The organism is Actinomadura sp. 7K507, assembly GCF_004348425.1.
Taxonomy (GTDB): domain Bacteria; phylum Actinomycetota; class Actinomycetes; order Streptosporangiales; family Streptosporangiaceae; genus Spirillospora.
Map to the genome: position 1 here is coordinate 1 of NZ_SMKK01000031.1, position 49,216 is coordinate 49,216.

Annotated in this window: 52 protein-coding genes; 32 read left to right on the forward strand and 20 right to left on the reverse strand. The window is 70.4% G+C overall.

Translation table 11 applies throughout. The features are described 5' to 3' along the window. From E1285_RS09800 to purL, 5 genes are all read left to right on the forward strand, one after another. Positions 1 to 1,235 (forward strand): IS200/IS605 family element transposase accessory protein TnpB (locus tag E1285_RS09800; protein WP_132150344.1); only part of this gene is annotated, 1,235 nt, incomplete at its 5' end. Positions 1,236 to 1,319: 84 nt separating this feature from the next. Then, positions 1,320 to 1,562: a phosphoribosylformylglycinamidine synthase subunit PurS gene (gene purS / locus E1285_RS09805; protein WP_131877690.1), complete on the forward strand. Its 243-nt coding sequence runs from the start codon at positions 1,320 to 1,322 to the stop codon at positions 1,560 to 1,562. A gap of 237 nt (positions 1,563 to 1,799) precedes the next feature. Beyond that, positions 1,800 to 2,240, forward strand: coding sequence for an ATP-binding protein (locus tag E1285_RS09810; RefSeq protein ID WP_243722686.1), 441 nt, complete (start codon positions 1,800 to 1,802; stop codon positions 2,238 to 2,240). A 98-nt stretch (positions 2,241 to 2,338) separates the two neighbouring features. Next, positions 2,339 to 3,019: a phosphoribosylformylglycinamidine synthase subunit PurQ gene (purQ, locus tag E1285_RS09815; protein ID WP_132150348.1), complete on the forward strand. Its 681-nt coding sequence runs from the start codon at positions 2,339 to 2,341 to the stop codon at positions 3,017 to 3,019. Continuing rightward, entirely contained in the window at positions 3,016 to 6,513 is a 3,498-nt protein-coding gene (gene purL, locus E1285_RS48395; protein ID WP_347814070.1) for a phosphoribosylformylglycinamidine synthase subunit PurL, read from the forward strand. The genes purQ and purL overlap by 4 nt, the downstream gene beginning before the upstream one ends. Positions 6,514 to 6,596: 83 nt before the next feature. Here purL and E1285_RS09825 read toward each other — a convergent pair whose 3' ends face one another. Beyond that, positions 6,597 to 7,565, reverse strand: coding sequence for a hypothetical protein (locus tag E1285_RS09825; protein ID WP_132150350.1), 969 nt, complete (start codon positions 7,563 to 7,565; stop codon positions 6,597 to 6,599). 254 nt (positions 7,566 to 7,819) lie between these two features. Further along, a complete protein-coding gene (locus E1285_RS09830; protein ID WP_132150352.1) occupies positions 7,820 to 9,712 on the reverse strand; it encodes a serine/threonine-protein kinase in 1,893 nt (630 codons plus the stop codon). Positions 9,713 to 9,852: 140 nt separating this feature from the next. On the opposite strand from E1285_RS09830, the gene E1285_RS09835 reads away from it, so the two are divergent. After that, positions 9,853 to 10,341 (forward strand): sterol carrier family protein, encoded by a 489-nt coding sequence (locus tag E1285_RS09835; protein WP_132150426.1) that lies wholly within the window; start codon positions 9,853 to 9,855, stop codon positions 10,339 to 10,341. Positions 10,342 to 10,526: 185 nt separating this feature from the next. Then, the gene (locus tag E1285_RS09840) at positions 10,527 to 11,165 is read left to right on the forward strand and encodes a LamG domain-containing protein (protein WP_132150354.1); all 639 of its coding nucleotides are present in this window, start codon (positions 10,527 to 10,529) and stop codon (positions 11,163 to 11,165) included. A 41-nt stretch (positions 11,166 to 11,206) separates the two neighbouring features. Here the strand turns inward: E1285_RS09840 and E1285_RS09845 are convergent, their stop codons facing one another. Next, a complete protein-coding gene (locus E1285_RS09845) occupies positions 11,207 to 11,584 on the reverse strand; it encodes a hypothetical protein (RefSeq protein WP_132150356.1) in 378 nt (125 codons plus the stop codon). A gap of 128 nt (positions 11,585 to 11,712) precedes the next feature. On the opposite strand from E1285_RS09845, the gene purF reads away from it, so the two are divergent. After that, positions 11,713 to 13,161 (forward strand): amidophosphoribosyltransferase, encoded by a 1,449-nt coding sequence (purF, locus tag E1285_RS09850; protein WP_207946509.1) that lies wholly within the window; start codon positions 11,713 to 11,715, stop codon positions 13,159 to 13,161. Continuing rightward, positions 13,161 to 14,225 carry a phosphoribosylformylglycinamidine cyclo-ligase gene (purM, locus tag E1285_RS09855; protein ID WP_132150358.1) on the forward strand — a complete coding sequence of 355 codons (1,065 nt, stop codon included), beginning with the start codon at positions 13,161 to 13,163 and terminating at the stop codon, positions 14,223 to 14,225. Before purF ends, purM begins: the two co-directional genes overlap by 1 nt. A 366-nt stretch (positions 14,226 to 14,591) precedes the next feature. Here purM and E1285_RS09860 read toward each other — a convergent pair whose 3' ends face one another. Continuing rightward, positions 14,592 to 14,798 (reverse strand): DUF3073 domain-containing protein, encoded by a 207-nt coding sequence (locus E1285_RS09860; protein ID WP_132150360.1) that lies wholly within the window; start codon positions 14,796 to 14,798, stop codon positions 14,592 to 14,594. A 301-nt stretch (positions 14,799 to 15,099) separates the two neighbouring features. Further along, positions 15,100 to 16,182: a Glu/Leu/Phe/Val dehydrogenase dimerization domain-containing protein gene (locus tag E1285_RS09865; RefSeq protein ID WP_132150362.1), complete on the reverse strand. Its 1,083-nt coding sequence runs from the start codon at positions 16,180 to 16,182 to the stop codon at positions 15,100 to 15,102. Positions 16,183 to 16,307: 125 nt separating this feature from the next. On the opposite strand from E1285_RS09865, the gene E1285_RS09870 reads away from it, so the two are divergent. Then, on the forward strand, positions 16,308 to 17,186 hold the full coding sequence (locus E1285_RS09870) for a hypothetical protein (RefSeq protein ID WP_347814071.1): 879 nt from the start codon (positions 16,308 to 16,310) through the stop codon (positions 17,184 to 17,186). 274 nt (positions 17,187 to 17,460) lie between these two features. After that, a complete protein-coding gene (bldC, locus tag E1285_RS09875) occupies positions 17,461 to 17,664 on the forward strand; it encodes a developmental transcriptional regulator BldC (RefSeq protein ID WP_012850682.1) in 204 nt (67 codons plus the stop codon). 295 nt (positions 17,665 to 17,959) lie between these two features. On the opposite strand, the gene E1285_RS09880 is transcribed toward bldC, so the two are convergent. Continuing rightward, positions 17,960 to 18,652, reverse strand: coding sequence for a TetR/AcrR family transcriptional regulator (locus E1285_RS09880; RefSeq protein WP_243722687.1), 693 nt, complete (start codon positions 18,650 to 18,652; stop codon positions 17,960 to 17,962). 272 nt (positions 18,653 to 18,924) lie between these two features. On the opposite strand from E1285_RS09880, the gene E1285_RS09885 reads away from it, so the two are divergent. The 4 genes from E1285_RS09885 to E1285_RS09900 all read left to right on the forward strand — a co-directional run bounded on the left by E1285_RS09885 (position 18,925) and on the right by E1285_RS09900 (position 23,069). Then, complete coding sequence (locus tag E1285_RS09885) at positions 18,925 to 20,031, forward strand: LacI family DNA-binding transcriptional regulator (protein ID WP_243722688.1); 1,107 nt, start codon at positions 18,925 to 18,927, stop codon at positions 20,029 to 20,031. A gap of 294 nt (positions 20,032 to 20,325) precedes the next feature. After that, the gene (locus E1285_RS09890) at positions 20,326 to 20,562 is read left to right on the forward strand and encodes a hypothetical protein (RefSeq protein ID WP_131877713.1); all 237 of its coding nucleotides are present in this window, start codon (positions 20,326 to 20,328) and stop codon (positions 20,560 to 20,562) included. Between the two features lie 118 nt (positions 20,563 to 20,680). Continuing rightward, entirely contained in the window at positions 20,681 to 21,517 is an 837-nt protein-coding gene (locus E1285_RS09895) for an N-acetylmuramoyl-L-alanine amidase (RefSeq protein WP_243722690.1), read from the forward strand. A gap of 100 nt (positions 21,518 to 21,617) precedes the next feature. Further along, entirely contained in the window at positions 21,618 to 23,069 is a 1,452-nt protein-coding gene (locus E1285_RS09900; RefSeq protein ID WP_132150366.1) for a class I SAM-dependent methyltransferase, read from the forward strand. Here E1285_RS09900 and E1285_RS09905 read toward each other — a convergent pair. Continuing rightward, positions 23,062 to 24,345 carry a sodium:proton exchanger gene (locus E1285_RS09905; RefSeq protein WP_132150368.1) on the reverse strand — a complete coding sequence of 428 codons (1,284 nt, stop codon included), beginning with the start codon at positions 24,343 to 24,345 and terminating at the stop codon, positions 23,062 to 23,064. The genes E1285_RS09900 and E1285_RS09905 overlap by 8 nt on opposite strands. Before the next feature lie 90 nt (positions 24,346 to 24,435). Then, complete coding sequence (locus E1285_RS09910; RefSeq protein WP_132150370.1) at positions 24,436 to 25,506, reverse strand: quinone-dependent dihydroorotate dehydrogenase; 1,071 nt, start codon at positions 25,504 to 25,506, stop codon at positions 24,436 to 24,438. A 248-nt stretch (positions 25,507 to 25,754) separates the two neighbouring features. Between E1285_RS09910 and E1285_RS09915 the strand changes: the two genes are divergently transcribed. Beyond that, positions 25,755 to 25,958 carry a DUF6243 family protein gene (locus tag E1285_RS09915; protein ID WP_207946510.1) on the forward strand — a complete coding sequence of 68 codons (204 nt, stop codon included), beginning with the start codon at positions 25,755 to 25,757 and terminating at the stop codon, positions 25,956 to 25,958. Between the two features lie 42 nt (positions 25,959 to 26,000). Here the strand turns inward: E1285_RS09915 and E1285_RS09920 are convergent, their stop codons facing one another. After that, a complete protein-coding gene (locus tag E1285_RS09920; RefSeq protein WP_132150372.1) occupies positions 26,001 to 27,179 on the reverse strand; it encodes a hypothetical protein in 1,179 nt (392 codons plus the stop codon). Between the two features lie 293 nt (positions 27,180 to 27,472). Between E1285_RS09920 and E1285_RS09925 the strand changes: the two genes are divergently transcribed. Beyond that, the gene (locus E1285_RS09925) at positions 27,473 to 28,174 is read left to right on the forward strand and encodes a class I SAM-dependent methyltransferase (protein ID WP_132150374.1); all 702 of its coding nucleotides are present in this window, start codon (positions 27,473 to 27,475) and stop codon (positions 28,172 to 28,174) included. On the opposite strand, the gene E1285_RS09930 is transcribed toward E1285_RS09925, so the two are convergent. Next, positions 28,164 to 28,949, reverse strand: coding sequence for an AraC family transcriptional regulator (locus tag E1285_RS09930; RefSeq protein WP_132150376.1), 786 nt, complete (start codon positions 28,947 to 28,949; stop codon positions 28,164 to 28,166). The genes E1285_RS09925 and E1285_RS09930 overlap by 11 nt on opposite strands. Before the next feature lie 65 nt (positions 28,950 to 29,014). On the opposite strand from E1285_RS09930, the gene E1285_RS09935 reads away from it, so the two are divergent. Then, positions 29,015 to 29,590, forward strand: coding sequence for a TIGR03086 family metal-binding protein (locus tag E1285_RS09935; protein WP_132150378.1), 576 nt, complete (start codon positions 29,015 to 29,017; stop codon positions 29,588 to 29,590). Between the two features lie 6 nt (positions 29,591 to 29,596). Here E1285_RS09935 and E1285_RS09940 read toward each other — a convergent pair whose 3' ends face one another. The 5 genes from E1285_RS09940 to E1285_RS09960 all read right to left on the reverse strand — a co-directional run bounded on the left by E1285_RS09940 (position 29,597) and on the right by E1285_RS09960 (position 32,936). Beyond that, positions 29,597 to 29,794, reverse strand: a complete 198-nt coding sequence (locus E1285_RS09940) for a hypothetical protein (RefSeq protein ID WP_132150380.1) — start codon at positions 29,792 to 29,794, stop codon at positions 29,597 to 29,599. A gap of 139 nt (positions 29,795 to 29,933) precedes the next feature. Beyond that, on the reverse strand, positions 29,934 to 30,797 hold the full coding sequence (locus E1285_RS09945; protein WP_132150382.1) for a M23 family metallopeptidase: 864 nt from the start codon (positions 30,795 to 30,797) through the stop codon (positions 29,934 to 29,936). Between the two features lie 17 nt (positions 30,798 to 30,814). Further along, positions 30,815 to 31,327, reverse strand: coding sequence for a helix-turn-helix domain-containing protein (locus tag E1285_RS09950; protein ID WP_132150384.1), 513 nt, complete (start codon positions 31,325 to 31,327; stop codon positions 30,815 to 30,817). A gap of 83 nt (positions 31,328 to 31,410) precedes the next feature. Next, positions 31,411 to 32,229 carry an SGNH/GDSL hydrolase family protein gene (locus E1285_RS09955; RefSeq protein ID WP_243722691.1) on the reverse strand — a complete coding sequence of 273 codons (819 nt, stop codon included), beginning with the start codon at positions 32,227 to 32,229 and terminating at the stop codon, positions 31,411 to 31,413. A gap of 173 nt (positions 32,230 to 32,402) precedes the next feature. Further along, positions 32,403 to 32,936: an N-acetyltransferase gene (locus E1285_RS09960; RefSeq protein ID WP_132150386.1), complete on the reverse strand. Its 534-nt coding sequence runs from the start codon at positions 32,934 to 32,936 to the stop codon at positions 32,403 to 32,405. Positions 32,937 to 33,200: 264 nt separating this feature from the next. Here E1285_RS09960 and E1285_RS09965 point away from each other — a divergent pair, with 264 nt between their 5' ends. From E1285_RS09965 to E1285_RS09980, 4 genes are all read left to right on the forward strand, one after another. After that, complete coding sequence (locus tag E1285_RS09965; protein ID WP_132150388.1) at positions 33,201 to 34,004, forward strand: alpha/beta hydrolase; 804 nt, start codon at positions 33,201 to 33,203, stop codon at positions 34,002 to 34,004. 170 nt (positions 34,005 to 34,174) lie between these two features. Next, the gene (locus tag E1285_RS09970; RefSeq protein WP_243722692.1) at positions 34,175 to 34,654 is read left to right on the forward strand and encodes an Rrf2 family transcriptional regulator; all 480 of its coding nucleotides are present in this window, start codon (positions 34,175 to 34,177) and stop codon (positions 34,652 to 34,654) included. 74 nt (positions 34,655 to 34,728) lie between these two features. Continuing rightward, positions 34,729 to 35,172: a carboxymuconolactone decarboxylase family protein gene (locus tag E1285_RS09975; RefSeq protein WP_132150392.1), complete on the forward strand. Its 444-nt coding sequence runs from the start codon at positions 34,729 to 34,731 to the stop codon at positions 35,170 to 35,172. A gap of 11 nt (positions 35,173 to 35,183) precedes the next feature. Beyond that, positions 35,184 to 35,573 carry a RidA family protein gene (locus E1285_RS09980; RefSeq protein WP_132150394.1) on the forward strand — a complete coding sequence of 130 codons (390 nt, stop codon included), beginning with the start codon at positions 35,184 to 35,186 and terminating at the stop codon, positions 35,571 to 35,573. 10 nt (positions 35,574 to 35,583) lie between these two features. Here E1285_RS09980 and E1285_RS09985 read toward each other — a convergent pair whose 3' ends face one another. Continuing rightward, positions 35,584 to 36,081, reverse strand: a complete 498-nt coding sequence (locus E1285_RS09985) for a nuclear transport factor 2 family protein (RefSeq protein ID WP_132150396.1) — start codon at positions 36,079 to 36,081, stop codon at positions 35,584 to 35,586. A 329-nt stretch (positions 36,082 to 36,410) separates the two neighbouring features. Between E1285_RS09985 and rox the strand changes: the two genes are divergently transcribed. After that, the gene (gene rox / locus E1285_RS09990) at positions 36,411 to 37,838 is read left to right on the forward strand and encodes a rifampin monooxygenase (RefSeq protein ID WP_132150398.1); all 1,428 of its coding nucleotides are present in this window, start codon (positions 36,411 to 36,413) and stop codon (positions 37,836 to 37,838) included. A 42-nt stretch (positions 37,839 to 37,880) separates the two neighbouring features. On the opposite strand, the gene E1285_RS09995 is transcribed toward rox, so the two are convergent. After that, the gene (locus E1285_RS09995) at positions 37,881 to 38,561 is read right to left on the reverse strand and encodes a DUF4241 domain-containing protein (RefSeq protein WP_132150400.1); all 681 of its coding nucleotides are present in this window, start codon (positions 38,559 to 38,561) and stop codon (positions 37,881 to 37,883) included. 136 nt (positions 38,562 to 38,697) lie between these two features. On the opposite strand from E1285_RS09995, the gene E1285_RS10000 reads away from it, so the two are divergent. Then, on the forward strand, positions 38,698 to 39,669 hold the full coding sequence (locus tag E1285_RS10000) for an alpha/beta hydrolase (protein ID WP_207946511.1): 972 nt from the start codon (positions 38,698 to 38,700) through the stop codon (positions 39,667 to 39,669). A 71-nt stretch (positions 39,670 to 39,740) separates the two neighbouring features. Here E1285_RS10000 and E1285_RS10005 read toward each other — a convergent pair whose 3' ends face one another. After that, positions 39,741 to 40,199 (reverse strand): peptidase inhibitor family I36 protein, encoded by a 459-nt coding sequence (locus E1285_RS10005; protein ID WP_132150402.1) that lies wholly within the window; start codon positions 40,197 to 40,199, stop codon positions 39,741 to 39,743. 545 nt (positions 40,200 to 40,744) lie between these two features. Between E1285_RS10005 and E1285_RS10010 the strand changes: the two genes are divergently transcribed. Further along, positions 40,745 to 41,833 (forward strand): epoxide hydrolase family protein, encoded by a 1,089-nt coding sequence (locus E1285_RS10010; protein WP_132150404.1) that lies wholly within the window; start codon positions 40,745 to 40,747, stop codon positions 41,831 to 41,833. 114 nt (positions 41,834 to 41,947) lie between these two features. On the opposite strand, the gene E1285_RS10015 is transcribed toward E1285_RS10010, so the two are convergent. Beyond that, complete coding sequence (locus E1285_RS10015; protein ID WP_132150406.1) at positions 41,948 to 42,565, reverse strand: TetR-like C-terminal domain-containing protein; 618 nt, start codon at positions 42,563 to 42,565, stop codon at positions 41,948 to 41,950. Positions 42,566 to 42,626: 61 nt separating this feature from the next. After that, positions 42,627 to 43,367 carry a helix-turn-helix domain-containing protein gene (locus E1285_RS10020; protein WP_132150408.1) on the reverse strand — a complete coding sequence of 247 codons (741 nt, stop codon included), beginning with the start codon at positions 43,365 to 43,367 and terminating at the stop codon, positions 42,627 to 42,629. Between the two features lie 224 nt (positions 43,368 to 43,591). On the opposite strand from E1285_RS10020, the gene E1285_RS10025 reads away from it, so the two are divergent. The 7 genes from E1285_RS10025 to E1285_RS10055 all read left to right on the forward strand — a co-directional run. Beyond that, complete coding sequence (locus E1285_RS10025) at positions 43,592 to 44,260, forward strand: DUF4097 family beta strand repeat-containing protein (RefSeq protein WP_132150410.1); 669 nt, start codon at positions 43,592 to 43,594, stop codon at positions 44,258 to 44,260. An 11-nt stretch (positions 44,261 to 44,271) separates the two neighbouring features. Then, positions 44,272 to 45,210, forward strand: a complete 939-nt coding sequence (locus tag E1285_RS10030) for an ATP-binding cassette domain-containing protein (RefSeq protein ID WP_132150412.1) — start codon at positions 44,272 to 44,274, stop codon at positions 45,208 to 45,210. After that, the gene (locus E1285_RS10035) at positions 45,207 to 45,983 is read left to right on the forward strand and encodes an ABC transporter permease (RefSeq protein WP_132150414.1); all 777 of its coding nucleotides are present in this window, start codon (positions 45,207 to 45,209) and stop codon (positions 45,981 to 45,983) included. Before E1285_RS10030 ends, E1285_RS10035 begins: the two co-directional genes overlap by 4 nt. Positions 45,984 to 46,031: 48 nt before the next feature. Continuing rightward, complete coding sequence (locus tag E1285_RS10040) at positions 46,032 to 47,060, forward strand: hypothetical protein (protein WP_132150416.1); 1,029 nt, start codon at positions 46,032 to 46,034, stop codon at positions 47,058 to 47,060. 102 nt (positions 47,061 to 47,162) lie between these two features. Further along, on the forward strand, positions 47,163 to 47,747 hold the full coding sequence (locus tag E1285_RS10045) for an RNA polymerase sigma factor (RefSeq protein WP_132150418.1): 585 nt from the start codon (positions 47,163 to 47,165) through the stop codon (positions 47,745 to 47,747). After that, on the forward strand, positions 47,744 to 48,415 hold the full coding sequence (locus tag E1285_RS10050; RefSeq protein ID WP_132150420.1) for a hypothetical protein: 672 nt from the start codon (positions 47,744 to 47,746) through the stop codon (positions 48,413 to 48,415). The genes E1285_RS10045 and E1285_RS10050 overlap by 4 nt, the downstream gene beginning before the upstream one ends. 242 nt (positions 48,416 to 48,657) lie before the next feature. Then, positions 48,658 to 49,216, forward strand: a 559-nt coding sequence (locus E1285_RS10055; protein ID WP_132150422.1) for a TetR/AcrR family transcriptional regulator, incomplete at its 3' end; no start/stop codon positions are given.

Consider the following 49,216-nt stretch of genomic DNA (forward strand, 5'->3'; position numbering starts at 1 on the left):
GGTATCGGTCGAGGCGGGAGTGGTTCGCCAAGTCCCGCCGCCTGCACGTCCTCAAGGACCGCCTCGCACGCGTGCAGGCCGACTGGGACGCCGGGCGGGTGCGGGTGGTGCGCGGCGGCAGGCGCCTGCTGAACACCCGCCACCACCTGGACGCCGCCGGGCTGACCGAGGAGCAGTGGCGGGCGCGGTGGGAGGCCGGGCGGTGGTTCTGGCAGGCCGACGGCGAAAGCGGGAAGCGGTACGGCAACGAGACCATCCGCGTCACCCCCGACGGCGAAGTATCGATCAGGCTGCCTGCCCCTTTGGCGCATCTGGCCAACGCCCCGCACGGCCGCTACGTCCTGACCGCCCGGGTGCGGTTCGCGCACCGGGCCGCCGAGTGGGCCGACCGGATCACCGTGGACCGGGCGGTGGCCTACCGCATCCACCACGACCCGGACCGGGACCGCTGGTACCTCACCGCATCCTGGAAACGCCCCACCACCCCCACGGTTCCGCTCGAGGCGGCCCGCGCCCACGGCATCATCGGAGTCGACACCAACACCGACCACTTCGCCGCCTACCGCCTGGACACCCACGGCAACCCGGTCGGCGACCCCATGCGGTTCGGCTACGACCTGTCCGGGACCGTCGGGCACCGGGACGCGCAGGTCCGGCACGCCATCACCGCCCTGCTGCACTGGGCCCGGCGATGCGGCGTCGCCGCCATCGCCATCGAAGACCTGGACTTCGCCCAAGACAAGACCCGGGAGAAACACGGCCGACGCAAACGATTCCGGCAGCTCATCTCCGGCTTCCCCACCGGGAAACTCAAGGCGCGGCTGGTCTCGATGGCCGCCGAGCAGGGGCTCGCGATCGTCGCGGTCGATCCGGCCTACACCTCGAGATGGGGCGACCAGCACTGGCGCAAACCCCTCACCACCAGCGATAGGAAGATGACCTGCCATGACGCCGCCTCGGTGGCGATCGGCAGACGCGCCCTCGGACACCCGATCCGGCGACGGACGACACCGCCCCGCACCCACCAGAGCGATGGGCGCGGGCATCGGACCGCCCAGGCCGAACCGGGTGCCCAGGGGCGTGAGGGAACCCGCTCGCCCGTCCCGGAACGCGCACACGATGCACGCCCCCGGACGGCGACACAACGAACGCGGGCAACCAGCGCATCCAACACCGTTCGGGACGCGCGCAGTACCGGGACGTGGGTGCAACACTCACTCCTGGATCCTGGTTAGGAACGGTGCGGATGGGTCTTGAACAGCCATGGTGCCGTACGCTTCGGGATAGTAAGGAAAGCGCAGACCAGTGAGGGGGCGGTCGTGGCGCGTGTCGTCGTAGACGTCATGCTCAAGCCGGAGATCCTGGACCCGCAAGGGCAGGCGATCGCCCGGAAGCTTCCGCAGATGGGGTTCGACGGCGTCGTCGCCGTCCGGCAGGGGAAGCGGTTCGAGGTCGAACTGGAGGGGGAGGCCGACGAGGCGGCCCTGGAGCAGGTCGGCAAGATCGCCGAAACGCTCCTCGCCAACCCGGTCATCGAGAACTTCGAGGTTCGCGTTCTCTAGCCGGAAATGGCATTGAATGCCCGTTCGTCTCCGGGGGAAGTTGGCGCGTTCCATGGGCCCACGGGCCTTTCCGCGGGCTCGGGTCATTGACTAGATTTCGCGGAACGACCCGGCAGTATAGCGATTACGGAAGATACCGCCGGGGAAGTCTTAGCTGCGTCGAGTCGTCGAGCACGCTCCGGGGACCGGGGGAACGGCCAGGAAGCCCGGGGCATGACACGAGGTGTCCGGGTGGAAATGAGGTTCTCGCTCGCGCTCCCGCGCGAAGCGCTCAGCATCCCGGTGATACGGCGGGTGGTCGGTGACGCGCTGCGGGGGCTGGGCGTCACCGAGGACTGCGTCGACGACGTACTGGTCGCCACGTCCGAGGCGTGCACGAACGTCGTCCAGCACGTCCGCGCGTCCGGTGAGTACCAGGTCACAGGGCACGTGGACGAGGGCGTTTGTGTGCTCAAAGTCATGGACCGGGGCGGCGGGCCCCGGCCGGCCCCCGAGGATCGGGGGGTTTTGGGCGAATCCGGACGCGGGATTAGGATCATGCGTGCGCTGGTCGACGACCTCGCCATCGACAGCTCGCCCGACAGGGGCACCGTCGTCAGCCTGCGGAAGCGCCTGAGCTGGCGGGACGAGGCGCTGGTGCGGCGCCTCGACCACAATCTCGTCCACAACGCCGGGTAGATTGGTACGCGCGCGGGGGGAATGCGACGCGCAGCGGGGTGATCGGCGGAGGAGAACCGCCAGTCCCGGCCGCCCCTCATTTCGGAGGAACAGTAGAGATGGATGCTGCCCGGGTCGGGGTCGTCACCTTCCCCGGTTCTCTCGACGACAAGGACGCCGCACGTGCCGTGCGGCTGGCCGGCGCCGAGCCGGTCGCCCTATGGCACGGCGACCACGATCTGCAGGGGGTCGACGCGGTCGTACTGCCCGGCGGATTCTCGTACGGGGACTACCTGCGGGCCGGGGCTATCGCCCGGTTCGCACCGCTCATGACCGAATTGGCGGCCGCCGCCGAGGCGGGCCTGCCGGTCCTCGGCATCTGCAACGGCTTCCAGGTGCTGTGCGAGTCGCACCTGCTGCCGGGCGCGCTGCTGCCGAACGCCGGCCTGCACTTCGTCTGCCGCGACCAGCGGCTTCGAGTGGAGAACACCGACACCGCCTGGACGACCGAGTACCGTGAGGGCCAGGAGCTGGTCATCCCGATCAAGAACCGGGACGGCCGGTACACCGCCGACAGGGAGACGCTGATCGAACTGGCCGACACCGGCCGGATCGTCGCCCGATACCTCGACCTGAACCCCAACGGCTCCCTCGATGACATCGCCGGGATCTGCAACGAAGCCGGCAACGTGGTCGGGCTCATGCCGCATCCCGAGCACGCCGTGGAGTCACTGACCGGCCCGTCCACCGATGGGCTCGGCTTCTTTTCCTCCATTGTCAAGAGACTGGTCAACGCATGAGCGAGCAACCGCCACACGCCTCCGGGCGCGCCACCCGGGAATCCACTGACGAGCCGTCGATGGAGTGGCTCGGCGAGCTCAGGTCCGACGCGGACGACCCCGAGCTCCAGCCGATCGACCCGTCGGTCACGCAGGCTTTCGAGGCCATGCTGGAGGAGGCCAAGCCCGCGGACCGGGCCGCCACCGCCACCCAGCCCGGATCGGCCGCTCAGCCGCGGCCGATGATCCAGGTGGACCCGTCCGCCCAGGCCGTGCTCAGGTCGGCTCAGCCGCTGCCCGGCGCACCCCTCGAAGGGCCGGAACAGCAGTTCGCCCAAGCCCTGGCCGAGGAGAGCGCCGCCGCTGACCCTGCCTCCACCCTGGCGGACCCGACGCTCACCAACCCGGACCTGAACGGATTCACCGCTCCGCCGACGGACCCCACCACCCGGGACAGCGGCCCGCAACCCCTGGCCGGCCCCGGCCCCGAGCCCTTCGCCGGGCCGGGAACGGGCCCGCAGCCCGCCGTCGAGCCAGGAGCAAGCCCTCCGCCCGCTCTGGGCACCGGCCCCCTGCCCGCACTAGGCACCGGACCTCAGCCTGCTCTGGGCACCGGACCTCAGCCCTCTGCCGGTCCCGGGACCGGCCCGCAGCCTGCGGTCGGTACGGGGACGGGCCCGCAGCAGGCGGTCGGGCCGAACACGGGCCCGCAGCCGCCCGTCCAAGCCGACCGGCCCGACGCGCAGCCCACGCCCGGCCCCGGGCAGCAGCCCGCCGCCGGGCCGAACACGGGCCCGCAGCCGCCCGTCCAGGGTGACCGGCCTGGGACCGGCCCTCTGCCCGCACTGGGCACCGGCCCTGTACCCGCGCTAGGCACCGGCCCTCAGCCCGCTCTCGGCACCGGGCCGCTGCCCACGGTCAACCCCGGGAGCGGCCCGCAGCTCACCGTCGGCCTGAACACGGGCCCGCAGCCGCCCGTCCAGCCCGAGGGACGCGGCACGGGCCCGCAGCCCGCCGTCGGCCCCGGCACCGGCCCGCAGCCCGCCGTCGGCCCCGGCACCGGCCCGCAGCGCGCCGTCGGGCGCGGCACCGGCCCGCAGCCCGCCGTCGGCCCCGGCACCGGCCCGCAGCGCGCCGTCGGGCACGGCACCGGCCCGCAGCCCGCAGTCGGCCCCGGGACGGGCCCGCAGCCCGCGCTGGGCCGCGGGACGGGCCCGCAGCCGGCCATCGAAGGCCAGGCCTACTCCGGCACGGACACCGTGGCCATCGCCGCCGCGTCCCCGGAGCGTCGGCAGCCGTTCGCCGAGCTGGGGATGAACGAGGAGGAGTACCGGCGCGTCCGCGACATTCTCGGGCGCCGCCCCACCTCGGCCGAGCTGGCGATCTACTCGGTGATGTGGAGCGAGCACTGCTCGTACAAGAGCTCCAAGGTCCACCTCCGCCAGTTCGGTGACAAGGCCCCGAAGACGGACAAGTTGCTCGTCGGCATGGGCGAGAACGCCGGCGTCGTGGACGTCGGCCAGGGGCTGGCGGTCACCTTCAAGGTGGAGTCGCACAACCACCCGTCCTACGTGGAGCCATACCAGGGCGCCGCGACCGGCGTCGGCGGGATCGTGCGCGACATCATGTCGATGGGCGCCCGGCCCATCGCGGTGATGGACTCGCTCCGGTTCGGCCCGGCGGACGCCCCCGACACCCAGCGCGTCCTGCCCGGCGTGGTGGCGGGCATCGGCGGCTACGCCAACTCGCTCGGCCTGCCCAACATCGGCGGCGAGACGGTCTTCGACGCCTGCTACGAGCAGAACCCCCTCGTCAACGCGCTCTGCGTCGGCCTCATGAGGCACGAGGACATCCAGCGCGCCACGGCCCCCGGCCCCGGCAACCAGGTGATCCTGTTCGGTGCGCTGACCGGCCCGGACGGCATCGGCGGCGCCTCCGTCCTCGCCTCGGCGAACTTCGATGACGAGTCTCACCAGAAGCGGCCGTCCGTCCAGGTGGGCGACCCGTTCATGGAGAAGCTGCTCATCGAGTGCTGCCTGGAGCTGTTCAACGAGGACCTCGTGGTCGGCATCCAGGACCTCGGCGCCGCCGGCGTGTCCTGCGCGACGACGGAGCTGGCCGCGGCCGGCACCGGCGGCATGCACGTCAACCTCGACGCCGTCCCGCTCCGCGACGAGACTCTCCTGCCCGAGGAGATCCTCATGAGCGAGTCGCAGGAGCGCATGATGGCGGTGGTCACGCCCGACAAAGTCGAACGCTTCATGGAGATCTGCGGCCGCTGGGAGATCCCGGCGACCGTGATCGGGACGGTCACCGACACGCGCCGGCTGGTCATGACGTGGCGGGGCGAGACGATCGTCGACCTCCCGCCGACCACGGCCGCCGACGAGGGCCCGGTGTACCGGCGCCCCCTGGAGCCCCCGCTGGACCTCGGCGCCCTCCAGTCCGACACGCCGGGCCGCCTCACCCGCCCGTCCAACGGCGACGAGCTGCGCCGCACGGTGCTGTGGCTGGCCGGGTCGCCGAACCTGGCCGGCAAGACGTGGGTGACGTCGCAGTACGACCGGTACGTGCTCGGCAACACCGTGATGGCCATGCCGGAGAACGCGGGCGTGGTGCGCATCGACGACGAGTCCGGGCTGGGCATCGCGCTGTCCCTCGACGGGAACGGCCGCTACACCCGCCTGGACCCGTACGCGGGCGCGCAACTGGCCCTGTCCGAGGCGTACCGCAACGTCGCCGCCACGGGTGCGCGGCCGCTGGCCGTCACCAACTGCCTCAACTTCGGCTCCCCGGAGGACCCCGGGGTCATGTGGCAGTTCGCCCGCGCGGTCGAGGGCCTGGCGGACGGCTGCCAGTACCTCGGCATCCCGGTCACGGGCGGCAACGTGAGCTTCTACAACCAGACGGGCTCCACGCCCATCAACCCGACCCCGGTCGTGGGCGTCCTCGGCGTCCACGACGACGTACGGCGCCGCGTGAACATCGGGCTCACCACCGACGGCGCCACGATCGCGCTGCTCGGCGAGACCCGCGAGGAGTTCGGCGGCTCGGAATGGGCGCACGTCGTCTACGGGCACCTGGGCGGCCTGCCGCCGCTGGTGGACCTCAAGGCCGAGACGTCGCTGGCCTCCGTGCTCGTCAACGCCGTCCGCGACGGGCTGGTGACCGTCGTCCACGACCTGTCGGACGGCGGCCTGTCCCAGACGCTCGTGGAGTCGTGCCTGCGCGGCGGACTGGGGGCCCGCATCACGCTGCCGGGCGACCCGTTCGTGGCCCTGTTCAGCGAGTCGGTGGCCCGCGCCATGGTCGCCGTCCGCCCGGGTGCCGAGGCGCGCCTGGCGGCCCTGTGCGAGTCGGCGGGCGTCCCCGTCAGCCAGATCGGCGTGGCCGGCGGCGACTCCCTGAGCGTCACGGGCCACGGCCCCGACGGCGAGCAGCAGGAACTGTTCAGCATCCCGCTGTACGAACTCCGGGAGTCCCACGAACGCATGCTCCCGAGCTACGCCGACTGACCCTCCACACCCACCCACGTCCACACCAGACAAGAAAAGGGCGCCCCCTCACCGGGGCGCCCTTTCTGCATGAGCCGGAAGGCTCAGAAGACCGAGATGTGGACGTGGTCGTAGTGGTTGGCGGTGTTGCCGCCTCGGTTCTCCATCGCGCGCCAGCCGGGGCTGCGCATGTCGTAGATGCGCTGGCGCCAGATGACGTACTTGACGCCGAGGGAGCTGGCGTTGGAGATGGCGTACTGGGCCGCCTGGTCGCCCTGGGTCTGCGCGCTGCCCGAGGCCATGACGCCGCCGGTCGTCACCATGAAGTCGCAGGCCTGGCCGGTGCCGTGGTCCTGGGCGTCGACGCCGCCGCGGACGCAGCCGATGGTGGGGAAGGGGCCGAACTCCAGGTCGATGGCGTTCTTGGTCTTGAGCATGCGGGACGTGACGCCGCCCAGGCCGCTGACCGGCGACTCGGGCTTGTACTTCTTGACCAGGGCCTCGATCTTGGTCCTGCGGCTCTTCAGGTCCTTGATCTCCTTCTTGACCTGCGTCATCTTCGCCTCGGCCTGCTTGCGGGCCTGAGCCTGCTCGTTGATGAGCTTCTGGATCTGCTCGACCTTCGCGTGCTGGTTCTGGGCCATGTGGCTGACCAGGCTGGCGTTGCTGAGGAGCTCGCTCGGGTTGGAGGCGGACAGGAAGGTGACCGTGGGGTCCTCGCCGTTCCTCATGTACTGGGTCGCGGCGAGCTGGGCGGCGATGCTGCGGGCCTCGATGAGGTCCTTTTCCAGGGTCTTCGACTTCTGGTGCGCCTTCTTGGCCGCGTACTGGATGTCCTTGAGCTTGGCCAGGTCGCCGCCGAGTTCCTTCTCGAGCTGCTCGATCTGCCGGTTCAGCTTGGCGAACTTGGCGCTGTCGCCCGGGTCGAGCGGGACGTACGCGGCGGCCGCCGGAGACGCGGCGGCGCCGGACGGAGTGGCGGTACCGAACAGGGGCAGTGCGGTGGCGAGCGCCACGAGAGCCACGGCGGCGCGTCGCCTACCGTGCCTGCGTGTGGAGGCGGGGGTCTCCACGTGCTTCTCCTCTCGTCACGGCCGAAGGTCAATGAACATTAAACAACCGTCTGCAGTTTCGCCAAGGCTAGACCCCTGCGGCGAGTGAGACGGCGCCAAGCGCGAGATGTCAGGCTCCTTGCTGGGAGCCGAGCCATCTTACGTGACTGGACTCACAAGGGCTCACTTCCGAGGGAACCTTAGCGGAACTATCAAGTTTTCAGTGGGCGAATCGGGCATTCCGCCGGTTCATACGTGTCGCATGCGGTTCCGGTTCAGTCGCGGATCAGGCGGCCCCCGTAGCCGAGGTTCGTGCCGGGCTTGTTCCACGTGTACTGGAGCGTGCCGTCCGGTTGCCGGGTGATCTGGACGACCCCGGCCGTGCACGGCTTCCCGACGGCCAGGGCCATCTTCAGAGCGCTCTCCGTGCCCCTGGTGAGCGTGAGCGTGCCGTTGCAGCCTTCCCGTGGATAGACCGCGCGCGCTGTGGTGCCGCCCACGTCGAACGTCACCTCCACGGGGAACGAGGCGTTGCGGCTTGTGTTGACCAGCGTCCCCTTCCACGTCCCGCCGAAGGACGACGGGATCGTCGTCACCGGACGGTTGTTCGACGCGTTGGCGCTGTCGGGGGGCGGGCCGTCATCGGCCTTGAGCTGGGGCCACAGGACCAGCGCGATGATGGCGATGCCCACGCCGACCCCGATGAACAGCGAGAGCGCGACCCCCAGCACGTGGTTGCTCGGGCGCCGCATCTTGGCGAGGGACGCCAGCGGGGAGTTGCGTCCGCCGCTGTCACGGCCCTCGCCCATGCCGGGGATCATCGGGGACGGTGCGGTGCTGTTCGCCTGCTGTTCCAGGTCGATCGCGTCGAACGTGGCGGTGGGGTCGGGGCCGCTGAACGCGTCGAACTGCGTGGTCTGTTCCGCCCGGTCGGGCTGCCGCGGCTCGAACGCGTTGAAGGTCGTGGTCTCCTCGAAGGCGGACGAGTCCAGGTCGGCGGGGGGCGTCACAGGCTCGGGCTCGGGTGGGCGTGACCGGCGCGCGCGCGAGAGCTTCCCTAGCAAGGACGACGAGGCGCTGTCCGAGGGGGGAGCCGCAGGGGAGCCTGGAGGAGGCCCCGCCGACGCGCCGGGCACCGGCGTCCCGTCTGTGAAGGTGGCTGCGACGCCAGGGCTGGCGGTCCAGGGCCCTGGTGGGCCTCCTATGGGGACCTGCGGCGGCACGGGGGGCGGCATGTGCGGTGAAGGCGAAGGTGACTCTGGCCCGGGGCGCAGCCCCGGTTGCTGTACGGCCGGCCCTGAGGCGAGGGCCCGGCCCTCGTCCACCATCGAGGGCGGCATCCGGCTTGCCAGCGGGCTGGACGAGTCCAGGAGCCGCTGCAGGAGGTCCGGGGCCGTGGGACGGTCGGCAGGGTCCTTGACGAAGGCGTCGGACAGCACTTCGCGCAGCGAATCGGGGGCCCCGGTCAGGTCCACCTCGTCGTAGACGATCCGCTGCATCACCTCGGACGGCGAACCGGTCCCGAACGGCGCCCGGCCCGTCGCGGCGAACAGGATGGTCGACGCCCACGCGAACACGTCCGCGGCGGGCCCGATGCCCCTGCCGCTGAGCTGCTCCGGGGCCTTGTAGGACGGGTCCTCGGTGATGTGCCCGGAAAAGGTCACGTTCACCGCCTCCAGAGCGCTCGCGATACCGAAGTCGCCCAGCCTCGGCCCGTCCCGCCCCAGGAGGACGTTCCCCGGCTTCAGATCGTGATGGAGCGCACCCGCCCGGTGGACGGCGGCCATCGCGATCGCCATGCCGGCCGCGAGGCGCTCGACGACCGCGCCGCCGCGCGGGCCCTCCTCGGCCACGAGCTGTTGGAGGGACGGCCCGTCCACCCACTCGCTCACCACGAAGGGACGGTCGCCCTCCACATCGGCGTCCAGAATCGCCGCCGTGCAGAAGCCGGACACCTTCCGGGCGGAGTCGAACGCGCCGGCGAACCGCGACCTGGCGACGGGCTCACCGCTCAGCCGCACATGCAGGACCTTCACGGCGACCTGGCGGCCCGCAGGATCCCTGCCGAGGAAGACGGCGCCCTGCTCGCCGACGCCGAGCCGTCCCGTGACCTCGTACGAGCCGAGTCTTCGCGGGTCACCCGGCTGCAGGGGCAGCGCCTCGGGCATCTGACGAACCTCCGTGTCCTCCGGGGACCGTGTCCCCGAGCTCCCGGTTTCGGCCGGGGTCCTTTCTACCGTCTGCGCGGCCTCGCCACGCCATCGCAGGCCGGATCGCCTTGGGCCGCGACCCGGTACCGTCGGTGGCGATGTCGCGAACACCGCTTTCTCTCGCTCTCGTGAACGAGCAGCTCGCCGCACTCGGCCTGCCGGCCCATACCGGCGCGGACGAGTCGGCCGAGCTTCGTCGCGCGGCCATGGACATCGTCCTCGCCTGCATCGAGACAGGGAAAGCCGAACCGCCCCGGCCGGTCGTCAAAGGAGCGGTGCGCTTCCTGCTCGACCGGCTCGCCGAGCTGGCGCCCGGCCGTTCCGTGGAGGTTCGCGTTCCTCCTTACGCCGCTGTCCAATGCATCGACGGCCCGCACCATACCCGTGGTACACCCCCGAATGTGGTGGAGATGGACGCGGCCGCCTGGATCGCCCTGGCCACGGGCCGGTTGGCCTGGGCCGACGCCGTAGCGGACGGACGGGTCCGCGCCAGCGGCGCGCGCGCGGACCTGTCGGATCATCTTCCCCTGCCCCTCGAACCGCTCGATGGCCTCCCCGCCGGCGGGGACGCCTCAGAGACCGGCTGAGCCGGGTTACTGGCAGATCGCCCTTTTCAGGTCTAGCGTCCTATTCGGGTCTTGCCGGGGCCGCCCGGCGCTGCCAGCGTGGTCACCACCGTCCGTTCGGGGCACGGCCTGGAAGGCGGCGTCATGCGCCCATCGTGGCAGCGCACATCCTGCCGGCGGCGCGGCGCCGTCCTGGAGGTGATCGCGTGCTGATCGCGCACTGGACGTTCGACGTCGGCACCGTGGACGGCCGCCTGGTCGCCGACGCGGCGGGCACCGGCCCCGCCGCCGAGTTGGACGAGATCGCCGAGATCGTCCCGGGCCGGGACGGGGAGGCCCTGTCGCTGCAAGGCAACGGCCGGGCGGTGATTCCCGCCACACCCCAGCTCGTCCTCAGCCAGGTGTTCGGGTTCAGCGTGGCGTTCTTCGTCCAGATCGGCGAGGAGCCGACCGGTGAATGGCGCAGCCTCGTCTACAAGCCGGTCGCCGAGCACGACGCGCGCGGCCTCGGGCTGTGGCTGTACCCGGACGCGATGAGGCTGCGGATCCAGCTCTTCACCGTCAAGGGCCCCGACTTCGTCGACAGCCGCGCCAGGCTGACCGTGGGGGAGTGGGCGCACATCGCCTTTGTCGTGGACACCGACGGGATGTTCCTCTACGTCAACGGCAGGCTGGACGCGGCCGTCCCCTTGGAACACGCCGTCGTCACACCGGCCGGACCCATCTACCTGGGCCGCGAACCCACCAAGCCCGGATTCGCGGGCCTCATGGACGATCTGCGCGTCTACGCCTCCGCGCTCGACGAGGAAGCCGTCCGCTCCTTGGCCGACTACGAGAACCCCTAGGGCGGGCCACGAGCCCTTGCCACGAGCCCTTGCCACGAGCCCTAGCGATGGGTGGCGGCGCTGCCCTTGGCGAAGGGGAACTCTCGTTCGACGCAGCCACGCCGCGACGTGTCGTCCGGGTAGCGCGCCTCGTCCCCGCACTCTGCCGCCTTGCTCAGCAGCCAGACGAGCATCCCGGCGCCGATGACGAGGGCAAGGGCGGAGCAGACGACGCCCACGACGGCGGGCCGCCGGTCGGCGTCGCGCCGCATCAGGGACACCGTCCCCAGGACGAGCCCCACAAGCGCCGGAATCATGCCCGCCAGGCACAGCACGAGCCCCACCAGGCCGACGATTCCGAGTACCTGCGAGGTCCTCGCCAGCGTGCTCCGCTTGGGCGGGGAGGGCGGCGAATACGTCTGGTACCCGGGCAGCGTCATGCGTTCCTCCACGTGTCGGTCACCAGACTCCCCCGAGATACGTGATGCCCGTGGTTCGGGTGCGTAAAGGTCCGTTAAGTACATGCCACCGATCGGAGCAGCTGAATCAGGCATCTAGACTGGCAAATGTGCCTCTCCGTGACGGACGTCTGAGCCACGACCTCGATCCCACCGACCGCCCCCCACAGGACGCGTGCGGGGTCTTCGGCGTCTGGGTGCCTGCTGACCAGGCCGCCCGGGCAGAAGTCAGCAAGCTCACCTACTACGGCCTGTACGCGCTCCAGCACCGCGGGCAGGAATCCGCGGGTATCGCCGTCAGCGACGGCTCACGCATCGTCGTCTTCAAGGACATGGGCCTCGTCGCCCAGGTGTTCGACGAATCGGTGCTGAACACCTTGCGCGGCCACATCGCCGTGGGTCACTGCCGCTACTCGACGACCGGGGCGCCCACGTGGGAGAACGCGCAGCCCACGTTCCGGTCGAGCGACGCGGGCGGGCTGGCGCTCGTCCACAACGGCAACCTGATCAACACACCGGAGCTGGCCGCAAGGCTCGCCCCCGGCGTGCTGACCGCCACGACCGACACCGAGGTCCTGACGGCCCTGCTGGCCACCCACGGCGACGGCCCCATGGCGGCGGCGCGGGAGATCCTGCCCGCCACCCGCGGCGCGTACTCCCTGGTCTTCATGGACGAGGGGACGCTGTACGCCGCCCGGGACCCGGAGGGCATCCGCCCGCTCGTCCTCGGCGAACTGGAGGGCGGAGGCTGGGTCGTGGCGTCCGAGACCGCCGGTCTCGACATCGTCGGCGCCCGCGTCGTCCGCGAGATCGAACCGGGCGAGATGATCGCGGTCGACGGCGACGGCGTCCGGTCCGAGCGGTTCGCCGAGGCGCGGCCGAAGGGCTGCCTGTTCGAGTACGTCTACCTGGCGCGGCCCGACACGACGATCGCGGGGCGCAGCGTCCAGGCCACCCGCGTCGAGGTGGGGCGCCGGCTGGCCCGCGAGCACCCCGTCGAGGGCGACATGGTCATCCCGACCCCGGAGTCGGGCACCCCGGCGGCGATCGGCTACGCCGAGGCGTCCGGCATCCCCTACGGCCAGGGCCTGGTGAAGAACTCCTACGTCGGGCGGACGTTCATCCAGCCGTCCCAGACCATTCGGCAGCTCGGCATCCGGCTCAAGCTGAACCCGCTGCGCGAGGCCATCGAGGGCAAGCGGCTGATCGTGGTGGACGACTCGATCGTGCGCGGCAACACCCAGCGCGCCATCGTCGCGATGCTGCGGGACGCGGGCGCCGCCGAGGTGCACGTGCGGATCTCCAGCCCGCCCGTCGCCTGGCCGTGCTTCTACGGCATCGACTTCGCGACCCGCGCCGAGCTGATCGCCGGGAACCTGTCGGTCGAGGAGATCCGCGACTCGATCGGCGCCGACTCGCTCGGCTACGTCTCCCTGGACGAGCTGATCTCCGCGACGCAGATCGCCAAGGACAGTCTGTGCCGGGCGTGCTTCGACGGCGTCTATCCCGTCCCGGTGGACGAGGACGCCCGCGGCAAGCACCTGCTGGAGGTCACCTGATGCCGGGTCCTACGCCGGCCTCGTATGAAGCCGCTGGGGTCGACATCGCGGCGGGTGAGCGCGCCGTCGAGTTGATGAAGTCCCGGGTGGCGCGCGCGCGGCGTCCGGAAGTAGTCGATGACGTCAGCGGGTTCGCGGGCCTTTTCGACGCCTCGGCGCTCCTGCGCTACAAGCGCCCCTTGCTCGCCACGTCCACGGACGGTGTCGGTACCAAGGTCGATCTGGCGCGCCGTCTCGGCGTGTACGACACGGTCGGCCACGACCTGGTCGGCATGGTCATCGACGATCTGGTCGTGTGCGGTGCCGAGCCGCTGTTCATGACCGACTACATCGCCTGCGGCAAGGTCGTCCCGGAACGGATCGCCGACATCGTCGGTGGCATCGCCGACGCCTGCGCTCTGGCCGGATGCGCCCTCGTCGGCGGCGAGACCGCCGAGCACCCCGGCCTCCTGGAGGCGGACGAGTTCGACCTCGCGGGTGCCGGGACCGGTGTCGTCGAGGCCGGCGAGGTCCTCGGTCCAGAACGTGTCCGCCCGGGTGACGTCGTCATCGCCATGGCCTCATCCGGGATTCACTCGAACGGGTACTCGCTCGTCCGGCACATCCTTGCCACGACGGATCTGAACCTCGAATCCGAGCCGCCGGAACTTGGTCGTCCACTCGGTGAGGAACTTCTCACACCGACTCGCATCTACGCCAAGCACTGCCTGGCCCTGATCCAGGCCGGTGGTGTGCGTGCCTTCGCTCACATCACTGGCGGCGGGCTGGCCGCGAACCTGGCCCGCTCGTTGCCCGCGAGCGTCGACGCCGTGCTCAACCGGTCGTCTTGGGAGACGCCCGCTCTGTTCCGCGTCCTTCAGGCTCACGGGGACGTTCCCCAGGCCGAGATGGACAAGACGTTCAACCTGGGCGTCGGGATGGCCGCCATCGTCGACCCGGACGGTGCCGACGAGGCCCTCCGCCTCCTGACCGCCCGTGGCGTGCCGGCCTGGCACCTGGGCGACATCGTACGTAGCGGAGTCAACGGCAGGGCCGGCGGCACCGGCTCCGCGACTCTGGTCTGAGCGACGGGCAGCCTGAGTGACGGGTAAGTCGGAGTGACGGGCAAGCCTGCGTGACGGGCAAGCCTGCGTGACGGGCAAGCCGTGACGGGCAAGCCTGCGTGACGGGCCGCTTGATTCAGGAGCCTCGCGCGCCGCGGCGGGCGCCGCAGACGCCGTGCGCGAGGGCTGAGAGGGACGCAGAGCGCCTCTCAGCCCTCACGAGTCACACGGGAAGCGTCAGCCGCCGGACGTGCCCTGCGGGCAATCTCGGCGGCGTTCGGAGACCATGATGAACCACACCCCAATGACGAGCACCTTGGCGAACAACCAGAGGTCACGACAAACGCCACCGCCCTGTGCTGCGGGCAGTGGCGCGCTGTCGGCCGGTCAACCGGAGGTGCCGTCCTTGCGGTCCTCGGTGCCGTAGTCCTCGGCGAAATCGGCGTACTTCTCGGCGAGCTCGTCATAGGAGTCTTCGCCGGAGTCGTCGACTCCCAGTTCGTCCTTCAGGCGGTCGAGGTCCGTGTTGCCACTGTTGTACTTGAGCTGTCGGGCAACCTTTACCTGCTTGGCCTTGGCTCGGCCGCGACCCATTGGCTCGACCCCCTCGATGGTCAGGGCTTTCTTGGGCCCATCCAAGCGCGCGTGTACCACACGGACCGGTGCCTGATGAGCCATGCGTCAGTCACGGGTACAACCGTACCCGTTTTGCGCCCGGCTCGGTACATCGACGGTACGTGGCGGCGCCTCCGTTGCTGATAACAACAGTGTATCCCGTGGTCACGGGTACGTGCCAAAGCCGCCGGGGGACGGTCGTACAGTCCTCCACGGCGGCCCTGGCAACGGTTTTGCAACGGTCTAATCAGGCCAGCGAATCCTCTGGAGACCCTCTGGCTCAGACCAGGATGCCGCGCAGCCTGCCGATCTCGGACATCCTGCGCTCAGCGAGCCGGTCGGCCGCGGCCGCCGGCGGGACGCCCTCGTCGGCCCCCAACGCGAAGATCTTTCGGGTGGTGTCGTGGATGCCCGCGGCGCGGGCCTTGGCACGGTCGAAGTTGAAGCCCTCGATCTCGTCCGCGACCTGGATCAGGCCACCGGAGTTGACCACGTAGTCGGGTGCGTACAGGACGCCGCGGTCGGCGAGGCGCTTCTCCACACCGGGGTGGTCGAGCTGGTTGTTGGCGGCACCGCAGACCACCTTCGCCTTCAGGGCCGTCACGGTGTCGTCGTTGAGAGAGCCGCCGAGCGCACATGGTGCGTACACGTCGAGCTCGGTACGGATCATCGCGTCGCTGTCTGCGACGACCTCGACTTCCGGGTGCGTTGACCGGACCCGGTCGATGGCGGGCTCGTTCACATCGCAGATCACGACGTCCGCGCCGTCCTCACGCAGGTGCTCCACCAGCCGGTGACCGACCTTCCCGACGCCCTCTACCCCGACCCGCTTTCCCTGCAGCGTGGGAGATCCCCACATGGTGTCGGCCGCGGCGCGCATCCCCTGGAACACGCCGAACGCGGTGAGGATGGACGAGTCGCCGGCGCCTCCGTGCGCGACCGTCCGGCCGGTGACGAAACTGGTCTCGCGGGCCACGACGTCCATGTCCTCGCTGAACGTGCCGACATCGCACGCGGTGTAGTAGCGGCCGTTGAGGGACTGGACGAACCGTCCGTACGCCCTCAGCTTCGCCTCGGACTTGTCGGTGGCCGGGTCGCCGATGATGACCGCCTTGCCGCCACCGAGATCCAGCCCGGCCATCGCGCTCTTGTACGCCATGCCCCGGGACAGGTTGAGCACGTCGGCCAGGGCCTCGTCCTCGGATCCGTACGGGTAGAAGCGTGTGCCTCCCAAGGCCGGGCCGAGCGCGGTGGAGTAGATCGCGATGATGGCGCGCAGGCCGCTGGCCTCGTCCTGGCAGAAGACGACCTGCTCGTGTCGGGGTTCGGTGCCCTTGTGGGGCGCCCCGAAGACATTAGGCACGGTAGTGCCCTCCTCTCTGTCTCTAAGATCAGCGTAGGACGCCCGATGCCGTCCCGCCCGGCCGAATCTCGTGTAACGATGCGATGGTGCTTCCGTACGCCGCGTACCTACGGGTTTATGAACCGGTGACCGCCTTCCCGGAACCCGCGCGGACCCTGTGGACGGTCTACGCCGACTCCAGGCGCCGCCCGCGGCGGATCCACGCGCTCGGAGTCGAGCACCGTGACGCCACGCTGAGGATGACCGGCTCGCCGCCGGAGGTCGTGCCGGAGCGGGAGAGCAGGGACGCCTACGTGCGCCGCCTGGACGACATGATCTACGTGTGCCCGTGGGAGACGCGGCTGCGCTCATGGCTGGCCTTCGAACGCTTCAGGGACGAGCACGCCGCCGGTGTCGCGGCCGCGTTCGTCCCGCCGCCGCTGTCGGAGCGGGTGATGAGCGACTTCGGGCAGTGGAAGAACGCGGGACGGTCGCTGCGCCCCCACATCCTCACGAGCACCTGGCACGTCCCGCTGGACTGGTTCGTGCCTTTCGCGCGAGGTGAGCGGTGCCTGATGCTCGGCACCCCTGGGACGGGTTACAGCAAGTCGGACGACGTGTCGGAGGAGCAAGGAGGCCATGGCCCGGCGACGGCCGCGCCGGCCCGGACCCTCATCTACGTCACCTCCATGGGCGAAGCGCGCCAGCGGGTCTCCGCTGCGCTCCCCGTGGTGCGCGAGAACCTCGGGGACGGGACGGGCGACGTCCATCTCCTGTCGGCCGGACGGCTGGAGACGCTCGGCCGGTGGCTGGGCGGCTTCCACCCGCGCGCGCTTGTGGAACTCGACTACGGAGGGCTCGTCCATCTGATGGACGACCGGGCGCTCAGCGCGGACGAGTCGGTGGCGGAGATGGCCGTGGCGCTCACCGGGATGGAGCGGGGAGAGGCCGAGCTGACCGTGGCGATGTACAAGCGGCTCCTCGCTCGCTGGAGGCCGGTCCAGGCTCTGGAGACGGCGAACTAAAACAAATTTCCCGAATCCCTGCGCGATACGACTATACGTGTCGCTAGAATCACGCAGCGTGACTCAGAGGCCATCGCACCGGCGCAGCACCCCGGATCCTCGGGGATGTTTGCACGCAACTCCTGCCAGGAACTTGCTTGTAGCGCTGAGTGGTGGCAAGGTTACACGTTGTGATGTCATAGTGGCTCTTTCGGGCCATAGGGGACATCAGTGACCGCGCGAAGATCAAATCGCAGGATCGCTGTCATCGGTCCATGGAGGAGAGGCCGCAAACATGTCAGCACGTACGCCAGAGGCCGAGCCCCTGCTGACGCCGGCGGAGGTGGCGACGATGTTCCGCGTCGACCCCAAGACCGTCACGCGGTGGGCGAAGGCGGGAAAGCTCACGTCCATCCGGACACTGGGGGGGCACCGCCGCTACCGCGAGGCAGAGGTGCGAGCGCTGCTCGCGGGAATCCCGCAGCAGCGGTCGGAGTAACCGTTGTTCGCTGCGCCGCCCCCGGCGCCGGACGCCGAACCGCGTCCGATGCCGGGGACGGTGCAGACGGTTACACAGAAGTGGTCGCGTAGGAGTGGAAGTGGTCGCGTAGGTGCGGCCGCACTGTCGTGACTGCGCTGACGTGCGCGGAATTTGGGACACACGAGACTTTCTGTCCACATGAGGACAGGGTTCTCAGGAGGGGACACTGAGTCCGTGATTGGACAAACTGTCCAAGGGTGACGGCGTCCGGGCCCCACGAACGGGGTCTTATGAGCCGGGTGCGAGCCGGGCCCTACGAGCTCAGCTCCTCCTGGGAGAGGCGGTCGAACAGCTGGCCGGTGCCCGGGTCATGGCGTCCGGCCGCGTGCAGCATGACGACCAGGTGGTCGACCAGCAGGCTCTCCAGCTCGGGACGGCCCACGTCGCGGTTCTCCAGCCAGTCCAGCCCGGCGGTCTCCACGGCCGCCATCCAGGAGCGCAGAGTGATGCGCAGGATTGGCTGCGGGGTTTCGACGTCCAGCGATTGCAGGACCCGGTTCAGCACCAGCTGCCGGATCCCGTCGACGATCTCGCCGACCTCGCCCGACCGGTCGGCCGGTCCGCCGCGCAGCAGGGCCGTGTAGCCCGCGGCGTGGCTCTCCACGAAGTCGAAGTAGCGCCGCAGCGAGATCCGCAGGCGCTCCATCGGCTTGCCCTCGGTGGGCGGTTCGAGCAGCACCGACAGCTGCTTGGCGGCGCTGCCGAGAGCCGCGATGTACAGCTCGTACTTGCCGCCGAAGTAGTGGTAGACCAGGGCGCGCGAGGCGCCCGCCGTGGCCGCCACGTCGTCGATCGAGATGTCCTCGGGCGAGCGCGTGCTGAACAGCTGCAGCGCCGCCGCGATCAGTTCGTCCCGCCGTTCGTCGACGCTGAGCCTGCGGCGGCCCGTGCCGCCGCCGCCCTGCCGGTTCCGCGCCCTGCCGCCGGCCACCGCACGATCTCCCACCTGGGCAGCGTATCCGAGCCCGGGAGGCGGCACGCCATACCGATTAGGCACGAAACGGGCTTTTCGCCCGGTCGAGATCGCCTCGACGCGGCTGTGACCCGGAACACCACAGGCCCGAACCACCATTGTCGGATGCCCGTTACTCCCTGTTGCGGCGGTTTGGGGGGAAGGCGCGGCATCATGGCATCTCCTCCCGAGCGGAGGCCGGTGCGCCGATCCCCCAGCGGCGCGCTGCCGCGGCAGGTCCTGCAGGTCCCCCTGGACGGAGTGCCATGTCAGCTGAGCAAGCAAATCCCCCGCACAACAGGCAGGGAGAGGGTGCGGTCCCCCGGCCGCGCACGGAATCGCCTCCCGCCGCGCGCGACGAGGGGAGGCCCGTCCCCGCACCGAAACCGACGATCCGCAACGTCGCCGAGCGCGCCGGTGTCTCCAAATCGCTCGTCTCCCTGGTGATGCGGGGGTCACCGCATGTGAGCGAGCGCCGCAGGCAGGCCGTCCTGCAGGCCGCCCGAGAACTCGGCTACCGGCCGAACGCCGTGGCCAGAAGCCTGGTCGAGGGACGCACCAGGCTGATCGGCGCGATCGTCGCCGACCTGCACAACCCGTTCTTCGCCGAGTTCCTCGACGGCCTGCAGGAGAGCCTGCACGGCGCGGGCCTGCGGATGCTCGTCGGCAGCGGCCGCTGGGACCCCATGTTCGAGGCGGAGGCCGTCGAGGCGTTCCTGGAGATGCGGGTGGACGGGCTGGTCCTGCTCAGCGTCGTCCCCGAGAGCCTCAAGGAGGCCGCGGCCAGCGTCCCGGTCGTGGTCGTCGGCGAGCGCGACGTCAGCGGCGTCGACATCGTGGTGGACGACGACGAGCTCGGCGCCAGCCTCGCCGTCGACCACCTCGTCGAGCTGGGCCACCGGCGGATCGCGCACATCGAGGGGGCGCGCTCCACCACCGCGCGCTACCGCCGCGCCGGCTACGAGCGCGCGATGCGCCGGCACGGGCTGGCGGCCGAGGTCGTCGTCGAGCCCGGCGACTTCACCGAGGACGGCGGCTACCGGGCCGCGGGCGCGCTGCTGCGCCGCGACCCCCGTCCCACCGCGATCTTCGCGCCGAACGACCTGGTCGCGACCGGCGCGCTGTCGGCGGCCGACGAGCTGGGGGTACGAATCCCCGGCGAGCTGTCGATCGTCGGCTACGACAACACCCATCTCGCCGCCATCCGCCACATCTCGCTGACCAGCGTGGACCAGCCGCGCCGGGACATGGGACGGGTGGCCGCCGAACTGCTGACCGCGCGCATCGGCGACCCGTCCCGCGCGGCCCGGCAGAACCTGGTCGTCCCGCACCTGGTGGTCCGCTCGACGACGGGACCCGCCCCGTCCGCCTGAGCCCGCCAAGGAACACGTCCCCCCGCCTCGCAAGCGCTCCCCGCCGGCCTCGCCTTCCGCACCGGGCCCGGTCATGCCCGCGTACAGGAAACGGCCGATCGTTCATCGAATCGGTGTGGAGCGGGTAAGGGGCCGGCCAAGCCTGCCGCATTCGCCAGCCCGTGACCCGCCGCGGACGGGTTAATGGGACTCACCGTTCGGCGCCCGGGTCCGGGCGGCCTCGGGGGAGGCCGCCCGGACGGGACGGCGCCGCGCGGGCACGGGGAACGACATTTCATCAGGGGGGTTGGTCTCGTGCGTGATCCGGAACTGGTGTCGTGCGCGCAGCACGCGGCGAGCGAATTGGAACGCGCATGGTCGGAGTGGCGCCACGCGCGCGGCCTGGCCGAGGAGGTCTCGGAGTCCGTCGCCAGCTACGTCGCCCATTCGATCGACCACCCGTGGGGCCGTCCTCGCGTGGTGCTGGGCCTGGACGCGGAAGAGGCCCGCGCCCTCGCCGCCCTCCTGGGCAAGGAGGATCCCCTCGGTTGACCCCCTCGGTCGACCCCTCCGCGCGCACCGGCCGGTTTCCCGGAGTTCGTTTGACGAAGCCTGATCGGTGTGCAGACTGTGTGGGTCCATAACGAACCCATCACGGAGGAAGCGGCCAGTGCGCATTCAACTAGGCGGCCCGGTGGTCGCCGGTATCGCGCTGTGCCTCGGCGCGCTCACCGCGTGCGGGGGATCCTCCGGGACGTCCGCCGGAGAGGGTGAGACGGCGAACCCACCGAAAGCGGGTGCGCCCTCCCTGGCCGGCAAGGCGCCCGCGGCCGCCGGGGGCGACGCGTCCGCGCTGGACGGCAAGGTGATCGTCATCGACCCCGGGCACAACGGCGGGAACGCCGACCACCCGGACGAGATCAACAAGCAGGTCAAGATCGGCAATGGCAGCAAGGCGTGCGACACGACCGGCACCTCGTCCAACGACGGCTACCCCGAGCACGCCTTCACCTGGGACGTCTCCAAGCGGCTCGCGAAGCTGCTGCAAGCCGAGGGCGCCAAGGTCACGCTGACGCGCAAGAACGACAAGGGCGTCGGCCCCTGCATCACCGAACGCGCCGCGATCGCCAACCGGCTGAAGGCCGACGCCGCGGTGTCGATCCACGCCGACGGCAACGCGCGCGCGTCCGCCCACGGCTTCCACATCATCGAGCCGGTCGCGATCCCCAGGAACGCCGATATGGTGCCCGGCTCCCATGAACTGGGCAAGGCCCTCCGCGACGCCTACCGCGACGGTACCGGGATGCCCTACTCCAACTACCTGGGCGAGGACGGCCGGGACCGGCGCAACGACCTCGGCGGCCTCAACATGTCGAAGGTCCCCAAGGTCTTCATCGAGTGCGGCAACATGCGCAACAAGGGAGACGCGGCCAAGTTCGCCGACAAGTCCTTCCGCCAGCGGATCGCCGAGTCCCTGACCGAAGGCTTCAAGACCTACCTGAGCTGACCTGCCTGAACGGACGGGCCTGAACCGACCTGCCTGAACCGACCCCGCCGGTGTCCTGCGGGAGCCCCATGGGCTCTCGCCGAGGGGGCAGGATGGGGGAGTGTCTGATCTTCGGAGGCCCCTTCTTCGTGTCCGCGATGTCCTGCTAGAGGCGGATTACACCGTCGCTGGGGTGCGGGAACTGCTCGGTGCGGTCGCGGGTGGCGCGCTGGCGCGGGACGAGATCGTCCCGGCGTTGCGGGCGACCGGCGGCGGGTCGCCGCTGGAGGTCCTGACGCGGCTGTTCTGGCTGCAGGTGCCGGTGGACGCGGGGGCGATCAAGGCGGACGATCTGGTGGCAGCGGGGCTCGCCGAGGTGTCGGGCGGGCAGGTGCGGGCCCGGCTGCGCGTCGAGCCGCTGGAGGATGTGAGCGGAGACGGGCACGCCGGATACGCCGTGTCCGATCTCGCGGTACGCCCGGGATCGGGAGCCGTCCCGGCGGTCGATCATGTGGTGGGTGCGGGTGGCGCGTCCGGCAATCTTGCGCGGCTGGTTATCCACAGGCCTGTGGACAACATGCTCGATCTCGGGACGGGTTGCGGCGTCCAGGCGGTGCATCTGGCGGGGCGTTCCCCGGCCGCGCGGATCACCGCGACGGACGTCAATCCGCGGGCTCTGGAACTGGCCGCGATGAGCTTCGCGCTCTCCGGCGTGGCCGACGCGGAGTTGCTCCAGGGGTCGCTGATGGAGCCCGTCCAGGGCCGCCGGTTCGATCTCATCGTGTCCAATCCGCCGTTCGTGGTCGCGCCGCCCGGCGACCGGCGCTTCACGTACCGGGAGTCCGGGCTGCCGGGTGACGACTTCTGCCGGCGCCTCGTCGAGAGTGCCCCACGGCATCTGAACGACGGCGGATACTGCCATCTACTGGCGAACTGGCTGCATATCGACGGTGTCCCGTGGGAGGAGCGCGTCGGCTCGTGGGTGGACGGGTGCGACGCGTGGATCGTCCAGCGGGACGTCCAGGATCCGGCGGAGTATGCCGAGTTGTGGCTGAGGGATTCCTGCGAGGCCGGTACGCCGAGGTACCGGGCCCGGTACGACGCGTGGCTCGATCACTTCGAGCGGCAGGGCGTCACCGGCGTCGGCTTCGGGTGGATCACGTTGCGGCGCAGCCAGCGTCCCGCGGTCCAGATCGAGGAACTGCGGCACGCGGTCGAGCAACCGGTCGGCGCCTACGTTGGCGACGTCCTCGACGGCTTCGCCAAGGCCGCCGAGTTTTCCACAGCCTGTGGACAGACGCTGGGCGTCGCGCCGGGCCTCGTCCAGGAACAGGTCGGCCCGCCCGGAGCCGAGAACCCCGAACGGATCGTGCTGCGCCAGACCGGACGCCTCCGCCGCGCGGCCGGTGTCGGGACCGTCGAAGCCGGCCTCGCGGGCGTCTGCGACGGCACCCTGCCCCTCGAACCCCTCCTCGACGCCATCGCCCAACTCACCGGCATGGACCCGGCCCAAGTCCGCGCCCACGCCGACACCGTCCTGCCCGCCCTGATAGCGGACGGCTTCTTCACCTAGGCCCCTTCCGCGTCCCGAGGGGGCGGACCACGGTTTCCATCGCCTGGCCCAGGTCGCGGTAGCGGGCGATCAGGACGGAGAAGCCGATCGCCAGGCAGAGGCCCGCGAGGACCAGCCTGGCCTCCTCGCCCGGCAGGGCGAACTGGACCGCGAACAGCACGAACAGCAGCGCGGCCTCCCACCGCTTGAAGACCAGATCGATGAGCAGGGCCAGCCCGAGGACGGTCTGCGAGGCGGTCAGCAGCACCTCCTCGATCTGCCGGGAGTCCAGCGGCAGCGACCAGCCGCCGCCGCCCGCGCGGTAGGCGAACGGCAGGCAGGCGATCAGCAGCGTCCACTGGTTGACCTTGCAGGACAGCAGCGTCCCGATCGCGTCGGCGTCGCGCAGCCGCCACGCCAGCATGGCCGCCACGAGCAGCACCGGCGCCTCCGCCGCCACCGGCGCGAGCAACTGCACCAGCAGGAACTCGTCGATCCCGAGGGACGCTCCGGTGACCACGAGCGCGTCCCCGAAGCGTGCCGTGGACAGAATCAAGATGACCTTGGCGATGGTGAACCCGGCCACGGCCGCGATCCACCGTTTCCGGCGCGGCAGCGTGACCAGCCACGCCGGTACCCCTTCGGGCGTCCAGGCGTCCTCCTCCCGGCCGCCGCCGGCGACGCGGGCCAGGTACAGGCCGTACACGGCGAGGAGCACGATCGCGATGTACCAGCCGATCTCGCCCGTCAGCGCCGGGATGAAGCCGAGGACGGCCGCCAGCGCCAGGAAACCCAGCTCGACGCGGTGACGCGCGGCCAGCCGGACGTTGCGCCTGCCCGGCCCGCGCGCGGCGTGCCTGCCCGAGCCGCCGCCGCCGGAACGTCCCGACAGCCGCCGGACGCCCAGCGCCAGCGCGACCACGACCAGCGCCCAGCCGAACCCGACGAGAAGCCGGTTCGCGCCCGTCATGGTGGCGGCCGCGTAGGCGCTGTAGCCGGGTCTCGTCCCGCCGGCATACGCGTAGTAGACGTCCACCGCGTACTGGGGCAGCACCGCGACCAGCGCCAGCATCGCCATCGCGAGCGGCCCCGGGATGTCGGCCCGCGCCGTCTCCGCCGCCCACAGCAGCAGGATCGCCGCGGACAGCACCCCGGCTCCGTGGATCAGCACCTCCGCCGAGGCCGCCGGATGCAGCCCGCCCACCCGCGTCACGACCGCCGGAAGCGCGATGACCAGAACGCCCGTGACCCGCACGAGCAACGTCTCACGAGATATCGGCTCGGTCGCACGAGACATCGACTCCCCGGACATACCTGCACAGTGCCCCGCCCCGTCCCGCCGATGTCCGGCACCCGGGCAACCAACAGGCAAAGCCGGGCGGGACGGTCAGCGGCGGGCTTCGTCCAGGGTGCGGAAGGCGCTCTCGCGGAGGCGGCGGGACAGGCCGCGGTTGACGCCGCGCACCCAGAGGGGCCCGCCGTAGATCATCCCGGTGTAGGCCTGGACGAGGGTGGCGCCGGCCCGGACGCGTTCCCACACGTCGTCGGCGGTCTCGACGCCGCCGACCGAGATCAGCGTGAGCCGGCCGCCGGTGCGGGAGCGCAGCCGGCGCAGGACGTCCAGCGACCGCTCCTTCAGCGGCGCGCCGGACAGCCCGCCGGTCTCCTTGACCAGGGCGGGCGGGCTCAGCAGGGCGTCCCGGGCGACCGTGGTGTTGGTCGCGATGATGCCGTCCAGGCCGAGGTCGAGGGCGAGGTCGGCGACCGCGTCGATGTCGTCGTCCGCCAGGTCCGGCGCGATCTTGACCAGGACGGGGACGCGGCGTGCGGACGCGCGGTCCGCGGCCTCGCGCACCGCGGCCAGCAGCGGGCGCAGGTGCTCGACGGCCTGGAGGTTCCGCAGCCCGGGGGTGTTGGGGGAGCTGACGTTGACGACGAGGTAGTCCGCGTGCGGGGCGAGCCGCTCGGTGCTCGACACGTAGTCGGCCGCCGCCGACGCCTCCGGGACGGTCTTCGTCTTGCCGATGTTGGCCCCGACGACCGTCCCGCCGCCGCGGCCGCGCAGCCGCCGCGCGGCGGCCTCCGAGCCCTCGTTGTTGAACCCCATCCGGTTGACGACCGCCCGGTCGGCGGCGAGCCGGAACAGCCGCGGGCGCGGGTTGCCGGGCTGCGGACGTCCCGTCACCGTGCCGATCTCGACGTGCCCGAACCCGAACGCGCCGAGCGCCTCGTACGCGGCGGCGTCCTTGTCGAACCCGGCGGCGAGGCCGAGCGGGCTCGGGAAGTCCAGCCCGAGCGCGTGCACGGCCAGCGCCGGGTCACGGGGCGCGAGCAGCCGCCGCAGCAGCGGGACGGCGCCGGGCACCGACTGGATCGCGCGGAGCCCGCGCAACGTCAGGTGGTGGACGGTCTCGGCCGGGACCCGGGAGATGACCAGTGAGAACAGGAGTCGATACATCGTCCGCAAGTATCTCAGCCGGGCCCGGCCGAAAACCCTTTGAGGGGCCCCGGAGCCGGTGTTTAAGCTGGCCCGCATGATGTTCCACGACTGGGCCACCGCGTGGTGGTCCACTCCGAAGCGCGTTCACCGTGACCGTTCCGTTGCCGGGTCCGGCCGGGACGCGATCGGAGTCTGAACGCTCCGCTCCCGCGGGCCGGACCTGGGTGCACCTGCATGAACCCACCCAAGTCCGACGGGAGAACACCATGGCCAAGAGCCGCCGGAACGGCATGCTGGGCGTAGGCGGCCAGCGCAACAACCTCTCGCGACGCGCGCTGCGCGGCGGGAGGCCACAGGGGTCGGGCAACGGCAGCGACCCCGCCGCCGAGAAGAGGGAACTGCTCCAGAGGATGCGCGAGCGCAACGAGCGCCGCGCCGCTTCGGAGTCCGACACCGGCTCGGAGGAGTAGTTCATTGGGCCGCGCCGGCCTCCCGATGGGGGCCGGCGCGGTTCATCTTCCGCGGAAGGTCCGGCGGAGTTGCAGGCGGACGTCCCGGGCCGTCTCCCGCATCGTCCGGCGGGCGGCGCGGAGCGGATCGCGGACCGAGGCCCGCCACGCCCCGCGGGCCCCCCGCCCCACCGGACGCAGCACGCTCCTCCCGACCCAGCGCGCCGGGTCGACGATCAGGACCCGTCCGGGCAGGACGACGAGAGTGCGCCAGCACCACCGCAGGACGCGGCCCGTGAGGCGCCACGTCCCCACGAACCCGGCCGCGATCGGAGACAGCACGTAACGCCACAGGGTCCGGGCGGGCGCCACGATGAGGATTCGCGCCAGCCATCCCAGCAACCCGCCCACGAGTTTCCACGACCAGGCGACGGCACCCGCGAACGCGCCCCATCCGGCTGCGAGGACGGCCCCGAGTGCGCCGAGGACGAGAAGCGTCCCGCGTCCCAGCCAGGCGAGGCCGTCCCAGACGGCGCGGGCCAGCCACCCGATACCGAGCAGCGGCGGACGCAGCACATAACGCCACACGAACGCGGCCGGGACGATCACCAGCACGGTGAACAGCACCGCGAGCCCTTGGCCCGCAAGGGTCAGCAGCCATACCAGCCCGCGCCCGAGTGCCCGCAGCGGCCGCAGGAGCCCCTGCCCGGCCAGCCAGGCCAGCCCCCGGCCGACCAGGGCGAGGAACCGGCCGATCGGGGTGAGCAGCGCGCGGTAGACCCAGCGGGCCAGGCGTCCGGCCCCGCTTCCGAACCACTTGAGGGCACCGAGGATCAGGACGACGGCGACCCACCGCAGCGGCCGGACCACGAGCAGATCGAGCAGCCCGCCGATCCCGCGCGCGATGGCCGCCACCAGCCGCCCCACCGGGGCGAGCAACCACCGGTAAAGGGCGCCCCCGACCCCGCGCAGCATCCGGCCGATGAGCCTGGCCAGGCGCCCCGGTGCCCGCATCAGGACGTCCCACACCGCCCGCACGCCCCGCGCGACCGCCACCACCAGATCGTGGACGAGCCGCAGCGGCACGACGACGATCAGCGCGATGACCTGCGCGGGGATCACGATCCACGCCGGGCCCCGGCGTTCCCGGGGTGTCTCGTCCCGCCGTTCCCGGGGTGTCTCGTCCCGCCGTTCCTTGCTCAGGTCGATCGGGCCGCCCGCAGGGGAGCCGTCACCGGTCATGATGCCGCCCGCCTCGCGAACCGTCGATGAGAACCACGTGAATAGGACCCGGCCCGCGGCCGCCCGGTTCCGGGGGTTTGAACCCGTGCCAAGGGCATCACCGTACTGCTCCCCGACCGGGAAAGCAGCGCGGCGGCTCCAAAGGCGAAGGCGCGGAGGTCTCGCGGGTCGGTCGGGGTCCGCGATGCCTCCGCGCCTTCTTGTCGTTCGCCTTGTTCGCAGTGCCCATGGATCTGACCGGGGCCGGCCGCGCCCCTGACACTCCTAGTTGATCCCTCTGGGACGATCGAGGCATGTACGAGCGCTTTGCCCACGAGTACGCGAGCCACGCCGAGGACAGCGCCTACAACGCCCTATACGACCGTCCCGCCGTGCTCGGGCTCGCCGGTGACGTCGAGGGGCTGTCGGTCTTCGACGCGGCGTGCGGCCCTGGCCTCTACGCCCGCGAGCTACTGGAACGCGGAGCCCATGTCGCCGGCTGTGATGTGAGCCCGACCTTCGTCGACCTTGCCCAGGCTCGCTGTGACGGCCTCGCCGACCTGCGCGTCCATGACCTGTCGGAGCCTTTGACCTGGGTCCCGGACGGTTCTGCCGATCTGGTCGTCCTCGCCTTGGCCCTGCATTACATCGATGACCGTGTGGCCCTGCTGAGAGAGTTCCGCCGCATTCTGGCGCCGTCCGGTGCGCTGGTCCTGTCGACCGAGCACCCGACGATGGGATGGATGCGCCTGGGCGGCTCCTACTTCGCCGAAGAAGCCGTGGAGGAGTCCTTGAGCCCCACTCAGGACTGGCCGATCCGGGCGTGGCGCCGCTCCTTGACCGCGATATGCGCAGAATTCCGTGAGGCGGGTTTCCTCATCGAGGAACTTCTCGAACCTCGTCCTGTCCCCGAAATGGTCGATCGCTTCCCCGAAGACCACGCCAAGCTGGAGGTGCTTCCGGCCTTCATAGCCTTCCGCCTGGTCCCCGCCTCCGGCGCGGGAGTCAGCCTCTGAGCCCGGCGTATCTCGCCGGTGAAACCCCTACCGCGCCGGTGAAGTCGCGGGTCAGGTGCGACTGGTCGAAATAGCCGAGGTCGTCGGCCAGGGCCGCCCAGTCGATGTGGACGCCCTCTTCGGCGCGGGCCGCGGCCTCGTGGAGGCGTGCCCGGCGAAGAACCCACTTGGGGCTCGCGCCCACGTACTCGGCGAAAAGCCGTTGAAGAGTGCGGACCGAAACGTGCAGGGCCTCGGCCGCCTGATCGACACGGAACAGTGCCGGGTCGGCGGTGATGGCATCGACCATCCCGGCCACCTGCCCGGCGACGGGATCGGGTGCGGGGAGGCCGTCCAGCAGGAATTCCTCGGCCAGTCGCGCCATCGCATCGATGTCGGTGCCGCCGAGCACTTCGCGGCTGGTGTCCTCGACGGCGGGGCTGAAGATGTCCGCGGCGGGAATCCTCCGATCGGCGAGAGCGATGACCGGCCTTGCCGCGAGCGGCCGGAACGCGCCGGGCCGGAACTTCACGCCGAGGACCTGGCCCTGCCCCTCAAGGCGGCGGACGAACAACGTCCGGTCCACGCCGTAGACCAGCGGGGCGGGCTCCTCGAAGACGAGGTGGACGTTCGGGTGGGACAGCACCTTCGTCTCGTACGGCTCCTCGGTGCTCCACCGGACGTGCCAGTAGAACTCGACGAACGGGGCCAGTGCGGGGCCCGGCGCCTTCCGGTTTATGGCGGCGACGGCCTCGTGCTCGCGCGGGTACAGCACCCCGCGTCCCAGATCCCCCACGCGACCAGGATACTTGGCGCGTTTCTCCAAGAGGCGGGGCGGCGGGGATCCGTAGCGTCCGGGGTATGAACGAGAACCACGCCTACATGAAGGAATGCGCCGCCGAGGCCGCCCGCATCGCGCAGGGCGTTCAGCGGGAGCGGCTCGGGGACGCGACGCCCTGCGGCGAGTTCGACCTCCGGACGCTGGTGAACCACCTGGTGCTCTACACCTCTCACGGGCTTGAGCGCCGCGCGCTGCGCGAGGAACTGCCGGACGAGCTCACCGAACGCGACTTCACCGCCGACGCGGCCTGGCCGCAGGAGTACGCGGTCCAGCTCGACCGCGCGGTGGCGGCCTGGGCGGACCCGGCCGTGTGGGACGGCGACATCGGCGGCACCCCGGCCGCGGACGTCGCCGTCATGATGACCTTGGAGATGGCTTTGCACGGCTGGGACGTCGCGAAGGCCACCGGCCAGGAGTACGGCGTCTCGCCGGAGACCGGCGGGTTCGTCCTCCAGGTCGTCGAGAAGTACGCCGAGATGTACCGCCAGTACGACGGTTTCGGCGGCGCCGTGCCCGCCGGCCCGGACGCGCCGCCGTTCGAGCGGGCCGTCGCCGCGTCCGGCCGCGATCCGCACTGGCGGCCGGACGCCGGCTGAGGCGCGTCAGGACTCGGCCGGCGCCACGATGCGCCACTGTCCGACATTGGCGTAACCGGAGTCGTAGATGTCCGATCCGTCGCCCGGCTTCAGCGCGTAGTGGTGAAGGTTGCCGCCCCAGTACCGCAGGATCCGGCCGAGTTCGCGGGCGGCGTCCTCACCCACCACGCCTTCGCTCATGTCGATTTCGAGGATGAACCTCACGTCCCCAACCTTCCGTTGAACTGGCGATTCACCCTCAATTGTTTCATTGAGGCTCGCAGTGAAGGTTTCGCGGCCATTTCCCTGGGTGATGGCCGTTGGACGTTGCCGAAGTCTCAAACCGGTGGCGGGGTGCCTGGCGTCAGCCGGTGCGCTCGCTCCTGATCGCCGCCGGCTCCCTGTCCGCGGTGGCGACGAAGGGGGTGCGTCCGCCGGGCACCGACGTCCGGGTCTCGCCGTCGCTTTCGTACGGGAAGGCGAACGGCAGCCCGGCGGCGGCCATCGCACCCGGACGGTCCATGAGGTGGAAGTGCAGGTGCGGCTCGGAGGAGTTGCCGGAGTTGCCGACCTCGCCGAGGACGTCCCCGGCCCTGACCCGGTCGCCCTTCTCGACGCGGACCGACCCGCGCCGCAGGTGGGCGAAGACCGCGTACACCCCGTCGCCGAGGTCCAGCACCACGGAGTTGCCGACGACGAACCGTCCCGCCGAAAGAGTCAGCAGGGACAGCAGCTGCCGGAAGAGCATCCCCTCGATCGCCAGGTAGACCATGGCGGGCCAGGAGTTGCGGCTCCAGTGGTCGCGCTGCCATCCGCTCGCCTGGACGACGACCCCGTCGGCGGGCGCGAGAACGTCCTGCCCGAACGCCGGGAACGTCTCCGGGCGAGCCGCGAGCGGCCTCTTGCGGAGGGGCTGCCAGACCTCCGCCGGATCCGGCACGTGGACGAGGTCGATCGCGTACGTCTGTCCCAGCTCATGCGTCCCGTGGCTGGGGACCTTGTCGGCGGGGCTGTTCACCGGAACCCAGCGGCCGCGGACGGGGCTGCGCACCAGGAGCGGCTTCCGGCTCGTCCCCCCGCTGGGCACGAAGAACAGCACGAGGCCGCCGACGATCAGCACGAGCCCCGCATAGGAGAGCGCGTTCGCGCCGTGCAGGACCTCGCCGAACGTCAGGACCAGCCCCACGAGGACGAACACCGTCCTGAAGCGCGCGAGTGTTCTGTGCATCTTCCCTCCCCAGGGTTTCAGCGGCGGGCCGCCGCGAGAACGGTGAGAATCGGCACCACGCGTTCGCCGGGAACGCTGTACCGTCCCCGCGCCGTGGTGCGCAGCCAGCCGGCCGCGACGAGCTGGCGCAGATGGTGGTACAGCTGCCCGGTCGTGCCGAGCCGTTCGTGGGCGGCGAGCTCGGCGGTCGTGCGGGCGCCGTGGAGGATCTCCCGGAGCAGCAGCAGCCGCACCGGATGCGCCAGCGCCGAGAGCGTCTCGGCCGCCTGCGACCAGTCGTCGGCCAGCAGGTCGTCCACCGGATGCCCTTGCTGCCACTCGTAGTGCTCACCGGACGGCAACGTCACCGACCCGGTGAACAGCACCGCCCCGGGCTCGTCGACGAGGTCCTTCAGGGCGTTCAGTGCCCAGAACGTCTCGTCGGTCTCCGGGCGTGCGGCCTCCGTCTCCGGACGAGGGCGCACATGCTCCAGCCGACCCACGCGTTCCTCCAACCGCGCGACCCGGTCCTCCAGAGGTTCGTCACCCATGACTTCTAGACTACGTAACTACGTAATTTTTTCAACCGGTGTCTCTGGGGACGCGGATGACCGAGCTTCCGGGGGGCCGGTGCTCAGGTGAGGGTTCGGAGGAAGGTGTCGGCTATCCGCTGGTAGCCGGCAGGGGTCGCGTGGCCGTCGTTGTGGCTGCACTGGTAGGTCCAGGTGCAGATCCGTGCGACGTTCAGCGGGATCGTCCCGTACGGGTCGACGGTGACCTTGGTGGCGAAGTCGTGGCTGTCGAACGCGGCGGCGACGTCGGCGACCTTGAAGCCGCCGGCCAGGTAGACGCCTCGTTCCCAGGTGTTGAACACCTCCAGCACCGGCACCGAGGCGATCGCCGTGGCCTTCCCGGCCGGGCCGGTCACCCAGGAGGCCAGGCCCGGGTTGTAGTACGTCATCCCCGCGTAGGCCGGGGTGTCGCCGCCCGCCAGCCGCAGCTTCGTGGTGATCTGCGGCAGGTTGGCGATGATCGCGCCCACGCCCTGCAGACCGCACGCGATGTCGCCCTCAAGCACGCAGCTCGTGTCGTTGGCACCGATGTTGAGGGTGACGTGGCGCACCTGGCCGGGATGCTCCTCAAGAAACGCGACGGCGGCGTCCATTTGAGAACCGGCGGGATAGGAGCAGATCCCGCCTTCGAGCATGGTCGTGGTCGTCTCGCCCGGACATCCCAGCTTGACCAGTTCCAGGTCGGGATTCTCGGCCTTCAGCGCCGCGTACAGCCGGTCGGGGTAGCCCTCGTCGGTGGGGCCCTGTCCCGGCTGGGCACCCACGGACAGCGAGTCGCCCACGGACAGGTAGTACTCCGGAGAAGCCGCATGGACGGGAGGCCCGAGCCAGAGGGCGAGCAGGACGGTGACGGCGATTGACGCGACTCTGACCAGGCGCACGTGCGCTCCAGGGAACTGGGGGAACACCGGAAAGCGCTATGAATTATCACGGCGCAATGCCGCGCTGTACATGGCGCCGGATGAGCTTTCCCCGGCCCCATTTCTAAAACAACCAACACCGCACGGAGAACGCCATGAGTCGCCGGGCGGTGCCAGCAGTGATCGGGGTGGTGTCAGGTGAGCTTCTTGACGAGCAGTTCGAACTCGAGGTCGTCCCGTTTGGGCAGGCCGAACCGCTCGTCGCCGTACGGGAACGGGCTCGTTTCGCCGGTGCGGACGTAGCCGCGCCGGACGTACCAGGCGATCAGCTCCTCGCGGGCGGTGATCACCGTCATGCGCATCTCGCTCGCGCCCCACTCGTCGCGTGCGAGTCGTTCGGCCTCGGCGAGGACCTGCTTGCCGAGCCCGCCGCCCTGGACGCCTGGGGAGACGGCGAACATGCCGAAGTAGGCGTGGCCGTCACGGTTCTCCAGCTGGCAGCAGGTGACCAGGGCGCCGTCCACTTCTGCGACCAGCATCCCGCCGTCGGGGTTGTTCACCACTGCGGTGACGCCCTCGGGATCCGTGCGCTGGCCGCCCAGGAGATCGGCTTCGGTCGTCCACCCGGCACGGCTCGCGTCGCCGCGGTAGGCGCTCTCGATGAGCCTGACGAGGGCCGGGACGTCGGCCGCCGTGGCAGTGCGGAAAGTCGCCTTGAGAGGTCGCATCGAGACGAACCTAGCGCAGGCCGTGATGGTTCGTGTTTGTCCCCCGTGCGAGCTACCGGCGAATGTCCACTGTGCGGTGACGATTCAGGGTTGGTCGACTACATAGCGTTCCTTCCTGGTCGAGGGCGTTCGGCTCGCCCGAGGCGCCTCGCGTCAATTCGCTCACTGGAGGACTTCGTGCTTCGCAAGATCAAGGCTCCCGTTGTGATCGCTCTCTGCTGCGCCGCCGTCGGTGCGGGACTCACCGGTTGCGACGGCGATACGATGGATGACTGGGACCCGCTCGCCTCCACGAAGAAGCCGGACGGCTTCTCCGGGACCAAGAAGATCGATGTCGACGGGAAGTCGGTCAACGTGTCCTGCTCGGGCGACGCGGCGAAAGGCGGGCCGGTCGTCGTCCTGATGCACGGAGGGGGCGATGGTCTGGGCAAGATGGCCGCTCTCCAGAAGACCGTGAGCAAGAACAACCGGGTCTGTTCCTACGACCGGCTAGGCGCGGGCGCGAGTGACAAGCCTGCGGGTCCGCAGAGCTTCGACAGCACGGGGAAGGTCCTGACCGGGGTGCTGGACCAGATCGCCGGCGACGGTCCGGTCGTCCTGGCCGGGCACTCGCTGGGCGGCTTGATCGCCGCCAGGTACGCCCCCGACCACCAGAAAAGGGTCAAGGGCCTGGTCCTGCTGGACGCCACTCCGTCGACGATGGTCGCCGACATCACGAAGACCATTCCCGCCAACGCCAAGGGGCCGGGGGGCCAGGTGCGCGCCCAGAACCTCGCGGTCTTCCAGGGGCAGAACCCGGAGAAGCTCGTCATCAAGGACGGGGAGGTCCGTTCCGCCGGGAACATCCCGGTCGAGGTCATCCGGCACGGGAAGCCGTACCTCGCGGCCATCCCGCAGTACGGGCAGCAGCTGGAGCGGGCGTGGTCCGAGGGCCAGCGCAAGTGGCTCGCGCTGTCCGGCGGCAGCAAGCTGAGCAAGGCGGCGAAGAGCGGGCACTACATCTACGTCGACCAGCCCGATGTGGCGGTCAAGGCCATCGAGCGCGTCGCCTCGGAGACCGCCGCGTAGCCGGCGGGAGTGGGGTGTGCCTTCCCGCCGGGATCACGTTTCGTGGTCTCGGCGGGACCGCGATCGGGTCCGCGATCGGCCCACGTCCGGCGACCCGCGTCCACCTCTTCCGGAGCCGGGCCCCGGGTTGCGGGCCATCAATCTGGATGTTTAGTATCCAGATTATGCGGATGAGCGAGGGCGTCGAGTGGGCGCTTCACAGCTGCCTCAACCTGACCTGGCTGGATTCGGGTGAGGCGGTGACGGCGGCGCGGCTGGCGAAGTTCTACGAGCTGCCCACGGCCTACCTGAACAAGCAACTGCAGGCGCTCGCCCGCGCCGGGATCCTCGCCTCCACGCCGGGGCCGCGGGGCGGGTTCCGGCTCGCGCGGCGGCCCGAGGACATCACGATGATGGACGTGGTGACCGCGATCGAGGGGGCGGACGGCGCGTTCCGCTGCGAGGAGATCCTGCGGCGGAGGCCGGGTGACCATGAGGGCGCCGACTACCGCAGGACCTGCGCCGTCTCCCAGTCCATGCGGCGGGCGGAACTCGCCTGGCGCAGGGAGCTGGCCGCGGTGACGGTCGCCGACCTCAAGGAGACCGTGGAGAAGCGGGACCCGGCCGTGCCCGGCAACACCCGCAACGGGTTCGCGAACCTGCGTACCTGATCTTGGAGGCCGACCGCCCGGGGCCGTCGTCCGTCCGAATTCTAGATAAGAAACATCCAGATTAGGAGGCCGTCATGCACGCACGTATGAACATCCGGAAGTCCGCCGCCGCGGGCTACAAAGCCTTGTTCGCGGTGGAGTCGTATGTCGAGGGCAGCGGCGTCCCGCACAGCACGCTGTTGCTGGTCAAGCTGCGGGTGAGCCAGATCAACGGCTGCGCGTTCTGCGTGCACATGCACTCCCGCGACGCCAAGAAGGCCGGGGAGACCGACGAGCGGCTCTGGTCGGTGGCGGCCTGGCGCGAGGCGCCGTTCTACACCGGCGAGGAGCGGGCGGCGCTGGCGCTGGCCGAGTCCGCCACGCGGATCACCGACAACCCGGACGGGGTTCCGGACGACGTCTGGAACGAGGCCGCCGACCACTACGACGAGGAGTCCCTCGCCGGCCTGGTCATGGCGATCGCCGCCATCAACACCTGGAACCGCCTCAGCGTCACCGTCCGCACCCCCGTCGCCTGATCGGATTCGCCATGCCGCACTCCATTTCCAATCCTTCCGGCCTGCACAAGCCCGCGACCTACAGTCATGTGGCGACCGCCTCCGGGGAACTGGTCTTCATCGCCGGCCAGTACGCCTCGGACGGCAACGGCCAAGTCGTTTCCACGGACTTCGCCGAGCAGGTACGGCAATCCTTCGCCAACCTGCGCACCGCATTGGCGTCGGTGGGGCTCGATTTCGAGCACGTCGTACAGCTGCGTTCGCACATAGTCGCGCACGACAGCGACAAGCTCGCGGTCCTTGGCAAACGCATCATCGAAATCTGGGGGGAAGAGCCGCCGACGCAGACCCTTTCCGGCGTCGCCGCGCTGGCATACCCCGGCATGCTGTTCGAGGTCGACGCGATCGCCGTCCACCCCTGACCTGGCCGCCCTACTGGTCGATCTTCCAGTCGGCGCCGATCGGCTGGACGATCGCCCAGTAGCGCCGGAAATGGCATTTGGACATCTTCCAGCGGCCGTCCTCGACGACGTACTCGTCGTCGTACTCGCCGGTGCTGACCGACTCGGTGTTGTCCAGCAGGTTCACCTGCCGGAACTTCAGCGTCCAGCGGCCCGACGCCGTATCCGCATCGTGGACGGTGATGTCCGGATGCATCGCGTGGTGCATGTCCAGGATCACGTTCTCGCCGTCGACCTGCCGCAGGGCGATCGACTCGAACACCTTGACGATGCCGTCGGCGTCGTCGAACCGGCCGAGCCGCCCGAAGTCGATGGACGCGCCGGAGGTGACGAAGCACGCCCGGAATCCCTCCGGGTCCTTGGCGTCGCAGGCGCGCAGGTAGCGGTGCTTGAGCGCCTTGATGGCCTCGACCGCCTCCAGCCGGGCGATTCGCCCGGCGAGGTCGTGGCTGACCGGGTGCTGCGACATGGTGGCTCGCCTTCGAACGCGTGACGCCTCGTCCCCCGATGATCGGGTCCACGAAGCCGAGCCGCCCGCCGGCGTCCCGGTGACCGGGAGCCCGCGCCGTGCGCCGTCGCCTGAAAATGACAAATGGCAAGGAGATTTCGTCCTCCTTGCCATTCTCAATTTATAGCGCACATGGGGGCTTGTGGCAAGACCCGGGTCGTGTTGCAGAATCGTCAGCCGTGGCCAGGACCTGCGGAAATCAGGGCTCGCCGAGCCTGGGCAGAGGGCGGACGGGGTGTGCCCGCCGGATCGCGCGGGGGCCTGGCCGGAGGCAAGCGAAATGGGGGCTCATGTTCGACGTGATCATTGCCGGCGGCGGACCGACCGGCCTGATGCTGGCGAGCGAACTGCGGCTGCGCGGCGTGCGCGCGGTCGTGCTGGAGAAGGACGCGGAGCCGACCAAGGTCGTCCGCGCGCTCGGCCTGCACGTGCGCAGCATCGAGGTGATGGCCCAGCGCGGACTGCTGGACCGGTTCCTCGCCCTTGGCAAGCAGTACCCGCTCGGCGGCTTCTTCGCCGGCATTCCCAAGCCGCATCCGGACCGGCTGGACACCGCGCACGGGTACGTCCTCGGCATCCCGCAGACGACCATCGATCGCCTGCTGAACGAGCACGTCACCGGGATCGGCGTCGAGATCCGGCGCCGCTGCGAACTGGTCGGGCTGACCCAGGACGGGGACGGCGTGACCGCCGAACTGGCCGACGGCACGCGGCTGCGCTCGCGCTACCTCGTCGGCTGCGACGGGGGACGCAGCACGGTGCGCAGGCTGCTGGGCGTCGGCTTCCCCGGGGAGCCCGCCGGGACCGAGTGGCTGCTGGGCGAGATGGAGGTGACGGAGGATCCGGAGAAGCTCGCCGCCGTGGTGGCCGACGTCCGCAAGACCGAACTGGGCTTCGGCGTCGGGCCCATCGGGGACGGGGCGTACCGCGTCATCGTGCCCGCCGAGGGAGTGACCGAAGACCGCACGTTCCCGCCGACCTTCGGGGAGGTCCGGCGGCGGTTGCGGGACGTCGCGGGCACCGACTTCGGCGCGCACTCACCGCGCTGGCTGTCCCGCTTCGGCGACGCCACCCGGCTGGCCGCGCGCTACCGGGTCGGCCGGGTGCTGCTGGCCGGCGATGCGGCGCACGTTCATCCGCCGCTCGGCGGGCAGGGGCTCAACCTCGGCATCCAGGACGCGTTCAACCTCGGCTGGAAACTCGCCGCCGCGGTGGACGGCTGGGCACCGGAAGGGCTGCTGGACAGCTACCACACCGAACGGCACCCGGTGGCCGCCGACGTGCTGGACAACACCCGCGCCCAGACCGTGCTGATGTCCACCGAGCCGGGACCCCAGGCGGTCCGACGGCTGGTGTCGGAATTGATGGACTTCGAGGACGTGAACCGGTACCTGATCGAGAAGATCACCGCGATCGGGGTCCGCTACGACTTCGGCGGAGGGCATGAACTGCTCGGCCGGAGGATGCGGGACGTGGAACTCAAGCGCGGCCGCCTCTACGAGCTGATGCACGGCGGCCGCGGGCTGCTGCTCGACCAGACCGGCCGGCTCTCGGTGGCGGGCTGGGCGGACCGGGTCGACCACGTCGTCGACATCAGCGAGGAACTGGACGTCCCCGCGGCGCTGCTGCGGCCGGACGGTCATGTGGCATGGGTCGGCGACGACCAGCAGGAGCTGCTCGGCCGCCTGCCCACGTGGTTCGGCGCACCCGTCGGCTGAGGGCCGGCGCCACGCTTCAGGGGCCGCCCGGTCCCCGCCTGCTCACCGGCCGAACAGCCGGGAACCGAATCCCTTGGGCCTCATGACGTCGAGCAGCACCATGAAGTCGATGACGAACCGGGTGATCCCGCCGTCGGCGTCGCGTCCGATGAACGTCGGGTAGGAGCCGTCGCCCCAGCCGGAGCCGACCACCGAGAGGTTGGCTCCGGTCGCGGGGTCGACGACGGCCGTCACATACCCGGGGACGGGCTTCCGGGGCAGTGGCCTGGGGATGTAGACCGACTCCCACCGGTCGAAGTCCCATCGCCGGAGGGCTTCGCACGTGTCGGCGTCCGCGATGGTCGCGCAGCCGGAGTCGACTGAGAAGCCGATGTAGTCGTCGCCTTCGAGGCGGTCGATCGACTCGTCCTCGGTCAAGGCCATCTCCCAGGACACGGTCGGGACGTCACTGACCCGCAACTCGAGTGCGGCATTACGGCGATCGAACTCTTTGCCGCGTTTGCGGATGACCGTGACCCAGGCGTGCATCGGATAAGTACCCGGCGGAATCGTCGCCGCGAAAGGGGCGTCCTCGGCGGAGGGGAGGCCCTCGCTGGCGACGATGCGTCCGGTCGGCAGTACGGCGGGGGCCAGCGGTCTGGACTCGACGATGAACTCGGTCCACATCCGGGTCTGGCGGAGTCCGTCGACCAGGAGCGAGTTCAGATCGGGCGCGTAGACCATCGCCAGATATTAGCGTCGAGCGCCTTTATTCTTGCCATTTCGCGCCATCGGTGTCCCGCTGAGCGGGAGCCGGGGCGGCACGCCGGACCCTCGGGGGGAGCATCGTCCTACCCGGAGCGGCCTTTAGGGGGACGGTATGGGCATGGAAGACGTCCGCCACCACATGCTGGACGTGGACGGCGTCACTCTCCACGTGGCCGAGCAGGGCAGCGGCGTCCCGGTGGTGCTCTGCCATGGTTTCCCTGGGCTCTGGTACAGCTGGCGCCACCAGCTCCCCGCCCTGGCGGCGGCGGGCTACCGCGTGATCGCGCCCGACATGCGCGGGTACGGGCGCAGCGACCGGCCTCCCTCGCCACGGGACTACGCCCGCCGGCAGACCGCAGCGGACATGGTCGGGATCCTGGACGCGCTGGAAATCGACGAGGCGGTGTTCGCCGGGCACGACTTCGGGGCCGCCCTCGTCTGGGACCTGCCGCAGTGGGCTCCAGGACGCGTCAAGGCGCTGATGCAGCTCAGCGTCCCGCGCATGCCCGTCTCGAAGCTCCCGCCGACCGAGGTGTACGCGCGGATGGCCGAGCAGCACTTCGTCCACGTCCACTACTTCCAGGAAGAAGGACCGGCCGACGAGGAGCTCGGCGGGGAGCCGGAACGCTTCTTGGCGAACGTGTTCTGGGCGCTCAGCGGCGGATACCGGTATCTCGACATCTGGCGCCACCCCAGCGCCGGCAACGGCTACCTGGACGTGCTGCCGGAGGCGCCGCCCCTGCCCTGGTCGTGGCTGTCGGTGGACGAGTTCGCCCGCTATGTGGACGAGTTCCGCCGGACGGGCTTCAGCGGCGGCCTCAACTGGTACCGGGCCTACGACCACGTCTGGAAAGAGAAGCAGTCCCGCCCGGACGAACCCGTGACCGTCCCGACGATGTTCCTGGTGGGCGACCGCGACCCCGTCCGCGAGATGATGGGGGCCGACGCGCTGGCGCGCATGGCCGACCTCGTTCCGGGGCTCAGGGACGTCCACATCATCGAGGGTGCCGGGCACTTCGTGCAGATGGAGGCACCCGCCGAGGTCAACGCGGCCATGCTCGCCTTCCTCGACGGCATCACCTGATCCGGGGCCACCGCCCGCGGGTGACGTGCGGGAGACCCTCACGCCGACCGCGGGCAGCGGCCGCGACCTCCTTACCGCTTGACCCCGCTGCCCGGGGTGGCGTCCGCGCTCCGCGCGGGGCATTCACCACGCCAGGTGGCGGACTTGATCACGACCCCGTCCACGAAGTCGATCTTGTACTCCCCGGGATCGGGCTGGCCGGGATACGGGTTGTAGTGCAGGCACCTGGACCAGGTTCGGCCGTTGTATGTCCAGGTGAGCTGGATGTGGTCGGCCCCCGGATGGCGCTTGCCGTTGTTGAACACCGACCGCGCGGCGGCCGACCCCCGCCAGTCGCCGACGGACTTGAACACCAGCGACCCGCTCTGGCCGTTGCCGGAGTAGGCGCACACGTGGCCCCGGGGGCAGCCGGGCGGGTTGGGCTCCGCCGCGGCGGGCACCGCCGCCACGCCCACGGTCGCGGCGGTGGTGGCCAGGGTGATCAGCGCCGCCGTGCCGGCGCGCGGAAGAACACGGATTCGTGTCGGCATGTTTCCTCTCATGCACTCTCGAGTGAATGGCATGCGGGGTTGCCAACAGTGAACACATGATTGCGGAGAGTCGTCACTCTCCAAGACTGCTGCCTTCACTCTCTGTAGCGAAAGCACGACCTGACCTCCGCGAGACCACCCGTCGTCCGAGCGAGGGCCGTGGTGGCGTTGCTCGGCGCGCATCCTGGTTTGTCGGTGGCGGGCGGCAGGCTCGGAATCGGCTTGGCGGAGGGTTGGGAGTCGATCGTGCGGGTGTTGTTCAGCGGTGAGGTTCACGTCCACTACGGCCAGTTGTACGTCACCAGTTCGCCGGAGCTGATTTCTGACCTGCAAGCCGCCGGTGACGCCGAGGCCAGGCTTGGGGACGAGCCGCCTTCGGTGCCGATCACCGCGCCTTCCTTCGGGAGCTTCGGAGTGCGTTCGGACTCTGAGCGGACGGACGCCCGGACGGCGAACCAATCGTTGGCAGTACCAATGATTGTGTTATGTTGGTGCCGCCAACGTTGGGTAGGCCAACATTTGGGCGGTTCCCTGGAGTTGAGAGCATGATCAAGCCATTCCGTATCGACGTCCCTCAGGCCGACCTCGACGACCTGAACGACCGGCTCTCCCGCACCCGCTGGCCCAACGAGGTCGCCGACGCCGGATGGGACTACGGCTTCCCGCTGGCGCGGCTCCAGGAGCTGGCCGAGTACTGGCGCACCGGCTACAGCTGGCGCGACCACGAGGCAGAGCTCAACGAGCTTCCGCACTTCACCACCGAGATCGACGGCCAGAACATCCACTTCGTCCACGTCCGGTCATCGAAGCCGGACGCGCTCGCGCTGATCCTCACCCACGGCTGGCCCGGTTCGTTCCTGGAGTTCCTCGACGTTGTCGAGCCGCTGTCCCGCGACTTCCACCTGGTGATCCCGTCCATCCCGGGCTACGGCTTCTCCGGGCCGACCCACGAGCGCGGCTGGGACATCGTCCGGGTCGCGCGGGCCTGGGCCGAGCTGATGCGCCGTCTCGGGTACGAGCGCTACGGCGCGCAGGGGGGCGACTTCGGCTCGGGCATCTCGACGGCGCTCGGCGCCGTGGCGCCCGAGCAGGTCGTCGGCGTGCACGTCAACTACCTGCCGACCAGGCCGGTCCCGGACGCCGGCATCCGCCTTTCCGAGACCGATGAAGCCCGGCTGGACAAGGTCAGGCAGCTGATGGCGAACCGTCCGCCGTACCAGGCTCTGCAGGCCACCACCCCGCAGACCGTCGGGTACGCGCTCACCGACTCGCCGGTCGGCCAGCTGGCCTGGATCGCCGAGCGCTTCGCCCAGTGGACGGACCCCCGCTCGCAGATCAGTGACGACCGGATGCTCACCGACATCTCGCTGTACTGGCTGACCGCCACCGCGGCTTCCTCGGCGCGGCTGCACCGCGAGGCTCCGCGGCGGCTCGAACCGTGCCCGGTGCCGGTCGGCGTGGCGGTGTTCGCGCACGACATCACGCAGTCGGTGCGGCCGCTGGCCGAGCGGCTGTACGAAATCAGGCACTGGTCGGAGTTCGACCGCGGCGGCCACTTCGCCGCGATGGAGGTGCCGGAACTGCTCGCCGAGGACGTCCGGGACTTCTTCCTCACGCAGGTCGAGCACGACTAGTTACAGGACGCCGCGAGTCAGGTGCCTCGCGTTCGACGTCGAGGGCGGGGAGCCGCACCTCCGGCTGGCTCGTCACGACGGCGAACGCGGGCTCGCCGAATCCGGCGCCCGAACTCATCGCTCATCCGGTGGTGTGCCTCGGCCGCGTATGAGGGGCAGGTAAACCTCGTCGACCATCTCGGTGAGGACGTGGTCGGGGACGGTGGGGACGCCCCGGGTGACGTACTCGTTGCGCAGCAGCACGACGGCGGAGGTGGCCACCCGGGGATGCAGGGCCTCGGGCGCTGCCTCGCCGCGCGCCACGGCTCGTCCGAGGACCGTCAGCCACATGCCGCTGCCGCCGTCACCGGCCTGCTGTTGCAGCCGGTCCAGGAGGTCGGGGTCGTCCCGGGCGCCGGCCAGGAGGCCGCGGAGGATGTCTCCGGAGGGGGACGACCAGGTCCGGTTGGCGCGGCGCAGCAGTTCCAGCACGTCCCCGCGGAGTTCGCCGGTGTCGGGCAGGTCCGCGGCGGCGGCCGGCCGGCGGTAGGCGGCGATGCCGAGTGCGGCGCGGTTGGGCCAGCGGCGGTAGATGGCGTTCTTGTTGGTGCCCGCGCGGCGGGCCACGGCGTCCATGGTCATCGCGGCGTAGCCGGCCTCGGCGAGGAGCGCCGCGGCGGCGTCCAGGATCGCCTGCTCCAGGGCGGCGCCCCGCCGTCGCGGACGGGGCCCGGCCGGCGGGTCGGTGGTCATGCGTCCTCCGTTACGGTACGAACCGTACCGCACTGCCTCGGCGGGCCGGGACCGCCGGCGTTCATCCGCGATCCGTGCCGTCCGATGTCGCTCCGGCGTCCATGTGGAGGACCTCGCGGGCCTGCTCGGCGGCGCGGAGGGTGCTCTCGCTGACGAAGTCGAGGAAGCGGGCGATGTTCTCCAGGCGGGCGGCGGCCGGGGTGCCGCGGCCGAGGATGTCGATGCCCTGCCGTGCGGTCTCGACGATCTGGTCGAGGGACCGGACACTGGACATCATCGACTGGTACCAGATGTCGTCGTCGACGACGTAGCGCTCGCGGCGGCTTTCGTCGCGTTCCCGGCGGACGAGGCTCTGGGCCTCCAGGAACGTGATCGCTTTGGAGATGGACGCCGGGCTGACCTGGAGGCGCTGGACGAGTTCGGACGCGGTGAGGCTGCCGGAGTCGGTGATGGAGAGGCAGGCCATCACGCCGGCCATCATCTTGGGCACGCCCGAGGTCATGTAGACGGTGGTGAGCGTCTCCCCGTACTCGCGCACGGCCTCGGGGTCGCGCCCGTAGGCCTGCGGGGGCGCCTCCGGCCCCCTGGGCGCGTTCTGCCTGCGCCGGTGGGCGCGGCGCTCGGTGGCGCGGTGGGCCAGGTCGGCGCGGTAGGCGGTGGGGCCGCCGTTGCGCATCACCTCGCGCGTGATCGTCGACGTCGGACGGTCGATGCGTCTGGCGATCTCCGCGTAGGCGAGGCCGTCGGCCAGGCCCAGCGCGATCTGCTGGCGGTCCTGCTGGGTGAGCCTGCCTCCCGGCATCGCGTCCTCCCCGGTGCTCCGTCGATGCCCGCAGCATAGCGTTAACTCGCAGTCCATTGCAACGAAGCGGCAGGATTCGTTGCGTTAAATCTGAATCCATTGCAACGATTCAGTGGCTATGACCTGCAGTGATGCTCTCTATTCCCAACGAGTATGTTGCGTGAACTTGAAAGGCAACGTAGCTTTTCCATTGTCCGAAACAGCGTGAACGCAAGGAGAGCACGATGCAGGAGTTCGACACCCCCGCCCCGATCACCGCCGTCCTCGACATCCCCGCGGGGCGCGTCCAGTTCATCGCCGCCGACCGGGCCGACACCGCGGTCGAGGTCCGGCCCGCGGACGCCGCGAAGGGACGCGACGTGAAGGCGGCGGAGCAGACCGAGGTCGCCTACGCCGACGGCGTCCTGCGGATCGAGTCCTCGGCGAAGAACCAGATCCTCGGCGCCCCCGGATCCGTCGAGGTCACGGTCAAGCTGCCCGCCGGTTCCCGGATCGAGGCGAAGGCGGCCAGCGCCGAATTCCGGGCCGTCGGACGGTTCGGCGACGTCGCCTTCGAGGGCTCGCACGGCCCGGTCAAGCTCGACGAGGCCGAGAGCGTCCACCTCACCACCGCCGCCGGCGACGTCTCGGTCGGCCGCCTCAACGGGCCCGCCGAGATCAGCACCAGGAAGGGCGACATCCGCATCGCCGAGGCCGTGCGCGGCACGGTCGTGCTGCGCACCGAGGACGGCGAGGTGGCGGTCGGCGCCGCCGCCGGAGTCTCCGCGTCCCTGGACGCCGGCACCACCCTCGGCCGGATCCGCAACGCGCTCAAGAACACCGAGGGCGCAGCCGCCGACCTGACCATCCACGCGACCACCGCCCGCGGCGACATCGTCGCCCGCAGCCTCTGAGGAGAACCACCATGACCGACCTGGCCATCGCGGCGAGCGGGCTGCGCAAGTCCTACGGCGACAACGTCGTGCTCGACGGCGTCGACCTGGCCGTCCCCGAAGGGACGATCTTCTCCCTGCTCGGCCCGAACGGCGCCGGCAAGACGACGGCCGTCCAGATCCTGTCCACCCTGACCCCGGCCGACGGCGGCGCCGTCCAGGTCGCCGGCCATGACCTGGCCCGCAGTCCGGACGACGTGCGCGGCGCGATCGGCGTCACCGGGCAGTACTCGGCCGTCGACAAGCTGCTCACCGGCGAGGAGAACCTGCTCCTCATGGCCGACCTGTGGCACCTGTCCCGCCGGGACGGCAAGCGCAAGGCCGCCGAACTGCTCGACCGCTTCGACCTGGTCGACGCGGCGGGCAAGCCGGCCGGGACCTACTCCGGCGGCATGCAACGCCGGCTCGACCTGGCGATGACCCTCGTCGGCGACCCCCGCCTGATCTTCCTGGACGAGCCCACCACCGGCCTCGACCCGCGCAGCCGCCGCTCCATGTGGCAGATCGTCCGGGAACTCGTCGCGAACGGCGTCACCATCTTCCTCACCACCCAGTACCTGGAGGAAGCCGACGAACTGGCCGACCGCATCGCCCTCCTCGACCACGGACGGCTGATCGCCGAAGGCACCGCCGAAGAGCTCAAGCGGCTCATCCCCGGCGGCCACATCGAACTCACCTTCGCCGGCGCGCACCTGCTCGACGCCGCACGCGACCTCGTCGGCGCGGGGATCGCCGACCCCGGCGCACTCACCTTGCGGGTGCCGAGCGACGGCAGCGTCCGCGCGATCCGCGAACTGCTCGTCCGCCTGGACGAACGCTCGATCGACATCGCCGAACTGAGCGTCCACACCCCCGACCTCGACGACGTCTTCCTCACCCTCACAGGCCAGCACAAGGAGGCCGACCGATGAGCACCGTCACCCTCGCCATGCGCGACTCGTCCACCATGGTCCGGCGCCAGCTCAAGCGCCTGCTCCGCTACCCGGCCATGACCGTGCAGCTGGTCGTGACGCCCGTCATCCTCCTGCTCGTGTTCGTCTACGTCTTCGGCGGCACCCTCGGTGACGGCCTCGGCGGCGGTGGCCGCGACGCCTACGTCGACTATGTCGTCCCCGGCATCCTGCTCATGGCGGCGGCCACGGCCGCGACCGGAACCGCCGTCATGGTCGCGACCGACATGACCGAGGGCATCGTCGCCCGCTTCCGCACCATGCGGATCTCCCGGGCGTCGATCTTCACCGGCCACGTCGTCGGCAGCGTGATCCAGCAGTTCCTCGGCATGGCCGTCCTCATCGGCATAGCGCTCGCGATCGGTTTCCGTCCCAACGCCACCGCCGTCGAATGGCTGGCCGCCGCCGGCCTGCTCACCCTGTTCGTGGTGGCCATCACCTGGCTCGCCGTCGCCCTCGGCCTGAAGGCCCCGACCCCCGAGTCCGCGAGCAACGCACCGATGCCCCTGATCCTGCTGCCCTTCCTCGGCAGCGGCTTCGTCCCCACCGACTCGATGCCCACCGTCCTGCGCTGGTTCGCCGAGTACCAGCCCTTCACCCCGATCATGGAGACCGTCCGCGGCCTCCTCCTCGGTACCCCCATCGGCAACAGCGCCGCCGTCGCCACCGCCTGGTGCACCGGCATCGCCGTCCTGTCCTACCTCTGGGCCAAGCGCACCTTCAACCAGAAATAGAGTACGGTCCGTACCTTAAGAATCCTTCGACGCAGGGACGGGCGCGAGATGCGAGCTTTCGGCATTACCTACGACACCGGGTTCGTCAACGGTGGCCACACCACCCGCGAGCACTTCGCCCCCGAACTGGTGCGACGGGAGATGCGGGTCATCCGCGACGAGTTGCACTGCACGGCGGTCCGGGTCACCGGCGGCGACCCGGACCGGCTGGAACTCGCCGCCCGGTCGGCCTGGGACGCCGGGTTGCGGCCCTGGATCTCTCCCTTCACCTGCGGCCTCTCCCGGGAGGAACTGCTCCGCCTGCTGATCGACTGCGCCGAGCGCGCCGAGCGGCTGCGGCGTCGAGGGGCCGAGGTGGTGTTCCTCACCGGATCCGAGGTGAGCTTGTTCAACCCGGGCTTCCTGCCGGGCGACACCTTGGACGAGCGCCTCGCCCTGCTGGCCGACCCTGGACGGCTGCGCCAGGAGCTGCCGCGCCTGCCCGATCGCGTCAACGCGTTCCTCGGCGAGGCCGTCGCCGAAGTCCGCGAACGGTTCCACGGGACGATCGGCTACGCGTCCCTGCCGTTCGAGGGCGTCGACTGGGCGCCGTTCGACGTCGTCGCCACCGACGGCGGCTACCGTTCGGCCGAGGTCGCCGACCGTTTCCGGGACGGAATCCGCGCACTGGTCGCGCAAGGGCGCGCCCTGGGCAAGCCGGTCGCCGTCACCGAGTTCGGCTGCACCACCCACCGGGGCGCGGCCGATCTGGGCGCCCGCGGCGAGTCCATCGTCGAATGGGAGCGGACGGGCCTGCCCGCCCGGTTGACCGGTGAATACGTCCGCGACGAGCAGGAACAGGCCGCCTACCTGCTCGAACTGATGGACCTGTTCACCGCCGAGGGCGTCGACTGCGTGTTCGCCAACACCTTCGCACGCTACGACCTGCCGCACCGCAGCAGCCCGGACGAGGACTTCGACATGGCCAGCTTCGGCATAGTCAAGGTCCTCGAAGGCGACACCGACAGCACCATGCCCTGGGAACCCAAGGCCGCCTTCACCGCACTCGCCACCGCCTACCGCGACCGCCCCGCGTAGAACCGGGCGTACCGGCTGGAGTCATTCGCCCGCTTCGTGAAGACGGATCGGGCGGGCGGGCAATAACGGGCATCAGGGAAGCGATATGGAAGGTGCCGATGCATGACCGCCATCCCCTCGTCCGCGGCACCGCCCGCGGTGCCCGTGGAAGACAGTGACGCCGCGGTGATCGTGGCGTCCCGCGACGATCCTGAACGCTTCTCGGAGATATTCGACCGGTACTTCGCGGAGATCCACCGCTACGTCGCGTCCCGCCTCGGGGGAACTCCGGCCGATGACGTGGCCGCCGAGACGTTCCTGACCGCCTTCACGCTGCGGCACAAGTACGACGCCGGACGGCCGCACGCCCGCGCGTGGCTGTACGGCATCGCCACCAACCTCGTCCGGCGGCACCGACGCTCCGAGACGCGCGCCTACCGAGCGGTCGGACGCGCGAGCGCCGAGATCGACCACGCCGACCGGGTGGCGGAGATGGTCAGCGCGCAGCGGATGCAACCCCGGCTGGCGGCCGTGCTGGCGGGCTTAGGTGCGGGAGACCGCGATGTCCTGCTGCTCGTGGCGTACGCCGACCTGAGCTACGAGGAGGTCGCGCAGGCCCTCGGCATCCGCGCGGGGACGGTCGGTTCCCGGCTCAACCGGGCGCGGCGGAAGCTGCGCCAGGCACTCGAAGGAGACGTGGAGTCATGAACGAGATGCAGACGCTGCGGGAGTACCACGACGCCCGTCCCGGCCCGTCGCCCGAGGTGGTGGCCGAGGCCCGCGCCCGGCTGAACGAGAACACCCGGACGCGGGACCGCCACTTCAGGACATGGCGGCGCAGGTACGTGCTGGGCGCGGCGACGGTCGGCGCCGCAGCGGTCGTGACGGTGCCGCTGAGCACGCTCGGCGGCGGCGAACCGGGCGGCGACCAGGCATTCGCGGCCGAGCGCCTCGCGGACGGCCGGATCAGGGTGACGATGCACGAACTCACCGGCCCGCCCGAGATCACCGAGCGCCGGCTGGAGGCGGTCGAACGCGAACTCGCCGCGCTGGGAGTAAAGGCGGAAATCGACCTCATCCCATTCGGCGCGCGATGCTCCGTCCTCCCCCGCGGCGATCTCGACCATAAAGCGAACAGCAGCGCGAACGTACCCGTCCACATCGGGTCGAAAGACCCTGAGGAGAACAAGCGCGCGGTCTTCTTTGTGTACCCCGACCACGTCAAGCAGGGGAACACGCTGGTGTGGATGGTCTCCGTGCAGGTGCGACGCGGCACCAAGGCGACGGCAATAGCAACATCCTTCTACCAGGTGCGCGGCCCGGTAGAACCCTGCAACCCCGTCCCCCTCGGCGACCAAAGCCGCCAGCCCAGCTGAGGCAACCAGGCGGCCCGGCATGAGGGCGGCGCAGTCGCGAGCGGGCGGCGTGCCGCCCTCAGCCGCGCCGAGAGCGGTGGACGTGATGACGCGGCCGCTCGGACCTCAATACGATCTTCGACCGCATCGCTGCCAACCCGCGCCCTTGAGAGTCGCCCGTCCGCGGGGAGTGCTGTGCTGGATCGAGACCGGCGGGAACCGGTCTTTGTAGGCTGCGGTGTGGTGTGAGAGCGGGGAGTCGGATGGGTGGCAAGGGACAGCGGGGCGGCGCGGCGCCGGAGCGGGTGCTCGCAGCGGCCCTGGACCTGTTCTCCCGGCATGGGGTGAGCGGGACGTCCCTGCAGATGATCGCGGACGAGCTGGGCGTGACCAAGGCCGCCGTCTACCACCGGTTCCGCAGCAAGGAGGAGATCGTCTGGGCGGTGGTCGCCCCGGCGCTGGGGCGGCTCGCGGAGGTGGCGCAGGACGCCGAGGCGCAGACCCGGCGTTCCCGGCAGGTCGGGATCGCCCTCGCGGGCGTGGTGGACCTGGTCGTGCGGAACCGCCGCGTCGCCGCCATCATCCTGACCGATCCCGCCGTAAGCAGCCTCGTCCGCGGTGACCCCGTGCTGTATGCGCTGGAGGACCGCATCAACCGTGTCCTCGCCGGTCCCGATCCCGACGCCGAGACGCTCGTCGCCGCCGCGATGCTGAGCGGAGGGCTGATGGCGGCCGGTCTGGATCCGCGGCTGGAGGACCTGGACGACGGGGAGCTGCACCGCCACCTGCTGGACACCGCGCGCCGGCTGATGCGCCTCCGCC

Bases quoted from the DNA above. Each gene is read 5' to 3' on its own strand.
- E1285_RS09810 (WP_243722686.1), top strand. From the start codon at position 1,800: ATGAGGTTCTCGCTCGCGCTCCCGCGCGAAGCGCTCAGCATCCCGGTG.
- purQ (WP_132150348.1), top strand. From the start codon at position 2,339: ATGGATGCTGCCCGGGTCGGGGTCGTCACCTTCCCCGGTTCTCTCGAC.
- purL (WP_347814070.1), top strand. From the start codon at position 3,016: ATGAGCGAGCAACCGCCACACGCCTCCGGGCGCGCCACCCGGGAATCC.
- E1285_RS09830 (WP_132150352.1), bottom strand. From the start codon at position 9,712: ATGCCCGAGGCGCTGCCCCTGCAGCCGGGTGACCCGCGAAGACTCGGC.
- E1285_RS09835 (WP_132150426.1), top strand. From the start codon at position 9,853: ATGTCGCGAACACCGCTTTCTCTCGCTCTCGTGAACGAGCAGCTCGCC.
- E1285_RS09845 (WP_132150356.1), bottom strand. From the start codon at position 11,584: ATGACGCTGCCCGGGTACCAGACGTATTCGCCGCCCTCCCCGCCCAAG.
- purM (WP_132150358.1), top strand. From the start codon at position 13,161: ATGCCGGGTCCTACGCCGGCCTCGTATGAAGCCGCTGGGGTCGACATC.
- E1285_RS09860 (WP_132150360.1), bottom strand. From the start codon at position 14,798: ATGGGTCGCGGCCGAGCCAAGGCCAAGCAGGTAAAGGTTGCCCGACAG.
- bldC (WP_012850682.1), top strand. From the start codon at position 17,461: ATGTCAGCACGTACGCCAGAGGCCGAGCCCCTGCTGACGCCGGCGGAG.
- E1285_RS09885 (WP_243722688.1), top strand. From the start codon at position 18,925: ATGTCAGCTGAGCAAGCAAATCCCCCGCACAACAGGCAGGGAGAGGGT.
- E1285_RS09905 (WP_132150368.1), bottom strand. From the start codon at position 24,345: ATGTCTCGTGCGACCGAGCCGATATCTCGTGAGACGTTGCTCGTGCGG.
- E1285_RS09910 (WP_132150370.1), bottom strand. From the start codon at position 25,506: ATGTATCGACTCCTGTTCTCACTGGTCATCTCCCGGGTCCCGGCCGAG.
- E1285_RS09915 (WP_207946510.1), top strand. From the start codon at position 25,755: ATGGCCAAGAGCCGCCGGAACGGCATGCTGGGCGTAGGCGGCCAGCGC.
- E1285_RS09920 (WP_132150372.1), bottom strand. From the start codon at position 27,179: ATGACCGGTGACGGCTCCCCTGCGGGCGGCCCGATCGACCTGAGCAAG.
- E1285_RS09925 (WP_132150374.1), top strand. From the start codon at position 27,473: ATGTACGAGCGCTTTGCCCACGAGTACGCGAGCCACGCCGAGGACAGC.
- E1285_RS09935 (WP_132150378.1), top strand. From the start codon at position 29,015: ATGAACGAGAACCACGCCTACATGAAGGAATGCGCCGCCGAGGCCGCC.
- E1285_RS09945 (WP_132150382.1), bottom strand. From the start codon at position 30,797: ATGCACAGAACACTCGCGCGCTTCAGGACGGTGTTCGTCCTCGTGGGG.
- E1285_RS09950 (WP_132150384.1), bottom strand. From the start codon at position 31,327: ATGGGTGACGAACCTCTGGAGGACCGGGTCGCGCGGTTGGAGGAACGC.
- E1285_RS09960 (WP_132150386.1), bottom strand. From the start codon at position 32,936: ATGCGACCTCTCAAGGCGACTTTCCGCACTGCCACGGCGGCCGACGTC.
- E1285_RS09965 (WP_132150388.1), top strand. From the start codon at position 33,201: ATGGATGACTGGGACCCGCTCGCCTCCACGAAGAAGCCGGACGGCTTC.
- E1285_RS09970 (WP_243722692.1), top strand. From the start codon at position 34,175: ATGAGCGAGGGCGTCGAGTGGGCGCTTCACAGCTGCCTCAACCTGACC.
- E1285_RS09975 (WP_132150392.1), top strand. From the start codon at position 34,729: ATGCACGCACGTATGAACATCCGGAAGTCCGCCGCCGCGGGCTACAAA.
- E1285_RS09980 (WP_132150394.1), top strand. From the start codon at position 35,184: ATGCCGCACTCCATTTCCAATCCTTCCGGCCTGCACAAGCCCGCGACC.
- E1285_RS09985 (WP_132150396.1), bottom strand. From the start codon at position 36,081: ATGTCGCAGCACCCGGTCAGCCACGACCTCGCCGGGCGAATCGCCCGG.
- rox (WP_132150398.1), top strand. From the start codon at position 36,411: ATGTTCGACGTGATCATTGCCGGCGGCGGACCGACCGGCCTGATGCTG.
- E1285_RS09995 (WP_132150400.1), bottom strand. From the start codon at position 38,561: ATGGTCTACGCGCCCGATCTGAACTCGCTCCTGGTCGACGGACTCCGC.
- E1285_RS10000 (WP_207946511.1), top strand. From the start codon at position 38,698: ATGGGCATGGAAGACGTCCGCCACCACATGCTGGACGTGGACGGCGTC.
- E1285_RS10005 (WP_132150402.1), bottom strand. From the start codon at position 40,199: ATGCCGACACGAATCCGTGTTCTTCCGCGCGCCGGCACGGCGGCGCTG.
- E1285_RS10010 (WP_132150404.1), top strand. From the start codon at position 40,745: ATGATCAAGCCATTCCGTATCGACGTCCCTCAGGCCGACCTCGACGAC.
- E1285_RS10015 (WP_132150406.1), bottom strand. From the start codon at position 42,565: ATGACCACCGACCCGCCGGCCGGGCCCCGTCCGCGACGGCGGGGCGCC.
- E1285_RS10020 (WP_132150408.1), bottom strand. From the start codon at position 43,367: ATGCCGGGAGGCAGGCTCACCCAGCAGGACCGCCAGCAGATCGCGCTG.
- E1285_RS10025 (WP_132150410.1), top strand. From the start codon at position 43,592: ATGCAGGAGTTCGACACCCCCGCCCCGATCACCGCCGTCCTCGACATC.
- E1285_RS10030 (WP_132150412.1), top strand. From the start codon at position 44,272: ATGACCGACCTGGCCATCGCGGCGAGCGGGCTGCGCAAGTCCTACGGC.
- E1285_RS10035 (WP_132150414.1), top strand. From the start codon at position 45,207: ATGAGCACCGTCACCCTCGCCATGCGCGACTCGTCCACCATGGTCCGG.
- E1285_RS10040 (WP_132150416.1), top strand. From the start codon at position 46,032: ATGCGAGCTTTCGGCATTACCTACGACACCGGGTTCGTCAACGGTGGC.
- E1285_RS10045 (WP_132150418.1), top strand. From the start codon at position 47,163: ATGACCGCCATCCCCTCGTCCGCGGCACCGCCCGCGGTGCCCGTGGAA.
- E1285_RS10050 (WP_132150420.1), top strand. From the start codon at position 47,744: ATGAACGAGATGCAGACGCTGCGGGAGTACCACGACGCCCGTCCCGGC.